Here is a 57,671-nt window from a genome sequence, read left to right as displayed (position 1 = left end):
GGAGAATAAAAACGATCTTCTGTAGAAACTACCGGCTCTACAGATGTTTTTGCTGCCACCACTGTTTGTGCAACTTCTGCTACTTTTGGTGCTACTGCTTCAACCACTGGTTCTGGTGCTGCAGCAGGAGCTTTTACTTCTACTGTTCCGCCACCTTCAGTTTCAATAACTGCAATGGTTTGACCTACCTGTACAACATCATCAACTTCAAATAGTTTTTCAACTAAAACTCCGTCTACTTCACTTGGAACTTCACTATCTACTTTATCTGTAGCAATCTCTAAAACAGCTTCGTCTGCTTCAATAGTGTCTCCAACATCTTTAAGCCATGAGGTTATAGTTGCTTCTGCAACACTCTCTCCCATTTTTGGTAACTTAAGTTCAAACTTTGCCATATCTTTAATTTGTGGGTCTTTATTTTGTAATCGACTGCAAAATTAATAAAAAAACATGTGATTTACTGACTTTTATTCAATTATTACAACCTAAAAATGTAGCACTTCACCTCTATTTGTAGCACTATCACTTCCGAGTATAAATTTACTGTTTTTTGGTAGAAATCTAAAAACAATATTCTCTTGCGTCGATTTTTGTTTCATGTCATTAATTACATCACTAGCTTTCAATACATTAAAATCATACACAAGCATACTGTCTTTTTCAATTTTGTCTTGTATTGAATCTGTAATCTCGGTTGGTTGGGGTAATTGTTTTTCTAAAGATTGACTAATAACCTTAGTATAAATAAAACTTCTTTCAGATTTTGTTTCTACTATTTCTGGAGCTTTACTCATTACATAAGCCAGTTTAATGCCTAACCAAACGATAGTATTAAATACCGCATTCTGTTTAAAATGCTTTTTGTAAAAAATTTGCATTGCACCATAAAAGCGTTTAGCATATTTACGATCTCTTAAGGTACTCTCTCCTTTAAAATGGACGACTGTTGTATCACCAAAATAAAAATTATCATAACCTGCTTTTATGACTTTATAAGATAAGTCTATATCTTCTCCGTACATAAAGTAAGCTTCATCAAAACCATGAACATATTCGTAAACATCTTTTTTAAGCCACATGAATGCACCTACTAAAATATCAACTTTGCCTGTGTTTTCAACCTCTACGTCATTTGCATAATAACTATTAGTATTACCTAACACTTTTTGTAAAGACACTTTTGGAGTGGGCACATTACGCTTACTTTCTGGAAGAAACTTACCCTTTCCATCAATTAATTGACAGCCTACGATACCAAGATTATCTTTGGAATCTGCAAATTGAATAAGTTTTGTAAATGTATCTTCTGCAACTACGGTGTCTGGATTAAGAATACATAAATACTCACCTTTTGCATGAGTTACACCAATGTTATTTCCTTTTGAAAACCCTGAATTCTCTTTGTTTTCAATTAAATTCACAGTTGGAAAAAGCCGCTTAATCATATCACAACTATTATCAGGCGAATTATTATCTACAACTATAATCTCTGCATCGATATCTGCAATTGCAGCTACGACACTCTTTAGACATAATTCTAAAAAGTAGCGGACATTGTAGTTTAATATGATAACAGATAACTTCACTATTTTGCTATGATTTTAAAGAAGCTTCAAAAGGTACACGGTCTATAATGCTTCGACCTAATGTAATTTCGTCTGTATATTCTAATTCGTTACCTGCTGCAACACCTCTTGCAATGGTTGATGTTGCGACATTATAACCTTGTATTTGCTTAAAGATATAAAAGTTAGTCGTATCTCCTTCCATCGTTGGACTCATAGCAAAAACCAATTCTTTTACTTTACCTGATTTTACTTTTTCTACCAAGGTCGAAATATTTAAATCTTGAGGTCCAATACCATCCATTGGAGATATTTTCCCTCCTAAAACATGATATAAGCCTTTAAAAGAACTCGTGTTTTCTACAGCCATAACATCTCTAACATCTTCTACTACACAAATAAATTCACTATTTCTATTTGGGTTTTCACAGATTTCACACAAAACCTTGTCACTAATATTATGGCAAGATTTACAGAAATTGATTTCCCTGCGCACCTTAGACAAAGCATCTGCCAACTGAAAGGTTTGATTTTCTGGCTGTCGTAATAAATGTAAAACTAAACGCAGTGCTGTACGCTTACCAATTCCTGGTAATTGCGACATTTCATTAACAGCGTTTTCTAAGAGTTTTGATGAAAATTCCATGAGTGCGAAGGTACTGATTTTTAGACATAAAAAAATCCAATTATAATGCATATATAATTGGACTTTTTAGTTTGTTATTGGTTTTATTTTATAATTAACTTTTTGATGAGTTCTCCATTTGAACTGTTCAGTTTTACAAAATAAACTCCAGTTTCGTAGGCTAAGGTATCTATTTTATATGCATTAGATAAGTTAACATTTTTAGCATAAAACATCAGTTTACCCATCGCATTATAAATTCTAACTACAACTGCTTCGTTTGTATTCCATTTTAAATTGACTTCGTTAGTGGTTGGATTTGGATATAACGACAAATTATTTAGTTCAAAATCATTAACACTTAACGATTCATCATAAAGACTCGATCTCCATAAACCTCTACCATAGGTTGCAGCATATAATTTATTGTCTGCCGCATTAATTTCAAGTTCATTAATTCTAACATTTGGCAAACCATTGTTAAAAGGAGTCCAAGTATTTCCTAAATCATTATCGGTATAATAAATTCCATAATTCATACCAACATACAAGCCATCTTTACCATTGTCTTGCCAAGCTAAAGCTTGTGAAGAAAAACTTGGTAAATCCCAACGAATAGATGAAAAAGAGGCTCCATTATCTGTACTAACATATACTTTTTGATTGTTGGTTGTAGCTATCGCAATTTTATTTGGATCTGTAGGATGAACAGCGATATCATTTATACGTCCACCACCAATACTAAGCGATGATTGCGTCCAATTAACTCCTCCGTTAACAGTATACCAAAATGCACCATTAATAGCTAAATACATTTTATTGTTATCTGTTGGTGCTACTTTAAAGTGGTCTATATCTGCCGAAAAATTTTGGGATATAGAAGTCCATACATTACCTCCATCTATTGATTTATAAACTTCATCAAAAGCACAGTAAATCACATCTTGTGTAATAGGATCTTGCTCAAAAGGCACTACCCAATTCCAATCACTATCACCACCTTTATCATCTGGTTGTGTAAGATATGAGATACTTAAGCCAGCATCAAAGCTCTTAATAAAACCACCAAACTGTGATGTTCCGTAAATTAACTGTGAATTGTTTTTATCTACAAACCCTTCCATACCATCTGCACCAAACCAATCTGTCCAATTTCCGTCTGCCCCCAATAATGACGAACCGTTATCCTGAGAACCACCTGTTACAATTACCGGATTAGTTTGACTCACTCCAATCTTATAAAACTGTCTTATCCCCATTCCTGCTGTTAGGTCTGTATAATAATTACTGTTAACTACTGTTGGATTTTCTGCTCTATAAATACCACCATCTGTTCCTACTAAAAGCTTTGTGTTTTCGCCTGTACCCACAAACTCCATAATATCAACATCGGCATGACAATATCCAACATCCTCTAAGTTAGCATCATAAGGAGTCCATTGCGACGTCACATTAAAAGTAACACCTCCGTTTGTTGATCTCCAAGTATTTATACCAGCAATATGTACATCGTTAATATTATTGGGATTTACAGCAATGTCCATATCTCTTGGCGCTTGTCCTAAATCGTCATCGGCTAAAGATGAATAGCCAAAATAATTTTTATTCGTATGGTTTAATTTTGAAAACGTTATACCTCCGTTTGTTGATTTATACAAACCGTTATACAAACCACTCTGAGCCTCAACAACATATATTACAATAGGATTATCTGGAGAAACTCCTATCATTTTAGGGCCATTTGAAAACTGATTGGACCCCACTCCTGCTACTTCAGAAAAAGTTAATCCATTATCTGTAGATTTATAGAAGGCATTTCCAGAGGCGTAAATAACGCTTGGATCTCCAGGTTTAAATTCAAAATCGTAACCATTTGTTGCACTAAAATGAATAATACTCCAAGACAAACCTCCATCTGTTGATTTATACAAGCCTCCGCCTTCAGCACTACAATACATTTTTGAGGTATCTGTTGGATGGATTAAAATCTTATTTACATTTCCACCTCCAGGTAAACTACTTAATAACGACCATGTCGCTCCATTGTCTAAAGATTTGAATATGGCTCCACTGTAAGATCCCCAAAAGTAAGTTGAACTATTTAGCGGATCAATAGCAAGTGCATACACATCCATATTGGCTAAATTATCTGTAAGAACTGTCCAAGTTACACCTCCATCTAAAGTTTTCCATACTCCACCAGTCTGACTTCCAGAAATGATATGGTCTAGGTTTCCGTTTTCTACCGCAATAGACGTTATTCTACCTACACCAGGATTATAACCTGAAGTGGCATTCCAATAGGTTGGTCCCATTTCTTCCCAAGTCCCCACTACAGTTCTTGCTGCTAAGCCTTCATTATTCATTCTTGCATTGAAGTCTTGTAATTCATTATAATAAAACTCAGGCGATTTTAATTTTCCTGTTTCATCCATAGCACGCTCAGCAAAGTACTGCCAACGTCTAAAAGGTTTATAACCTCGGCCACGCTCTCTTCCTACAGTATCAAAGTGACGCTCTGCCACTTCTACTATAGCCTCTACTGTATTTGTTCCTTCGGCAACAAGCTGTTTGTAATCTTGAGCAAAAAGCCCCAATCCAAACATAATAAACACAAATAAGCAGATAATATTTTTCATAAATAATTTATTTTTAAAGCCGTTTTTTTTTCAAATGTACTACTTTTCGAAAATATTACTAAAATATTACACTTCATGTCACCAACATCAATATTATTATTAATTGCAGGTTACTTCGGATTGCTAATTTTAATCTCTTATTTCACCGGAAAAGAAGATTCTAACGCTGCCTTTTTTAAAGCCAAAAAATCTGCTCCATGGTATTTGGTAGCCTTCGGAATGATTGGTGCGTCTTTATCTGGTGTTACTTTTATTTCGGTACCGGGTGCTATAGAAGCAAAACAGTTTGGATATTTACAAGTGGTCTTAGGGTATTTTTTTGGATACCTTATTATTGCTTATGTTTTATTACCTCTTTATTATAAATTAAATCTCACCTCTATATACACCTATTTAAAAGATCGTTTTGGAATGGTTAGTTACAAAACAGGATCTGTAGCATTTCTTATTTCTAGAACTGTTGGTGCCTCTTTTAGACTATTCTTAGTTGCTAAAGTTTTACAGCTTTTAGTCTTTGATCTTTTTGACATTCCATTTGCTATTACAGTAATGATTACCATAGCATTGATTTGGCTTTACACCTTTAAAGGTGGCATAAAAACCATCATTTTCACAGATACACTTCAAACGTTATTTATGTTGATTTCTGTTGTTGTAACAATAGTATTCTTAGCTTCGGCTTTAGATTTAAATAGTATTGGAGAGCTTATTACTTATACTAAAGAAAGTAACCTTAGTAAAGTTTTCTTTTTTGACGATGGCAATGATTCACAGTATTTCTGGAAAAGCTTTTTGTCTGGTATTTTTATTACGATTACCATGACAGGTTTAGACCAAGATATGATGCAAAAAAACCTTACCTGTCGTAATTTAAAAGATGCTCAAAAAAATATGGTAACGTTTAGTATTGTGCTCATTTTTGTAAACATCTTATTTTTGGTATTGGGATTAATGCTTACAAATTATGCCGCTATAAATGGCATTACTGCTTCAAAGGACGATTTATTTCCTACAATCGCAATGCTTCCTGAAATTGGCATAGTAACCTCAGCTTTCTTTTTACTAGGCTTAATTGCTGCCGCCTACTCTAGTGCAGATTCGGCCTTAACATCCTTAACAACCTCTTTTTGTTTTGATATTTTAGATATTGAAAACAAACCTGAAACTGAAAGAAAAAATTTAAGAAAACGCGTTCACATAGGATTTAGTGTTGTTCTTATTTTGGTAATCTTACTATTTGATCTCATTTTTAAAGACGTCTCTGTAATTTGGGAACTGTTTAAAGCTGCAGGTTATACTTACGGACCGTTGTTAGGTTTATTTGCTTTTGGCTTAATAAGCAAATCACAAATTAAAGATAAGTTTGTTTGGATTATAGCAATTGCAGCTCCACTTCTTTCTTATATGTTAAACATGTATTCTAAAGAATTATTCAACGGTTATGAAATTGGATTTGAAATATTAATCATCAATGGCCTCCTTATGTTTTTAGGCCTATTACTTATTAAAAAGAAAGCTTAGTACTGATTAGTACTCAACAGCACCAATGTACAAGCCACTTCATAAGCAATATTATTTTGCTTAAGTAAATTATAAAATTCAGAATTTTCTGTTCCAGGATTAAAAATCACACGCTTAGGATTTAACCCTATAATATAATCATAATAAGTAGTTTGACGCGTTGGATTAAGATACAATGTTACTGTATCTATGCCTTTATATGGCATTAATTCGGTATCAATAGAAACATCATCAACCATTCCAGACCTTAAACCAAAAGCTTTTACCTCATGATTATAATGCCTCAATTTTTTTATCGCCATATGAGAATAGCGCTCAGGTTTTAAAGACGCTCCAATAACTAGTGTTTTTTTATTCATAATGTTAAAAAGTGTTAATAAAAATTAATTAAAGTAACATAATATAAAAATAGTCGTCTAGTGAGTAACAAACTATCAAATCAATCAAAAAAAATCAATCAAAATGAAGCATTTATTCCTAATGCTTATCATGGTGTCATCGACCATTTTAAGTGCACAACCCAACTCCAATTCTGACATTAAAAACGGCACTGTCTCAGGACGTGTTATTGATGCCCAACTAAATCAACCTCTACCTTATGTTAATATTGTCATTAAAGATATAGCAAATAAAGTAATTACAGGAGGCATAACTAATGACGATGGAACCTTTGAAATTGAAAATATTCCAGAAGGCAATATCATTGTTTCTATTCAGTTTGTAGGTTTTAAAACTATTGACAAAAACATCACTTTAGGTAAAGGCAACTACAAAGTAAACATTGGCGATATTAAGCTAGAAGAAGAATCTACAGGTTTAGATGAAGTTACTATTGTTGCAGATGTCTCTACTATACAACAAAAAGTAGATCGTAAAGTTATTACCATTGGTAAAGATTTACAAACTGCGGGAGCAACGGCAAGTGAAATCATGAATAATTTACCATCCGTTAGTGTAGATCAACAATCTGGTTCAATAAGTTTACGTGGCAATCAGAACGTACGTGTTATGGTAGATGGCAAACTGTCCAATATTCCGGCAGAACAATTATTAAAACAAATTCCTTCCACCTCAATTAAGAGCATTGAATTAATCACCAACCCGTCAGCAAAATATAATCCAGAAGGCATGAGTGGTATTATAAATATCATACTTCATAAAAACACCCAATTAGGGTTTAATGGTAATATTAATGTTGGTTTGGCTTATGATATAGAACCTAAATTTAATGGCTCTATTGATGCTAATTACCGTAACGGAAAATTTAACTTGTTTGGCTCTTACAGCAATAGTGTTTCAAAAAATAACAACTATGGGCATATTAATAGAGTTGAACAAGAAATTCAACAAAATTTTAATATTTTAAACAATAACAAATCAAATCTATTTAAAGTAGGTATAGACTACTATTTAAATGACAAAAACACCATCTCTGTATTTACAAATCAAAATATATTTGAGGGTTGGTCTAAGGTCAATTCTGGAATAGCATATCTTACGAACAGTTCTCTTAATGAATCGCAATTTACAGGAGGCGAAAATGAAAACGATTCACAACAATACAACTTTAATTACAAGCACGATTTTAATGATGAAGGTCATAATATTGAGCTTGAAGTAGATCATAATATATATGAAGGCTTAGGCGATACCAACAATGTCTTTTTCAGTTCACAACGTCCAAATTTTATTGAAAATACAGATACAGATAGAAACCGTACCACTATAAATTTAGATTATGTTAATCCCTTATCAGAATCTGTAAAATTAGAATTAGGTCTACAAGCCCGTTTATTTGACAACAGCATTTTTTACCAATCAGACGCTAGAGAAACCAACCAGGTTGGCGATTACATCCCAACAACCACTCGTTTTGATTACACTAGAGATATTTACTCTGCATACGCAACCTTTGGTAAAAAACTAGAGAAATGGAGCTACCAAGTTGGATTAAGAGCCGAAACGGTAAATGTAGATTCTGAAGCGTTTAAAAAAGATTTATCATCAAACGAAGAATTAAATATTCCTTTTGAAAATGATTATTTTGAATTGTATCCTTCGGCATTTGTGACCTACTCACCTTCAGAAAAAAACTCGTACCAATTTAGTTATAGCAGAAGAATTGATCGTCCTGGCATTGGGCAAGTTAATCCTTTGCCTGAATGGAACACGCCTTTAATTTCCCAATTTGGAAATCAAGAGTTACGTCCTCAATTCACCAATTCTATTGAAACAAATTATACCAGACAACTTGAAAAAGGAAGCATTACAGCTGGTGTATTTTACAGAATTATAGAAGACGAAATACAACAAGCTATTTTAATAGACCGAACAGACCTTAACCGCTTAATTATGACCAATTTGAATTTTGACAATACCTCTGCTTATGGTATAGAATTATCTTCAAATTACCGTCCAACCAAATGGTGGAGTATTAATGCTAGTTTTGATTTGTTCTCGCAAACCCAAAAAAGTGTAGCAGAATCGTTTGATACTAATCAAGACATTATTTTAAACACTGTTGAAGTAGATAACATTTCTTATAATGTTAGAGCATTCAACAACTTTAAAGTTAGTAAAAGTTTAAGCTTTTCGGCTTTTGGTATGTACAGAGGAAAAAACAAAAGCATACAATTTGAAATGAAAGACATGCTTATGGTTAACTTAGGTATGCGATACAGCTTTATGGAAAACAGAGCGAGCTTTAGCCTGAGTTATAATGACATTTTTGACACTATGTTTGCTCAGTTTGATAGCCAAAGACCATTTGTACAACACGGTCAGTTTAATTGGGAGAGTCAACAAATATCAGGACGTTTATCATACCGTTTTGGTGGTGGAAAATACAGAGCCAAATCTCGTAAACAACGTGATAATGACGTTAAAGAAGGTGGCGGTATGTTTTAAAACATATATTTAATAGTTAGCATAATTAGTTGATGGTTAGTGAACATGTTTAACTATTAAATCAAGAAAACCCGAAACTTGCGTTTCGGGTTTTTGTTAAATACGCGTTAAATGTATGATTCGATGAAATAAATTTCAAACTATTACGTCTATATTAGTATAAGTTTTTAGTAATAGTAATTATAAACTATCGTTTATAATAGTGTTAGTTAAAGTTGGTTAATAGCGGAAAAGCCCAAACAAATTGTTGTTTGGGCTTTTTTTTTTATCGAAAACTCAATAAAATTTGAGACACTTAAATAACGTTTGAAAAATTGCTTTCAGTTCTATATCTTTATAGATGATTCACAGGATTTCCTATTACAAGCCAAACAAATAAGTCGTTGTGAATTGCTTTCAGTTCTATATCTTTATAGATGATTCACAGGATTTGCCGACATAGTTTCAAGCAAGTACTCGTTGTGAATTGCTTTCAGTTCTATATCTTTATAGATGATTCACAGGTTACTTGATTAATTCTAGTTATACGAATAAGTTGTGAATTGCTTTCAGTTCTATATCTTTATAGATGATTCACAGGGCATCCATAGTATAAAGTTTTAATTTAATGGTTGTGAATTGCTTTCAGTTCTATATCTTTATAGATGATTCACAGGAATGTTCGGCGCAACTGTATTTTGTTTATGGTTGTGAATTGCTTTCAGTTCTATATCTTTATAGATGATTCACAGGACAACTAACACCGTTAACCGCAGTAGCGTAGTTGTGAATTGCTTTCAGTTCTATATCTTTATAGATGATTCACAGGTTGGTAGCAAAGGTATGGCGTGCGCTGTGGGTTGTGAATTGCTTTCAGTTCTATATCTTTATAGATGATTCACAGGTAAGTGAAACATTTCCTTTTGTAAAAACTGTTGTGAATTGCTTTCAGTTCTATATCTTTATAGATGATTCACAGGATTTTTTTCTATTTTCCTAGATGGTTCTTGGTTGTGAATTGCTTTCAGTTCTATATCTTTATAGATGATTCACAGGAAATAGTACTGGAGAAATTACCAGTTTCAGTTGTGAATTGCTTTCAGTTCTATATCTTTATAGATGATTCACAGGAGCGGTGTGATAGATGCTACTAGTCAGTGGGTTGTGAATTGCTTTCAGTTCTATATCTTTATAGATGATTCACAGGTCAATTAATTCTAATGCATTACGCTTTTGGGTTGTGAATTGCTTTCAGTTCTATATCTTTATAGATGATTCACAGGCTCAACTCATTAACTACACTCTCATCTTCAGTTGTGAATTGCTTTCAGTTCTATATCTTTATAGATGATTCACAGGTCAGAAGTCATTGTTAAGCAACCAGACATCGTTGTGAATTGCTTTCAGTTCTATATCTTTATAGATGATTCACAGGAATTCAGGTAATTACATTAATGTAAGAGTAGTTGTGAATTGCTTTCAGTTCTATATCTTTATAGATGATTCACAGGCTAACTGAAACCTTTAACCGCAGTAGTGTAGTTGTGAATTGCTTTCAGTTCTATATCTTTATAGATGATTCACAGGCTTTAGTAGTTACAACAAACAAACTATCTGGTTGTGAATTGCTTTCAGTTCTATATCTTTATAGATGATTCACAGGTAAAGACAAATTTATAAAACTTAGTGATAGGTTGTGAATTGCTTTCAGTTCTATATCTTTATAGATGATTCACAGGAATTTTTCCAATCATATAGCACAAATATTAGTTGTGAATTGCTTTCAGTTCTATATCTTTATAGATGATTCACAGGAAGACATCTTAAATAGTGAACTACCTAATCGTTGTGAATTGCTTTCAGTTCTATATCTTTATAGATGATTCACAGGCAGAACAAAAAACACATGAAATACTAAACAGTTGTGAATTGCTTTCAGTTCTATATCTTTATAGATGATTCACAGGAAATTAATACAGAACCTTCTCTTTCTTCTGGTTGTGAATTGCTTTCAGTTCTATATCTTTATAGATGATTCACAGGCACCGCTTGAACACGTTAAAGGCGAACCGCGTTGTGAATTGCTTTCAGTTCTATATCTTTATAGATGATTCACAGGCCCTCTTAATTGAGGGCTTTAAATAAAATAGTTGTGAATTGCTTTCAGTTCTATATCTTTATAGATGATTCACAGGATATTGAATATAAAATTCAAAAAGAATATAGTTGTGAATTGCTTTCAGTTCTATATCTTTATAGATGATTCACAGGAAAACTAAAATTGAAGATACTCGCGAAAGTGTTGTGAATTGCTTTCAGTTCTATATCTTTATAGATGATTCACAGGTAATCCAGCTTTTTCGGTTTCACCACCTATGTTGTGAATTGCTTTCAGTTCTATATCTTTATAGATGATTCACAGGTATAATGTTTTTTCACCTACTTTGATTCGTGTTGTGAATTGCTTTCAGTTCTATATCTTTATAGATGATTCACAGGCTCATCTATCAAATCATTTTTAAGATCATGTTGTGAATTGCTTTCAGTTCTATATCTTTATAGATGATTCACAGGAAAATGAGCCTTTTACATTTCATTACGATAGTTGTGAATTGCTTTCAGTTCTATATCTTTATAGATGATTCACAGGTGAGTCACTAAAATACTGACCTCTAATACCGTTGTGAATTGCTTTCAGTTCTATATCTTTATAGATGATTCACAGGGTCCGTGTCCCCAAATGTTTTCTAATTGAGGTTGTGAATTGCTTTCAGTTCTATATCTTTATAGATGATTCACAGGTTTAACACATACAACATGAGTTTTATAGAGGTTGTGAATTGCTTTCAGTTCTATATCTTTATAGATGATTCACAGGCGGCGAGCAAGACGACAATAAGCACGAGAGGTTGTGAATTGCTTTCAGTTCTATATCTTTATAGATGATTCACAGGGCCTTCCGTAATGTCTTGTGCTTATTTTCAGTTGTGAATTGCTTTCAGTTCTATATCTTTATAGATGATTCACAGGGCAAAACTGCAACGAACTAAGATTAAAAGTGTTGTGAATTGCTTTCAGTTCTATATCTTTATAGATGATTCACAGGTAGTGTTAAAGTCTTAACGAATTGGTTAACGTTGTGAATTGCTTTCAGTTCTATATCTTTATAGATGATTCACAGGAGCACATGTTGGTGCTGCCAATGTGCATGCGTTGTGAATTGCTTTCAGTTCTATATCTTTATAGATGATTCACAGGAATTGAATGTTGATACCTAAGTCGTGTAAAGTTGTGAATTGCTTTCAGTTCTATATCTTTATAGATGATTCACAGGCGTTTGCATCTTTGCATTCTTTAAAATCTAGTTGTGAATTGCTTTCAGTTCTATATCTTTATAGATGATTCACAGGGTAACTTCAATGCTATTAAAATGTACTTTGTTGTGAATTGCTTTCAGTTCTATATCTTTATAGATGATTCACAGGGATAAGTTAATGGAAGAGTATATACTATCTGTTGTGAATTGCTTTCAGTTCTATATCTTTATAGATGATTCACAGGTAAAATCAAACAAACCAGTTAAAGGATTGTGTTGTGAATTGCTTTCAGTTCTATATCTTTATAGATGATTCACAGGAGATAAAAAATAAATTAATTATTGGTGGTGGTTGTGAATTGCTTTCAGTTCTATATCTTTATAGATGATTCACAGGTAATTCAGGATGTGCACCTTTTAAATACTTGTTGTGAATTGCTTTCAGTTCTATATCTTTATAGATGATTCACAGGAAAAAACTAACTTATGAATGTTAGAAGTTCGTTGTGAATTGCTTTCAGTTCTATATCTTTATAGATGATTCACAGGAGAGGTCAAATAGTTTGCAAAAAATGCAGGTTGTGAATTGCTTTCAGTTCTATATCTTTATAGATGATTCACAGGATACTTGCTATAACACGCTGGTATCCTGTTTTTTACACACACCATTAAAATCACACAAAATACTGGTCTTAAAGAAGAAAACAGAACCTAGAGCCTCATTTTTATAATCCTAAAAAAGCTCTAATTGCTGACTTGGAGACTCTGGTTCCACTGCCTTCTTACCGTGAAACAATTCCATCATTCCAAACTGCTTATCCGTAATCTGCATAATACAAACCTTGCCTTTTTTAGGTAAAGCGTTTTTAGTGCGCTTAATATGAACTGCTGCATTCTCTCTACTAGGACAAAAACGCATATAAATACTAAACTGAAACATAGCAAAGCCATCAGTAATTAATCGTTTTCTAAAGCCTGAAGCGACTTTCCGCTCCGTAGTCGTTTCGGTAGGCAAATCAAAAAACACCAAGACCCACATACTTCTATATTGATTTAACCGCGTAAGAGATAATGACATAAATAATATCCATTTTAGCCTACTCGTTTTTTAATAGCTTGCAAACTCCGGATACAGTAGTTTTCTACGGCCTCCTTCAAAGCATTCATACAAACTTGCAGTCGTACGGCTCATCGCATTCATCAAAGGACTCCGTTTACCATCTATTACCACATCCATAGCGGGGATAAGCAACAAATCCTTTTTAATACTTGTATTCAAGGCTTCAATATTACAGCCACTTTCTACAATATCATACACCACAGCATCAACATAGGGCCTATAAGGTTCCATCACATCATCTGCCAAACAATAAGCATTGTACTTATTGCGATGAAAGATTCCCACAGAGGGCAATAACCCACTACTCACCAAAGCTCGTGCTGTTATAGCACGCAAAATAGCATACCCATAATTAAGCAAATTATTAGGTGCCATAGCTTTCCGATTTCTACTAAATCCCGCTATAGCAAATAAATTTTGAAAGTAAAACGCCGCTGCCAAAGCTTCCTGATTTCCCAAATCACCACTACTTACCGAACGCGCATAACGCTTTAATCGAAGCGCATTTTTACCCCTAGCTAAAAAATGATTCGCTTGATTATCTATTTTAGCCACCACCGTTTGCTGCCACAACTGTTTCTTTAAGGGCACACTAGCATTTAATTGATACCGCATCCGCTCCGTTTGCTCACTATGTCCTGCCAAAGGCTGTAAAAAACCAGTGGGCAAATGCTGCTTATCACAGGTAATAACAGCCGTTTTATGTTGTACCAATTGCATCAGTAAACCATTGGTGATCGTAATCTGTGGGTGCTCTAAAACCACATAACCCAAATCTTCAATAGGAACAGTTACATCCTGTTTTTCTGAATCAGGAAAAGAAACCACCAACTGCTCGTTTCGAGTACTTAAATAAGCGGGATTACTAAAAAACAGAGTGCGCTTAATCATAAATAAAACTTAATATTCTCCTACTTGAACAATTTGGCCTAGATGGTTAGTTCTCACTTTGATTATTCCATTTAATTTATCTGGTGTTTGTATAAAATGATATTTTTTTTCCGATAACATCTTAAGCTTTTTTAAATCATCTCCCGTTGTAGCCTGAGTTTCTAAATGATGAGTGAACATATAATTTTTTGTTGCAATTTTCTGAACTCTAAACAAATGCTTACTGATTAAACTCATCTTCTTATCATCTGTAAAATCAATAGTATTGACATCAAAATCCGCATTAGGAAATACAAACATCTCATTCTGTTTCATTGTAAATTTAAAAGTCCATCCTTTTTCTGAATTATAAGTTTCATCTATAATTGGCAAGCCCTCATTCACTCTTGCAACAGCCTCATAAAACGAAACTACTTTCTCTTGAAGTTTGCCATCTTTATCTTCATAAATAGCAACATGATGGTTATTCCCTGTACTTACAAAATCAACAGGTATCGGCTGTCCATTAGCATCTAAAATTTCATTACCCAAATGGTCTTTTGCCGTATGAAGAGCTTCGGCATTACTGACTCCTTTTATAGTAACACGCTTTATAGAAATACCTTTTGCTTTATTTAGCCAAATGGGGTTATTTTCTAAATTAGAAAATGCTTCTTTAGCATTGTTTCCAAATGCATTTAATCGTTCTTTAAGAATACACTTTATTTGGTCATCAATTACTTTATCAATTTTTAGGTCTGGTGCTATTTCTTTTCTAATGGTATAAACCGTTTCAAAACATATAACGTCTTTTAAAGGAGAACCTTTATAAACCAAAGGATCGTTTTTCAATACTTTAGTATCAAAAGCCTGCGCTGCATTATTTCCATATTTACCCAGATGAGTAAGAACAACTTTTCTTTCACCCTTATTAACTATAAGATGCGCCTGCTCTAAAGTAAATCGTTTATTCAATTTTGTGGCTTTGGCTTGTGCTTGCTTTATTTTACCATAAACGGTTTCTTTATGCAACTGCCCCCTTGGTGTCAGTTGCACCTTTGAATTATACTTATCGTTCCGTTTGGTCTTATTAATGTTTTTAGTAACAACCTTATTTTTGTTTTTAAACGATACTAAAATAGATTCAATATGATCTTTAGCCACCACCCTAAAGTGAGGCATTGGAGGAACAAACTTCCGTTTACCATTACCATTCTTGTCTTTATATACTTTGGTTATTGTGTTCTTTAAGGCATAAAGACGACTCTTTTCCAAATCTCCTTCTCCTGATCTTAAACTATAATAGCTGTTTAAATTATTCAAATACTGAATATGATTGTGCGTAGTAAAAGCAACCGTTAGCGCATCCATAGCGTGGTGTCTATGGTCATTTCGTTTAGTCCAATCCTTAATAACTTCAACAATTTTACCATTTTTTCGCTCTTCCTTATCCGTTAAACCTAAAGCACGGTATTTAGGTAAATTGAGTTCTTTCATAACGTTTATTAAATCCCAGTCTTCACGCAACTTATCGGTAATACTTCCCGAAGTAGAAACAACGGTTCTAAAAACCTCATAAAGTAGTTGTTTAGCTTTTTTAGCGATATACTGACTATTACGTAAGTCGCGTTCTATAAAACCATCAGGTAATTTACTTTTAGGCATTAGTAATTTGTTGCGCTTAGCTTTAGAGATATGATTACCACTAAACAACCCTTCTACTCGTAGCTCAAAAGCCTCTAAATCTTGTTGATAATCTTGAGATATAAAATCGTAAGCGGTACGATCCGCCTTTTTTAAATTATCCTTTTTAAATGCTAAAGTTTTGTTAGAGTAAGAATCATCAAACAACATGGCTTTAGGAATGATATGCTCAATATCTATTTTTTTACTAAACAAATCTTCATGCTTAATCTGAGTATTTGTAAAGACATCTCTATACCCCATACTCTCCAACTCTTTCCATAAACGATACCTTACAACATCATTCTTTGTTGGGTTTGGTATACCAAAAGTTTTAGTAATAGTCTTTCTTATATCGTCATTCCTTCTTGTAGCATCTGCAATGCTTTTAGTCATATTGGCGCGCTCTTTTGCAGATTTTTTAAGTTCTCTTGCCAATTCAATACGCACTTCATCTGGTTTTCCATAAGTTTTAATGACCTGATTAACCACATTTACCATTTGGTTCAATATCTTTTCTACAACAGGATTGCGTAAACTGTTCTTTTTTAATAATTCTAAAGAAGGTTTTAAGAGTCTATTCGCCTGCTCTTCTGCCGTTAAGCTGTTAGAATGATTATAGCCTGCCAAATCACATGCTTTTGAAAACTCATCTCCTGCCTTTAAATAAGGTAAAATCTTTCTAATTGCTTTTGAGGATAAATTACCATAATCTGGCTGTAATGTTATATTGGCCAATAAACCTGTGTATTGCGGCTTAAAACCATATTTAAGATGCAATTTTTTCTTTAGTGCAACACTAGAATTACCATAAAGGAGTTTATCGTCTTCTGTTATTTTATCGTCGTCTTCTGCCGAATAAAGCAAATGCCACAATTGATAACTAGATTGTTTATCAAATTGGTCCTTATCGGCATCAAAATCAAGAATCGTAGCATCAATGCCAATTTCAGGAAAAACAGTTTTAAGTTCTGTTTTTATCTCCTTAGCTGATTTTTTTGCCCAATCAAAACCATAACCTTCATTTTCAGCTATAGCCTGATAAATATTATATAACTTTTCATTGGTCCTGTTTCCTTCTATCTTTTCGAAATTACATTTCCATTCAGATAGTTTTTTAACATCTAAAAGATACTTATTCAAAATTTTTAATAGGTCGTTGGGCTTTAAATCTCCGCGTAGGTTTAACTCTTCAAAAACCGCTGTTTTTATGTCCTCATCTAAGTTTTTAAATACTATAACCTTGTTTGTTTCCGTGTTTTGAAACACTAAGTTGTTTAAATTTTGCCATATTTTAAACTCTTGAAAAAGTGGTGAAGATTTTGGAATAACTCTTCTACCTACAGTTCTTGTTTTTGCTTTTCCGGTCTCTTTTTCAACATACTTTTGTTCCCAACTTTCAAACTGACAAAAACTAATCAATCCTTTTTGAGACTTTAATTTGCGTTGATAAAAAATAACAACATCGCGTATCTCTTCTTTTAATGCATCTGTCAAATTAGGATAAAACTGGCTTTGTGTTTCCCATATTTGCTCAAATTCGTCTAAATAATCCTGTCTGTAAAATACTTGGTTCTTTAGAGACGTATGAGGATTGTTTAAAATCTGTTTGTATAAATATTCTCCTACCGTTTCCTTATTAAAATAAAGGGCTTTACTCCTATCACTTATTGCCCCCAAATATCCACTAGACGTATTTAAATTGTTATTGATATCTTGAAGCACTATCGCCAAATGCTCCAAATCAAGTTTCTGTGTCAAGGCTTCTGTTCGCCATTGATAGCGTTCCATACGTTTTTCAGCAGCCGTTCCTTTTTGCTTGATACCTTCAATCGCAAAAGGGTTTTGACAAATAGCCCTCGTTTGGTTTTTGTTTTTTCCTTCTAAACTTTTAAACAAATCATCTGTTAAAATATTAGGATAAAAAGCTTTTTGGGCATTCCAAACGGCCTTAAATTCATTGGTTAAATCAGAACGATAAAAATCTGGAAGGTACTTTTTGTTGGCTTTTAACAATCCTAAAACATACTGTCCTGGCGTTAAATTAGTTTCATACAATGTTTTGGCAATCGCCATGCCATCAATAGATTGACCGTCTTCTTCACTAACAGACTTCCTACTACTCTTGTAACCACGCTTTTTATTAATAGCCAAAAGGACTTTCGCCAAATCACTCAAGCTTATTTGTTCTTTAGAGGCTTTTGCTCTTAACCCTAATGTTTCGTATGTTGTATGCTTACCTATTTCTGTTAAGGCAGAATTTTCATCTATAAATCCGTGATCTTGTAGTATTGAAATAAGGTGTTCTCGTCTTAATTTATAACGTTGCAAATTTCTACGAGCTCCGCGTTTCAAAGTTCTATCTGCATTTGTAGACAGCGGCCTTCCTTTTTCAAAATTGGTTTTTTCATCAACAGTTAAAGGGTTTACACGTACTCCAAGCTTAATAATTTCCGAAACTTCGTTTTCGTTTTCGGCTTCTTTTACCAACGCCCACCCAATACTATTAGTTCCTAAATCTAATCCTAATACGGTTTTCATTTCTAAATAATTTTATCACTAAACTTATAAAATTATTTTAATTATTCATTACGGAAAACCTCATTGCATATCAAAAATTATTTTTTTAAATTTACAGTCTGAAAGCAATTCACAATAAGGATTATTCCGTTGTGAAAACATTTAAGTTCACCTCTCGACTTTAACTGGGAGGTTTTTTTATGCCCTAACTAGACCTCCATAAACAACTCAACACCAAACCCTTTGCGCATGCCATACAAAGCCCCATCAATCTCCTGATAAAACTGTACTTGCCCTACCCCAAAAACCTCTCCTGTACCATAAGCTAACGCAGGCAACGCAATCCTATAATCCAATGCATCTGCAGACCTCCGCACTAATAACGGATCAGCAAATACTTGCTCAAAAGCCAAACTATCAAAATCAAAACGCACCAATCCTACAGACAAAACAATAACGTCGCAACCCTTCATAAAAACGCCAGAATCAATACCTTCTATAAAAAACATTCCTTCATTCCAATCTAATCCATATTGACAAGCTAACAACCTTGGCCGTTCAGGAGTTACCGTAAAATCATTAAACAATCGTACTCCTTCCAGCGTTTCTAGACCCAAAGCAACCTGCCTTTTACCTGGACCCGAAATCCTATCTAAATTTTTAATCCCCAAAAACAATGACATTAGCCTACTATGAAGAGTACCATCTTTATGTCCTTTCAAAAAAGGAGCTAAAGCCTGCTTAAAAACCTTATTAATTTTAGAACATCCTGCAAATTCAGTATTACTCTCCCGTACCCTTTCCATTGTAGGACTATGCTTAATGGCTGATCTTGTAAATCCTCCACCTGCCGCCCTTGCTATCGGAACACCCTTTCTATAGTAAAAATTAATACCCTTTAACGTGCCCTCTAAAGGCACTAAACCTTTTTGCTTCGCCATAACATATTAGTTTTCAATAATATAAATATATAAAATACGTAATATAAAAACCAAATATCACCCCTATTTACACCGACTTTATGCCAACTATATGCCGACTATATGCCGACTTTATACTGACTTTAATCCATAACACGCCTATATATAACACCTATCAAACTTCTTTCTAACCTACATATCTCATATCCCAACCCCATAATACCCTTTTGTAAATAACGCCTTAACCTCAACAATGACAATCCTATACTAGGAGAAATATAAAAAGGCAGCCTTGTTAAAGACTGCCTTTATTATATCAAGAATTAAATAAAATTTAATAGGATTAAACAGATAGCATACCTAAAAGTATATCAATTAAACTTAGTTGTATAGATTTTTCCATCTTTCATCACAAATACCACTTGTGTTATAGTAGTCATAAAATCAGTAGTTATATCACCTTTTACCGCAATTATATCTGCTTTAGCATCTGGTTTTAGTACTCCAAGCTCGTTTTCCTTGTGTAAGTTTAACGCAGATATATAAGTTGCCGACTGTAAAATATCCAAAGGTTTCATGCCAGCTTCAAAATAAGCACGAAACATATCTCTTGAAGATTCACCACGTGTACCACCAATATCTGTATAGTTATCAGAACCAGCTACAATGGTTACTTTTTTTTGGATGGCTCTATTGAGTCTGTTTTTCATCTTATTGATGTAATTACCTACCCAAGGTAAATCGCCGTCTTTATAACCAGACAGTTTACCATAAATCTTCATATAAGCTTTACTATTTTCTGTGGGTACTAAAAACACCTTTTTTTTAGCCATTAAGGTTAAAGTTGAATCTGCTAAATTAAATCCATGCTCAATACCATCTACTCCTGCTTGTATAGCATTCCATGCCGACTGATTCGTAATGGAATGTGCTACCACAGTAAGATCATACGCTTTTGCCGTTTCTACAATAGCTTTCATTTCAGCAATAGAGAGGTGTGTATTGTTCGGAATATTATCTGCACAAATCTTAATCACATCTACCTTTTGATTCACGTGTTCTCTAACCGCAATTTTAGCGTCTTCTACTCCATTTATAATTCTGTATTCTAAATCTATCAGATTTTGGTGTTTTGGAGATACGCCATAAACTTGACCTCCTGTAGCGGCCATAATTGGCCCAGAAGCAAAAATACGAGGTCCTTGAATAGTACCTTCATTAATGGCATCACGTAAAGCTACATCTAAAAACAGTCCTGAATTACCAAGATCTTTTACACTTGTTATTCCAACATCTAAATACGATTTTGCGCGTTTTGAACCTCTAAGTGTTCTTATGGCATCGCTTTCCATAGTGAGCGAATGAATGCTATGTTCGGAAAAATCTTCGGTGGCATCTTGAGAAAAAAGCACATGAGTATGCGCATCAATTAGTCCAGGAAGAACAGTATACTCTGAAAGGTCAATAACTTGAGCATTGCTTGGAATCATTTTTAATGTACCAATAGAGGCAATGCGGTTATTCTTAACATGAATAACTTTATCTTTTAAAAGCACATTTTGTTCACTATCATAAAAAAGACCTGCTTTAATATATGTATCCTTTTGCTGTCCGGTCGCATTTTTTGATAAGCACAAAATAAGTAGTAAAAAAATGGATAGTTTGTGCATGCCGCATATGTTTTAGGTGTTAAAAATAATCATACCGTCAGTCTTTTAAGCATATAAAAAATCAACCTCGTTGTTATATGATATACGTTCAAATCATTCGTAAAATTTAATTACAAATAATGTCCCCTTTTTTCAAAGGGATTTGTATTACCACTTCATAATCACACTTCCCCAAGTAAATCCACTACCAAAAGCAGCTAAAACAACGGTATCTCCTTCTTTTATTTTACCTTCTTCCCAAGCTTCAGTTAAAGCTATAGGAATAGAAGCGGCTGTTGTATTTCCGTATTTCTGAATGTTATTAAACACTTGATCGTCGTTTAGCTTAAACTTACGTTGAATAAATTGTGAAATACGCAAATTCGCTTGATGCGGAATTAACATATCAATATCATCAACCTGTAAGTTGTTTTTCATTAAACCTTCCATGATTACTTCACTAAAACGCACTACAGCATTTTTAAACACAAACTGACCGTTCATGTGTGGAAAATAACTTTCATCATTAGGATCGTTATCTGCTAAAATATCGTTTACCCAACGTTTCCCCATTCCTGGAGCTATTAATACTAATTCTTCAGCATGTTCACCTTGCGAATGTAAATGCGTAGATAAAACCCCTTTAGAGTTATCTTCTTCTCTAGTTAGGACAGCTGCTCCTGCTCCGTCTCCAAAAATAACAGTAACACCTCTCCCTCGTGTGGTTTTATCCATGCCATGAGAATGTAACTCACTTCCTATAACTAGAATGTTTTTATACATTCCTGTTTTAATAAAATTATCGGCTACAGACATGGCATATATAAAACCAGAACATTGGTTACGCACATCTAATGCACCAACCGTTTTTATATCTAAAGCATGCTGTACTTGTACACCTGGACCAGGAAAATACATATCAGGACTCAAGGTTGCGAAAATAATAAAGTCGATGTCATCTTTATCAATACCTGCACGTTCAATAGCAATTTTTGCGGCTTTCACTCCCATAGTTGCTGTAGTATCACCACTACCTTTTTCTACCCAACGACGCTCTTTTATTCCTGTGCGTTCTTGTATCCACTCATCATTTGTGTCCATCAATTTAGACAAATCATCATTGGTTACAACATTGTCTGGTACGTATTTACCTAAGCCTATTATTTTTGAATTGTACATCGAAAAATTATTTTCGTTTCCGAGCCATCGGAAAACTTATTATTTAGTTTAGCAATTTAAGATATAAGATACAATTTATTTTTATTAGCATTTACATTCGTTATGCACGCATAGTACTTGTGTCACTTTGTCACATTTTACGTCTTGGTATTTTATTTGACTATAACTAAACATTCAAATTAATTATACAAAAAACTATATATCATGACAAAAGGAAGTATTAATGTATCGGTAGAGAATATCTTTCCGTTAATTAAAAAGTTCTTATACAGCGATCACGAAATCTTTTTACGTGAACTTATTAGTAATGGTACAGATGCCACACTAAAATTAAAGCACCTTACAAGTATAGGTGAATCTAAATCTGACTATGGAAATCCTATCATTGAAGTTAAAATTGATAAAGAAGGTAAAAAACTTCACATTATTGACCAAGGTTTAGGAATGACAGCCGAAGAGGTTGAAAAATATATTAACCAAGTGGCATTTTCTGGTGCTGAAGAATTTTTAGATAAATACAAAGACTCTGCAAAAGATTCAGGTATTATTGGTCACTTTGGTCTTGGTTTTTATTCTGCATTTATGGTTGCAGAAAAAGTTGAAATTATTACAAAATCGCATACAGGTGCTGAAGCTGCACATTGGACCTGTGATGGCTCTCCAGAATTTACATTAGAACCTTCTGATAAAGCCGATAGAGGAACTGAAATCATCCTTCATATTGCAGAAGATTCTACTGAATTTTTAGAAGAATCAAGAATTAGTGAGCTACTTAATAAGTACAACAAGTTTATGCCTGTTCCAATTAAATTTGGAACTAAGGAAATAAACGACCCAGATTTTACTCCAAAAACAACGAAAGATAAAGATGGCAAAGAAACAACTGAGCCACACAAACAGATTACTGTAGATAACATTATTAACAATCCAAATCCTGCTTGGACTAAACAACCAACAGAATTAGAAAGTGATGATTATAAAAATTTCTACAGAGAATTGTATCCAATGCAATTTGAAGAGCCTTTATTCAATATTCATCTTAATGTAGACTATCCATTCAACTTAACAGGGATTTTATATTTCCCTAAGATGACGAATGATATGAACATGCAAAAGGATAAAATTCAACTGTACCAAAACCAAGTATACGTAACGGATAACGTTGAAGGCATTGTACCTGAATTCTTAACCATGTTACGTGGTGTTATTGATTCTCCAGATATTCCATTAAACGTATCGCGTTCGTATTTACAAGCTGATGGTGCGGTGAAGAAAATTTCATCTTACATTACACGTAAAGTAGCTGATAAGTTAAAATCATTATTTAACGCGAATCGTGAAGATTTTGAAGCAAAATGGGATGATATTAAAATCGTTATTGAATACGGAATGCTTTCTGAAGAGAAGTTCTTCGAAAAAGCAGATGCTTTTGCTTTATACCCTACGGTTGATGGAAAATTCTATACCTATGAGGAGCTTTTCAATAAAATAAAAGCCAATCAAACCGATAAAGATGGTAAGCTAGTTATTCTTTATGCTTCTAATAAAGACCAGCAACATAGCTATATTGAAGCTGCAAAAGCTAAAGGTTATGAAGTATTATTATTAGACTCTCCTATTGTATCGCATTTAATTCAGAAGTTAGAAACGACTAAAGAGAATATTTCTTTTGCAAGAGTTGACGGTGATCATATTGATAACTTAATTAAGAAAGAAGAAAATACCATTTCTAAATTAACAGAAGAGCAACAAACCGAATTAGATACTATCTTAAAAGACGTAATTCCTTCTGAAAAATTTGCCGTACAATTAGAAGCTATGGACAGTGATGCATCACCTTTTATTATTACACAACCAGAATTTATGCGTCGTATGAAAGAAATGCAACAGACTGGTGGTGGCGGAATGCACATGTTTGGTAATATGCCAGAAATGTACAACCTCATCGTAAATACAAACTCTGCATTGGTTGGTGAAATTTTAGAAACAAAAACCAAAAAGAAACAAGAACGTTTAATAAACCAAAGTTTAGATTTAGCACGTTTATCTCAAGGTCTTTTAAAAGGTGAAGAGTTAACTAACTTTATCAAACGTAGTTATGAGATGATTAAATAATCATACATCTGCTAAAACAGAAATCTCATTAATATTCAAAACCACTTTGTTAATTCAAAGTGGTTTTTTTTTCTCATAGAAAAAAGCAGATAAACAGATATTCGATTATAGTAACGAATTTATAATTTCTACTCAACTATTTTACGTACCTTAAAAAACATTAATTAATTCACTACAAGTGCAATCCGATAATCCTATTATAAAAGTAGCCTTTAAAGATCTTAACTTCACAAAGGCTGAAATGAAGATTATCGAGCCTCTTTTTCATAAAATCAATGTAAAAAAAGGTACTATTCTCCTCAATGCTGGCGATCTTGTTGATGTTCAATATTATATTCTTGAGGGCTGTTTAAGGACATTCCACACAGATTCTCATGGCAAGGAACACACCATTCAATTTGGTATTAAGGATTGGTGGGTAAGTGACTTTACAGCATTGCTAGATTCTGATAAGGCCATTTTAACTATTGAAGCGATTCAGGATTCTACAGTGTATAAAATTTCTAAACAGGACATGAACGATCTATATACTAAAATCCCAAAAATAGATAGTTACTTTAGAATAAAACTAGAGCGCTCTTTTGCCGCCTTTCAAAAACGAATTTTATCTTATTTATCTCAAAGTGCAGCAGAACGCTACTTGAATTTTATTAATACGTATCCTAATATTGAAAAAAACGTAAAAAACTATCATATAGCTTCTTACCTAGGTATGACTACAGAAAGCCTAAGCAGAATTAGAAAAGAATTATAATTTTTTTGCATTTCTTATCATAAATCAATTTTTTAAATTAATTAAAATTCTATTTTTGCAGTACTAACAAGGTAAATATCCCCTTATTTCCCTAAGATTAATAGCTATGAAGCGCAAGTTTAATAAACTTGCGCTTTTTTATTTATATTAGCTCATGGAAGAAATTAAAATACTGTTTTTTGTTATTGGCACTTTTTTTGGAATTCACCAAAGTAACATTATCGCAGAAAAAGCAACAATAACAATAAATCCTGAAGCTAAAACCATTACTGTTTTACAAGAGAATTTAATTTCAATTATTCAGAATGAAAGCGACAGTTTAAAAGTGAAGAGTGAATTAAAAAACATCACTCAACCCAACTATCCTTGGAGTTCAGAATTCGCAAATTATTCAAAAAAAGAGAAATACTTCTTTATTTCTGAAGACACCCAAACACTTAACTTAAAACTGACTCTAACTTACACAACTGCTAATGATTTAAAAGCTTTTGGAATTAATAAAAATAATGATGGTAAGTTCTCTATGACCAACTTTCCTAAGGCTCATACCAAGTCTACAGATGGTGTATTAGGCGAACGTTATTGGAATTTTGAAGCCAACAAACCTTTCACTTTTACTGAAGAACCTTTAACTCAAATGCCTGAGAAATACCAAAAGTTCCAAATGAATTTGTTGCCATTTTGGAAAACTTTAAAGCAATAAATAGAGTTAAAGCTAGAGAATATTACAATAAAAAAGACCATCGAAAGATGGTCTTTTTTATTGTACATGTGCTAATAATTTACAATGTAAATACCAGAAACCATTCCGCTTATATTCGTATTATTTATACTATTTCATAAAGTAAGTTGCTACTGCTCCACTTTATCTGTTACAGGAACTATCTGAACATCCATTCTACTTATAATTAATTCATCAATTGCAATATCTAAAAATGCTAATACGTATTTACAAAAAATAGGCCTTTACAAAGACCTTTTACCTCAGAGTAATTGTAACTAAAATTAAATTGAAACGTCATATATACATATCAAGATAAAAAGCTAATAGATTATAAATCAATACATTCTATAATTTTATTATCTTTAACACAATACCAACCAAAAAAAACAAACTAAAACATGGAGTTACAAATTAAGAATTTGAGCAAGACGTATTCAAATGGCGTACAAGCTTTAAAAGATGTTACACTAACTATTCCACAAGGTATGTTTGGACTATTAGGTCCAAATGGTGCAGGAAAATCATCATTAATGAGAACTCTAGCCACTCTACAGCAAGCAGACTCTGGTTCTGTTATGCTAGACGATATTGACGTTTTAAACGACAAGTCTAAAGTCCGAAAAATTCTAGGTTATTTACCACAAGAGTTTGGAGTATATCCCAAAGTAAGTTCTTACAACATGCTAAATCATATTGCGTCTTTAAAAGGTGTTTCTAATAAAGGAGAACGAAAAGACTTAGTAGAATCTTTACTCAATAAAACAAATTTATGGCACGTCAGAAATAAAAGTTTAGGTACCTATTCTGGTGGAATGAAACAGCGTTTTGGAATAGCTCAAGCATTAATTGGTGATCCAAGACTTATTATTGTTGATGAACCTACAGCTGGTTTAGATCCTGCTGAACGGGTGCGCTTTCATAATTTGTTAAGTGAAATTGGTGAAAATACCATCGTTATTTTATCTACACATATTGTTGAAGATATTTCTAATTTATGCAATAATATGGCCATTATCTGTTTAGGCGAAGTGGTAGCCAAAGGTAATCCTAGTGTTTTAACTGAAGCTGTAAAAGGTAGAGTTTGGAAAAAAGCCATTGAAAAAGTAGCGCTAGAAGACTATCAGAATAATATGCATGTTATTTCTACGCATCTTAAAGCCGGACAAACAATAATTCATGTTTTAAGTGACAATCAACCAGACGCTTCTTTTGATGCTAGTACTGCCAATTTAGAAGATGTTTATTTTGCTGAAATTACATCTCGTATGGAAACTGTTTCTGCATAATTGCTAATTAACCAAATAAAATCAATCAATTATGTTTAAAGAAATTTTTCTATTCGAAATAAAATACAGATTTAAGCGTCCTGCAACTTGGGCATATTTTGGAATTCTTTTACTATTTGGCCTTATTGTTTCTATCGGAGGAAACGGACCTGCCTCAGAAAAAGTGTTTGTAAACTCGCCTGTGGCTATAGCAACCATGCTTTCTACTATAAGTATTTTTGGTATTATGCTCTCTAGTGCTATTATGGGTGTTCCTGTTTATAGAGATATAGAACATAAAACTGAAAATTACTATTTTTCATTTCCTGTTACTGAAAAAGGCTATTTATTAGGACGCTTTTTAGGGTCTATGTCTGTCTTATTTTTAGTAAGTTTAGGGTTGCATTTAGGTTTAATTATAGGATTTGCTATAGGTCCTTTTGCTGGCTATGTAGAACCCGATCGTTTTACGGATTTTAATTTTTGGCATTATTTACAACCTACATTAACCTTATACTGGACCAATTTTTTCTTTGCAGGTTGTATCTTTTTTGCGTTAGTAAGTCTTACCAAAAAAGTGATGTTAGCTTATGCTGGTGGTGCCATTCTTTTTATCACTTATTTAATTACACTAACCTTAACTCAAGACCTTGAAAATACCGATTTAGTAAGTCTATTAGATCCTTTTGGCATAGGTACATACAGTAATGTTATCAGGTATTGGACTCCCGAAGAACAAAATTCTTTAACCGTCCCTTTTAGCGGAATGCTAGTATGGAACCGCTTAATATGGGTTGGGATTGGATTACTTGCACTTCTCTATACGTTATTTAAATTCGATTTTATAAAATTCTTAAACAAGAACTATACTTCTAAAAAGAAAGACGACAATTTAGATATGCCAAAGGCATCAGCTGCGTTAACTAAAATTCCAAGCGTATCACAAGTCTTTTCAAATAGCTTAAACCTAAAATTATTATTTGGTTTGGCTTATATGGAATTTAAAAATATTATTAGAGATAACTTCTTTAAAGCGATACTTATAGCTGCTGTATTATTCCTGTTTTTCGATGCTTGGTTTGGCTTTCCTATATACGGAACTCCGTCATTACCTCTCACCTACTACATGCTAGAGGTCAAAGATTTTACCTATATCATACTTATATTTATTCTTATTGTATTTATGACTGGTGAAGTATTGCATCGCGAACGTAATGTTAATTACGATCAAATCTTTGGATCCTTACCATTACCAAATAGAATTGTATATGGTTCTAAATTTTTGGCACTTGTTATGGTAAGTTTCGTCTTAGTAAATATGATTTTGGTTAGTGGTGTTTTAAATCAAATTATTAAAGGTTATTTTAATTTTGAATTTGATAAATACTTCACTGATTTATACCTTATTGAATTCCCAAAGTATATCATCTTTATCATGTTAGCCTTTTTTGTACATTCTTTAGTTACAAAAAAGTTTATGGGACACGTGATTGCCATCGCTATTTGGGTGTTACTTTTTGGATTAAACAGTTTAGCCGATGTAAATAACAACTTATACTTGTACAGTTACGCTCCAAGTTATACCATTTCAGATATGAACGGATTCGGTCATTTCGGCGAAGCACTATTATGGTTTAGAACCTATTGGTTAGCTTGTGGAGGAGTACTAACAGTAATTGGCTATTTATTTTGGAAACGTGGTACAGATTCTGGTCGAAAAGCGAGGTGGCAACTCGCTAAAGAACGTTTAAATATTAGAACTATTGGAACGCTTATCATTTTATTAGCTGTATTTATTGGCTCTGGTGCATTTATAAATTATAACACCAAAACAATCAATAATTATAGATCTGTAGAAGCTAGTACCATAGGTTCTGCAGATTACGAAAAGCAACTTGGTAAATATGATAAAATAGCACAACCTAAGGTCATAGATGTTAAGGTTTTTGCCGATTTAGTACCCGAAGAGCGTTCAGCCACCATTAAAACCAATTATATTATGGTGAATAAAACAAATGAAGTTATAGATTCATTACATCTTAATTGGGGAGCGGAAGGCTTGTTAAAAAAGGAAATGAAAACGTTTACTCTAGATGGCAAATCACCAAAATTAGGTAAACGCTATGATGATTATGGTTACGAAATTTATGCCTTTGATAAACCAATGCAACCCAATGACACTATTACCTTAGAATTAGAAGTTGCTGCATCCTATAAAGGATTCCCTAATGAAGGAACAGGTTCCGATATCGTTTATAATGGAACTTTTTTAAACAACAATTTCTTTCCTTCGTTTGGTTATAACTCACAAAGTGAATTAACAAGTGATCAAGATCGAAAAAAGTATAATCTACCAATAAAAGATTATCAACAACCAGTACAAACAGATCCTTGGGGAACCAGTAATTTCCTATTTAATGACGATGCAGATTATGTCACTTTCGAAGGAACAGTGAGTACGGCACCTAATCAAATTGCAATAATGCCAGGTCAATTACAAAAAGAATGGGAAGAAAATGGACGTAAATATTACCACTATAAAATGAGTGGAGAACTCGATTTTTTCTATAATATTTCTTCAGCCGAATATGAGGTACATCGTGAAGTTTGGACAGGTAAATCTGGAGAAAAAGTGAATATTGAAATTTTCCATCATCCAACACATACCTATAATCTTGATCGTTTTGTAAAAGGAGTAAAACATTCTATGGATTATTTTTCTGAAAATTATGGACCATACCAATACCGCCAAATGCGCATCTTAGAGTTTCCAAGATACTCAACATTTGCACAGTCATTTCCTAATACAGTGCCTTTTGCAGAGAGTTTTGGTTGGGTGGGTGATTTTAGTGACCCTAACGATTTAGACTATGTGTATACTGTGACTGCTCATGAAGTTGCTCACCAGTGGTGGGGACATCAGATTAGTCCATCTGCAACTCGTGGTGCAAATCAGATTTCAGAATCTATGGCTGAGTATTCATCACTAATGGTAATGAAAAAAGAATATGGAGTCGATGCAATGCAAAAATTCTTAAAAGAAGAATTAGACCTCTACTTAAGGAGTAGAGCTAACGAAAGTAAATTTGAAAAAACACTTTTAGACAATGATAATCAGACTTATGTTTGGTATAGAAAAGGAGGCTTAATTTTATATGGCCTTCAAGATTTAATTGGTGAGGACAATTTAAATAGAGGTTTTAAAGCTTATACCGAAGCTGCTAAATTTAGACAAAACGCTCCATTTACAACAACTACAGAATGGTACAATTATATGAAATCTGTAACACCAGATTCTTTAAAATATTATTTAGAAGATAGTTTTGAAAACATAACCTTATACTCTAATAAAGTTACCGAAGCCACTTATAAAAAACTAGCTGACAATAAATATGAAGTAACATTTAGTGTAGAAAGTAGTAAGAATTATTTTGACGGCACAGGAAAGTTACTAAAAGAAGGAACCAAAGCCAATTTGTTAGAAATTGCCATTTTTGATAATGATATAGAGAATGCTCAAGGTATGACAATTAAATCCCCATTAATTATAGAACGTCTTTGGGTAAAGCCAGGAAAATCCTCTTTCACTTATATTACAAGTAAATTACCAATTAGAGCAGGTATAGATCCTTATAATAAAATGATAGACCGTATTCCTGACGATAATTTAATATCTATAGAAGAGGTTTCAGAGTAAAACAATAAGTTTTTAAAGCCACCTTAGATAAGCTAAGGTGGTTTTTTTATTTTTATAAAATGAAAATTATCTCAACCAATATTGCACAACCAACCAAATTCATTTGGAATGGAGAAGAAATCACCACTGGTATTTATAAGAAACCAACTGATGTTCCTATCTATTTAGGCAAAAAAGACGTTAGAGGTGATGAAGTTTCAGATCGAAAGGTTCATGGTGGAGAGTTTAAAGCCTGCTATCTATTTTCTGCAAACCAATATCCCTATTGGCAAGGTTTATATCCAAATTTAGATTGGACTTATGGTATGCTAGGAGAGAATTTAACCGTTGAAAATTTAGATGAAAAACAACTTTTTATTGGTGATGTTTATAAACTAGGAAACGCATTAGTACAAATTACACAACCCAGAGAACCGTGCTTTAAGTTTGCGCATAAATTTGGAACTGAAGCCGTTTTACAACAATTTATAGATCAAGGCTATTCCGGAACATATATTAGAGTTTTAGAAGAAGGTCATGTAAAAACTGGCGATCATTTTAAATTAATTACATCTGCAAAAGATAGTGTTTCAATTTTTGATTTTTTCGAATTATTATACGCCGAAAATAAAAATCCAAATCATATTAATTTACTACTTAATAATGATGCTTTACCTCAACGTACAAGAAAACGTCTAAAGTTTTATTTACATTAAACCATTCACAATAAGATTTATTTAATAATTGAATCAGGTTATAGTTATTATTCAACCACACACCTAATTTCTACCTACAAAAATGTACCTTATTGATAATTTATGTAACTTTCACGAAAACGTTATAGTTAATATTATTTTCATAATTTAAATTATCACAAATTAGATTTTCAACTCTAGCATTAAAACATTTAACCAAAACAATACCAACACATTAACACACTCATGAAGATCAAAAAAATATTAGTTGCTAACCGAAGTGAGATCGCTATTCGTATTTTAAGAGCATGTGCAGAACTTAACATTTCTACAGTTGCTATTTACACCTATGAAGATCGCTATTCGCAACATAGAAATAAAGCAGATGAATCATATCAAATAGGTGAAGACAACGATCCCCTAAAGCCTTATTTAGATATTGATGAAATTGTGACTTTAGCAAAAGAAAAAAATGTAGATGCTATTCATCCTGGTTATGGTTTTTTATCTGAAAATTCAGAATTTGCGAGACGATGTGCTGAAAACGACATTATTTTTATTGGTCCAGACCCTGAAGTTATGGATGCTTTGGGCGATAAAATTACCGCTAAGAAAATCGCTGTAAAATGTAATGTTCCCATTATAGAAAGTAATAAAAAAGACCTTAGTTCTTTACAAATTGCACTTTCAGAAGCTAATACCATCGGTTATCCATTAATGCTAAAAGCTGCTTCTGGAGGTGGTGGACGTGGAATGCGCGTGGTTAGAAATGATAAAGACCTAGAACAACATTTTGATTCCGCTAAAAACGAAGCCTTAAACGCTTTTGGTGACGATACCATGTTTTTAGAAAAGTATGTAGAGAACCCTAAACATATTGAAGTACAAATTGTAGCCGACAGACATGGTAATATTAGACATTTATTTGAACGTGACTGTTCTGTGCAACGTCGCCATCAAAAAGTTGTTGAAGTTGCTCCATCTTATAATATATCTCAAAAGGTAAAAGATGCCTTATACAAATATGCTGTTGCCATTACCTCTGAAGTCAACTATAATAACATTGGTACGGTTGAATTTTTAGTAGATCAACAAGACAATATTTATTTTATTGAAGTCAACCCAAGAATTCAGGTAGAACATACGGTTACCGAAATGGTTACTGGAATTGATTTGGTAAAAACCCAAATATTCATTGCTGGTGGTTATAAATTATCGGATCAGCAAATAAAAATATACGATCAAGAATCCTTACAAACCTATGGTTTTGCTTTGCAATGTCGATTAACAACCGAAGATCCTGAAAACAATTTCACACCAGATTACGGTAATATTACCACTTACCGAAGTGCTTCGGGAATGGGAATTCGCTTAGATGCTGGTAGTATTTATCAAGGGTATAATGTGAGTCCGTTTTTCGATTCTATGCTTGTAAAAGTGTCTGCACATGGTAGAACACTCGATGGAGCGGTTCGGAAAATGACACGTGCCTTAAAAGAATTTCGAATTAGAGGTGTAAAAACCAATATTCATTTTCTTCAAAATGTCATTCAGCATGAAACGTTTAAGGAAGGAAAAGTCACTGTCAATTTTATTCAAAATACGCCTTCATTATTCGAAATAAAACTACCTCAAGACCGAACCACTAAAGCAGTGAACTTCTTAGCTGAAGTAATTGTTAACGGTAATTCTGATGTTAAAAATATTGATAAAACCAAAGTGTTTAGAACAGCTAAAGTTCCTAAGTATAATCGCTCTGAAGCATTTCCAAAAGGCACTAAAGATCTATTAACAACATTAGGTCCTGAAGCCTTTTGCCAATGGTTAAAAGACGACAATAAAATACATTATACAGATACCACCATGCGCGATGCGCATCAATCACTTTTAGCAACACGTATGCGAAGTTATGATATGCTTAAAGTGGCCGAAAGCTTTGCTAAAAACCATCCCAACACTTTTAGTATGGAAGTTTGGGGAGGAGCAACTTTTGATGTCTGTTACCGCTTTTTACACGAAAGTCCTTGGACACGCTTAAGAGAATTACGTAAAGCCGTTCCAAACATTTTGTTTCAAATGTTATTACGTGGCTCTAATGCTGTGGGTTACAAAGCCTATCCTGATAATTTAATTGAGAAATTTGTTGAAAAATCTTGGGAAAATGGAGTTGATATTTTTAGAATTTTCGACTCACTCAATTGGGTAAAAGCTATGGAACCTAGCATAAATTATGTTCGTGATAAAACAGGTGGAATTGCGCAAGCTGCCATTAGTTATACAGGAGACATTTTAGACCCAAAGCAAACCAAATACAATCTCAACTATTATACGCAACTCGCAAAAGATTTAGAAAATGCAGGCGCGCATATGATCGCCATAAAAGATATGGCTGGTTTATTAAAACCTTATGCTGCAACGGAATTAGTTGGTGCTTTGAAAGACACTGTAAATATCCCGATTCATCTTCATACGCACGATACCTCATCCTTACAAACCGCAACATACTTAAAAGCCATTGAAGCTGGAGTTGATGTGGTTGATGTAGCACTTGGCGGCTTATCTGGACTCACTTCTCAACCCAATTTTAATGCCGTTGTTGAAATGATGAAAGGGCAAAAACGCGCTCATGATTTTGATATGAATACGCTCAATCAGTTTTCAAACTATTGGGAAGATACACGTGAAATGTACTATCCTTTTGAATCCGGATTAAAAGCAGGAACAGCTGAGGTGTATCAACATGAAATTCCTGGTGGTCAATATTCAAATTTAAGACCACAAGCCATAGCCTTAGGTCTTGGAGACCGCTTTGATGAGGTAAAGAAAATGTACGCACAAGTCAATACGATGTTTGGCAACCTCATAAAAGTCACACCAAGCTCTAAAGTGGTTGGTGATATGGCTATTTTTATGGTGACTAATAATCTCACGCCAGAAGATGTCATGCAACGTGGCGAAACGATTTCGTTTCCAGAATCGGTAATCAATTTCTTTAAAGGAGATTTAGGTCAACCCGTCGGAGGCTTTCCTAAAGCGCTTCAGAAAATTATATTAAAAAATAAAGCCTCTTACACAGACCGACCAAATGCCCATTTAAAACCCGTAGATTTTACTAAAGAATTTGCTGCTTTTAAAAAGAAGTTCCAACAAGGCTTTACAAGACCTATTGAAATAGAAGATTTCTTATCGTTTATGTTATATCCAAAAGTATTTGAGAAAGCCCATGAAAACTATAAACTTTACGGAAATATAGCACTAATACCAACTAAAGATTTCTTTTTTGGTATGAAGCTTCAAGAAGAAACCAACATTACGCTTGAACCAGGAAAAACAATAATTGTAAAATTACTTTCAGTAAGTATTCCAAATGACGATGGAGTAAGAACCGTATTTTTTAAGGTCAATGGTGAAAACCGATTTGTTGAAATTTTTGATACCTCTTTAAATATAAAAAAGGTTGAAAATGTAAAAATAGACAAAGAAGACAACAACCAAGTTGGCGCTCCTTTACAAGGTTCTTTATATAAAGTTTTAGTAAAAAAAGGTACAACCGTTAAAGAAAACGATCCGTTGTTTATAATTGAAGCCATGAAAATGGAAACAACCGTTACAGCACATAAATCTGGCAAAATAAAATCGGTAACTTTAGCTGAAGGCAGTATGGTAAAACAAGATGATTTGGTCGTTACTATGGAATAGTAATTAAACGATGATGCTTAAATTAAAAATTGGCAAGACTTTTGATTTTCATCTATCATAACCAATATTTATATTTATGACGATACTAAAAACAATGTCAGTAGTAATTTTAACAGTAATGTTATCCTCCTGCTCCACAACAAAAAAAACGACGGCAACCTATTGGGTAAATAGTGCCAAAGTTGATTGTGATGCTGGTGCTGGAAAAACAACTTGCTTACAAGTTTCAAAAGCCGATAATTATGAAAATGCAGAATGGTCTAATTTTTACGCAACAATAAATGGGTTTAATTTTGAACCTGGTTATTTGCAAAAAATTGAAGTTGCAGAAACACAGTTAGATTCTAAAAGCGTTCCTGCTGATGCGTCTTCAATTCAATATGATCTTATAAAAGTGTTAGAAAAAAAACAAGATCCTAAATTAGCCATTCATGATATTTGGGCAGCAACCCATGTTAATGGTAAAGCGATAGAAAGTACAAGCAATGTACCAACTCTTGAACTAAACACCACTGAAATGCGTGCATCTGGAACTAATGGTTGTAATAATTACACCGGACAAATAAAAAACATAACTTCAGATACTATCGAATTTGGAGCTATAGCATCCACTCGAAAAATGTGTATGGATATGGCTATTCCAGACAGTTTTGACCAAGCATTTAACAGCATTTCAACATATAAAAAAGAAGGATTAACGTTATACTTTTACAATGAAGCTGGTGACGAAATGTTACGTTTCAAAAAAGTAGATTAATTTAATTACTAATATATTTAAAATGAATTGGGTTATTTAGGCTTAGGTCTCAATAACCCAATTTCTTTTCCATTACCTTTGCCTCCATAAATTATTAAGCATTGGAAAAGAAAAAACAACATCCTCAAGTAAAATCAGAACTTCATCCAAGAAGTCAGCATAGATCACGCTACAATTTTGACGCACTTATCAAAAGTTCTCCAGAATTAGCCAAGTATGTGGCTCCAAACACATATGGTGATGATTCTGTAGATTTTTTCAATCCTGCAGCTGTAAAAGCACTTAATAAAGCTTTATTAATTCACCATTACGGATTAGAATATTGGGATATTCCTGAGCATTATTTATGCCCACCAATTCCTGGCAGAGCCGATTATATTCATAATATCGCCGATTTATTAAAAGGAGATAGCACAATTATTCCAAAAGGAAATCATATAAAAGGCTTAGATATTGGAGTTGGTGCCAATTGCATCTATCCTATTATTGGTCAGCATGAATATGGCTGGTCCTTTATAGGAAGTGATACTGATGAAACCGCTATTATATCTGCTAAAACTATAGAGCAAAAAAATTACAAATTAAGATCTACTCTAGAAATTAGACGTCAAGACAAAGCAAACAACTTTTTTTATGACATCTTAAAACCAGAAGAAAAAGTAGATTTTACGATTTGTAATCCACCGTTTCATGCCTCTGCCGAAGATGCTCAAAAAGCAAGTTTAAAAAAACAGAGGAACCTAAAAGGTAAACGCCCTAACAAAGCGCTTTTAAATTTTGGTGGACAACACAACGAGTTATGGACCAAAGGTGGTGAAGCACGCTTTGTAAAAGACATGATTTATGAAAGCAAGCATTTTGGCAAACAATGTTATTGGTTTACAAGTTTAATTTCGAAAGAAGTGACACTAAAACCAACCTATAAAGTTTTAGACAAAGTGAATGCCACTGCTGTAAAAACTATTGAAATGGGACAAGGTCATAAAATCAGTAGATTTATCGCTTGGACCTTTTTAACGGAACAAGAACAAAACGATTGGATACAAGAACGTTGGTAAAACATTTATTCTACCTTTGCCATAAATACAAAACACATGTCATTTAAAGACTTACATCTCATAAAACCTTTACTAAAAGCTGTTGATGCTTCTGGTTATGTTGAACCAACTTTAGTACAACAACGTACTATTCCATTGGTTTTAGACCGCAAAGATGTTATTGTTTCTGCACAAACAGGAACAGGAAAAACAGCTGCTTTCGCATTACCTATTTTACAACAATTGTTTGATAAACAAGATGCACCAAAAAAAGGCAAAAAAATTAGAGCCTTAATCGTAAGTCCTACACGAGAATTAGCAGTACAAATTCAGCAGAATTTTAAGACTTACGCTGAGTTTACCAATCTAACATCCTTAGTTGTTTTTGGTGGTGCATCTATTGAACCTCAAATTGATGTATTAAAAAAAGGGGTCGATATTTTAGTCGCCACTCCTGGTCGCCTACTCGATTTGCATAAGCAAGATTATATTAATCTCGATTATATTGAAACCTTTGTTTTAGATGAAGCCGATTTAATGCTAGACATGGGTTTTATAGATGATATAAAGAAAATTGAGCGCTTGTGTCCTAAAGACAAACAAACCTTATTATTCTCGGCTACAATTCCTTTTAAAATTGAAGAATTAGCAAATACCATTCTTAAAACTCCAGAACGTATTGATGTAACTCCAACTAAATCGGTTGCAAAAGACGTGAGTCAACTGTTGTATTACGTCCCTAAACGCAATAAGATTGAATTGTGTTTGCATTTAATGCGAAACACTATTGAAGGGAACGTACTCATTTTTAGACGTACCAAATATGGTGTAGATAAATTGGAACAAACCTTATTAAAAAATGGTTATGCCGTAAATAGTATTCATGGAGATAAAGCACAAAGTGAACGCCAAACAGCACTAAATAAGTTTAAAAATGGTTATGTAAAAGTATTGATTGCTACTGATGTTGCTGCTCGTGGTATTGATATTAACGAATTGGATAACGTTCTTAATTTTGATATGCCCAATGTACCTGAAACTTATGTACATAGAATTGGTAGAACAGGACGAGCTGGTCATATAGGGAAAGCCTATTCTATGTGTTCTGCTGATGAGAAAAGTTATGTAAAAACCATTCAGAATGCTATAAATGTTCAGATTCCTGTGGAAACTGAGCATCCTTACCCTTTAGATCCTAAAGCCAAACCTATTGTACATAAAAAGAAAGGTAGTAAGTATAAAAAAGGACGTAAAAGTGAAGCTTCTAAAAAGAAGAAGAAACGTTGGTATTAATTTAGGTGTTAGGTGTTAGGTGTTAGCAAAAAAAACAAAAAGCACTTAAAGAACTTAAGTGCTTTTTTTGTTTATATAATAATGGAATTATTCAAATTTCATTTCGAAAAGCAGATAGTGTTTTATTCCAAATTTAGATCCCCATTCTTCAACCTTATCTCCAGAGGTACCAACATCGCACCACGATAATGAACCATCTTCTCTTTCGTAAGGTAAAATATAAGCTAACAGATAGAATGACTTATCGTAGCCTATTTCTAAGTTACTTTCGTCTACTAGATTTCTTAAACTGTAATTATCAGAGTCGATAGCATCATATTTTTTAGTGATACTAAATCTAGGAAATTTAAAAGTCATTTTCAATTGGTTATCATTGGTTCGTTTTGATATCACTTTCATTTTAAAAACAGTATCACTTAATGTTTCAAACTGCTTATAGCCAATCGTTTTACTATTTATAATGGTGGTATCAGACACTATTTTACCATCCCAAATTTCCTTGACTGAGAGCTTATAACTTTTCCCTTTAAGTTGTTCGCCTGAAAATTTCAACTTCATATAATCAATGCCTTCAAAACTTAAAAGATCACTTATCTCTTCAATATCTGACGCATATTCAGTTTCCATTTTTAAACCTGAAGTGGTATTAAAATTCACTTCACTTTGTTGTGCTTGTACTATTCCAAAACAACTTAATGCTATGGCAATTATCTTAATTGTTTTCATGATTTAGTTATTTATTTTTTTGATAGCATCGTTATGAGAATAAATAATACCATGTACAATATCGAAGAATATTTGTCCAGATAATTTTTCATCAGGATGTGGTTCTTTAACCATCATTGTATATTTCTCTTCTTTACTTGTTGGCTGCATATTAATTTCGAATTTATTATTGCTTACAAGGTTTTTAGTGTTATTACCAATGACCTTTAAACTATGGTTTGCTTTGGGATACCAAAAATGTATTTTAGAATATTCAGAATATAGATTAAAACGTTTAAAATCTTTGGCCCAATTATAAAAATAATACTCACTATTAAAGTCCGTTATGGTCACATTTTTTCGAATTTCTCCTATTTCAACTTTTGAAAACTCAGACGTAATTTTAGTGTTTTGAATACTACCTATTTTACTGTTTTTTAAATTAATAAAATCAAAATCACCACCTTCAATAGCTATTGCTTCCAATGTTGCGTTCTCAATTTTAACTTTATTATACGGATTTGAGATTTCTTTCGTTTTTAAAGTGCCACCAATCAGTGTTCCTGTCAATTCATTTCTTAGATGATGTCTTATATATAATCCTGATTCTTTTGCATTAACTATTAATTTTAAATACGGTGGAATTTTAATTGTAAAACGACTTCTCATCATTTTTATACCTCCTTTTTTAAAATTAGTCACCTTACCATTTTTGTCAACTTTTTTAAAGCGATCGTTAATATATTTTAAAGAATTACCCTGTATACTGCGGTTATTCTGTTCTATTTCTAAACGTAAAACTTCTAATGATTTACGACTGACAGAATCCTTTTTAGACTCAAAAAACGATTGATTTATAGTAATAGCATCTGTTGTTTTAAATTCATAAGTTTCTAGTGAAATTTTATTTTCACTACTAGCATTGAGTGTAATATGATTATCAAATTTACCAACCTCTACTTTTATCTCGTCTAAAAAGGAATTAATTTCTTTCTTTGAATATCCATCAAATTCCATGATATAATCTACATGAACTTTTCCATCTGTGGACTCCTCCAACGCCACTGTAATGTTATCTAAATTAAAAATGGTTGTGGTGTTTATATCGGCTGTAAAAGACTCACTAAGAATCTTGTGTTGTTGTGCATTTAGCATTACTGATGTGATGAGCATCAGCAATAAGATTTTAAATTGATTTTTCATGATGTTCGTTGTTTTGATTTAATATATTGATGTGCTTTTGAATGTCTTTTAAAATTTGAAGTCGCGTTTGAAGGTTTTCAACTAATGCTTCAATGACTAAAATGTTATTAGAATCGTCTTTAAACTGAAGAGAAATATCTTGATAATCTGCATCTAAGTCTTTCAATTTTTTTCTAAACCGTTCTACCAAAATGGCATCATCTGCAATAGCTACAAAACTCTGCCATTCGGTTTCAATATCTTTAAGATAGGCTGCCTCAACCGCTTCTACTTGTGCTACTATTGGTGACACCTGATTTTGTTCTGGTTTTGTTTCCATTTCTAGAGCATTAAACCCTATAGTTAATGCCATAATTAAAATACCTGCAGCACCTAACCAAGTATAAGGATTTTGCTTTGGTTTGGATTGCTTTTTAAGCTTATCTGCAAATTCACTTCTATGATTTTTAGGAAGCGGTTTTAAATCGTCTTCCTCTGTAAATAAGGTTCTAATATCTTGCTTCATTGTACTTTTGTTTTAATAGGTCTTGTAACTTTAATTTCCCACGTCTTAGATGTGTACGTGAGGTTTTTACAGGAATTTCTAAGATGTCTGAAATCTCTTCATGATCGTAGCCCTCTAATAAATAAAGCTTCACTACTACTCTATGTTTTTCAGTAATCTGCTCAATGGCACATAAAATCTCTTGCTTTGTAATTGAAATATCAAATTGCCAATCGTCTTCATTTGAGATTTGCAATTCTGAGACCTCGACAGCTTCAAATTCTAATTTATTTTTCTTTAAAACATCTAAACACTGGTTAATGATAATACGTTTTAACCAAGCTCCAAAAGTGGCTTCGGGTTTATAGCTATCAATATGTCTAAACGCTTTTAAAAAACCTTCTTGCATCGCATCCTTTGCATCTTCTTCATTCAAATAACGACAAGCAACGGTATACATAGCTTGACTATATTTATCATAGACTTGCATTTGAGCAACTTCATTTCCTTTTTTGCAAAGCTTAATAAGTTTCGTTTCTAATTTCTGCATTGGGTTGGTTAGCGGTTTTTAAAAACTCATACTGACTTTTTCTATTTCCTAAAAGCAAAAAAATCAAGTTGAGTTCTATTATAAAAACGATGAAATTTGGATAGAGTTTCAAAATAGGATAAAAAAGATTGATTTTAATTGAATATGCCTAATTTTAACCTGAATTTCAATCCACCCAATACCAATGAGTGAAGATTATAATAAACCAACATTTAAAAAACTATTAGATAAACTACAAGAAGAAAGCTGGCAATTAGAATTGCTAATTTCTGGTTTCGCTATTTTTGGCTTATTCTCCGCTTACCCAAACTTAGAAATTGCCTACCAACACGCTCAAAACGAAAACAATATTTTTTTCTCGATAGTTATGATTGTAGCGCTTTCGGCTTGTTCTATATTAATTTTTAACTTACTACTACATGTACTTTTACGAGGTTTATGGATTGGAGCCTTAGGATTACGTTATGTTTCTGGAGACATTGAATACGACACCTTAAATTACAGCAAACGATTTAACAACTATCTAAAACGTAAAGTTGGCTCTTTTGATAGGTATATTGGGCGTTTAGAGAACTACTGTAGTGTTATTTTTGCTATTTCGTTTTTACTTATTTTCTATATGTTGGCCATTGCGCTAACTTTTGGGGCTATTGCTTTTGTGATTACTGTTTTTCTGAATAATCATACTTTTAGTGACATCTCAACATATTTTGGCATTATTCTTTTGGTGTTTCTTACTGTTGGAATGCTACTTACCTTTATAGATTTTATAACTCTTGGTTTTTTAAAAAAGAAAAAATGGATTAGCAAGCTGTACTTCCCAATCTATTGGTGTTTTAGTATTATTACACTTTCGTTTTTATACCGACCATTAGTCTATAATTTCCTAGATCATAAATTCGGAAAACGTTTAAGTTTATTTTTAGTTCCCATCTATATTTCATTGATATGGATGACCTCTTTATACTACAATCAGTCTAACTATTTTAACTTTATTGAACCTTCAGGGCAGCACATTTCTAATTCATTAAATTATGAAGATATGCTTGTTGATGATTCCGATTTTATTCAAAATATCGCTATTAATAGTAAAGTGATAAGCGATTCATACATTAAAGTATTTATTGTTTTTGATAAATCTATAGAAGATGAAATTTACAAGTTTAACCCTAAATTAAAACTTGACGAAGACACCAGAGGGATTACCTCTGAAATGAGTTCCATTAATTCTGGTGCTATTAGTGATGCCTTAAAAAGTGAATATATGACAACATTTAATTCACTCTATTCTGTTGAAATTGATACTATATTATATAAAACAGATTTTGTTCTTGGTAAAACCGTAAAAAAACAAAACGGCTTTGAAACCTATATTGGTGTAAAGAATTTAGATGACGGTAAACACATCTTACATGTAAAACGCAAGGAACTAAAAGCATCAGATACCCTATCTAAAACAGCAGCTTCTATACCATTTTGGTATTATCCCAATTAGTAAACAACATAAAAACGTCTCATTTTGAGACGTTTTTTTATGCGTATAAATAGTGTATCTTTAGAAACTATAAGCTTAACCATGCATAAAATACTATTTTCACTTTTCTTAATTGGGCAATTATCCTTTGCTCAAATTACTATTAAAGACAGCATTTCTACGTATCCTATTAGTTACGCCACCATTTCTTTTGGCAATGGCAACGGTATTTTTGCCGATGATGAGGGGCAGTTTTTTTTTACTAAAAAATTATATCCAGATATCGATTCGCTTTTTATTTCTGCATTAGGTTTTAAAGACCTTAATGTTGCTACAAACAATTTACCTAATCAACTTCTGATGCAACCGGAAGCTTCAGAATTAGATGAAGTTTTTATAGGTGTTACAATTGATAGAAAATTTAAAGAAGAAAAACTAAAACCATCTCTAGATGACGATTATTATAATTGTTGGCTACCTACTATAGAATCTGAGATTGCAGTATATTTTCCTAAGACAAGTTCAAAAGATCAAAAGATCACTAATGTACAATTCCCTATTGCTTTAGAATCTAAAGATTGGGAAAAACGCAACCGTAAAAACAGTGATAAAAAGAAATTTTCGACGCTTTTTAAAGTAAAATTTTATCAAAATGATAACGGAGTTCCTGGTAAAGCACTAACCTACGAAACCATCGTTTTTAGAGCAACTGAAAAAGATGGAGATGCATACGATTTAAATGTTGAAGACTACGATATCTACATTCCTAAAGATGGATTTTTTGTGTCGCTTCAAGTTTTAGGTTACACCAACAAAGCCGGTAAATTATTACCAAATAAAAAGTACAAAGAGATAAAATCTAAAACGGGCAGTATTGTTAAAATACCAACTAATTTTAGACCTTTGTTACCATTTACAGACGAGATTGAAAGTAAAAACACGTATATAAAACGCGTATTTATTAACGGAAATAATTGGGTGAAATTTGAAAAAGGGAATGGCTTACAATCTAGTTTACTAAAAAGAGATTTATTTAATTATGGTATCGGATTAACCTACAAAACCTATAAAGATGAATGAAGCATTAAGGTTTAATATTATGAATTTACATTTCTGCAAAACCAATGTGCTTTTAAAATAAAAAACACCATGAATATTATACCTAATTTGTAAAATCACTCAACTTCAAAATCAAAAAAAGTTTTTGAAAAAGGTTCCCAACGTAGTGTAAAATGCCACCACTCTTTTGCGTAGTTTCTAAAATTATGTTTTAGCATTACAGTTTGTAGTAACTGTCTGTTTTTCTTTTGCTCATCTGTTAAGGCCTCATGAGCAACCCAAGAGGCTTCTCCAAAAAAATCATAAGGACTTCCCATATCTAAAGGTTCGCCAGTTTCGCCATTAGTAATGGTTAAATCAATAGTACTCCCTCTACTATGACCAGATCGCGAAGCTATATAGCCTGCTTTAAACAAGTTTTTTTTATTTACCTCAGGATAAAATTGCTGTTTCTTAATAGTGTCATTTAAGTCTTTTGCCCATCTAATAAAATGGTTTACAGCACGCTGTGGTCTATAGCCATCATAAACTTTTAAACACAAGTTTTGTTTTTGCAACTCTTCTTGAACCAATTTTAACTTCTCTGCTGTGTTTTTGGTTATTATTAAACGATTCGCTTTATAACCATCTATAGTATCGCCAACAAAATTATTTTCTGAAAAATAGCGCAATTCAACATCCAAATCAGGTATTACAGATTTTGCATAAACAAAGCCATCAGGTAAGGTTTGTTTTTCTTGAAAACCTAAAGTTATTAGAAACAGGCTAGTTATATATAATAGCGTTTTATAATTCATATCAGAATACTAATTTACTGAAAAATAAAATTACGACTTGTTTTATAAAAAGACACATGAATACAGATTAAAATAAGAGAAATAGCTTAAGTTATTCACTATTATAAAAACAAAAAACCGAGATCCCTCAATCTCGGTTTTCGTTTATTTGCTTTACTATGCTGGTAGATTTAGGGTCTCTAATTACACACAACACAAGGCAAATATTAATTAATTAATCCATTGAACTAAAAACAAATTTTTAGTACGAGTCAAATATATAATTCATTTTGAACTACGACGCTAAAAAACATATTTAATCGATGAAATACACTTAATTTTAACATTTTTCGACAAAATAACGTATTTCACCGCTGAAAAACACAATTTTTATAATTCAATAATTGTATTTACAAATCATAAATTGCTATAAAATTCGTTAAAAAAACAAAAATCAATTCTATATCAATTAACTTTATCCTTAAAATAATTTTAAAATGAAACAATTTGTAATTCTCATTCTATGTTTAGTTAATACTTTAGGTTTTAGCCAAGACAAAACCTATAATGAAGAAGAACTAACAATAACAAAATGGATTGATGGAACATTACTCCTTCCACACGATATTGATAAACCCGATTTAGCAATCATAATTGCAGGTTCTGGTCCTACTAACCGAAATGGAAATCAAAATTTCCTTAAAAACAATTCCTTAAAAAAATTAGCAACAGGACTCACTGAAAATGGAATTGCAACATTTAGGTATGATAAGCGTATTGTAAAACAAATTTTAAGAAATAATGTAGATAAAGACATTAAGTTCGATGATTTTGTAAACGATGCTTCAGATATTATCAATTATTTTAAGGACAAAGAAAGTTATGGTAAAATCTATATCATTGGCCATAGCCAAGGTAGTTTAGTTGGTATGCTAGCGGCTAAAGATAAAGCTAACGGATTTATTTCACTGGCAGGTGCTGGTAATAATATAGGAGATGTACTTGTAGAACAAGTTACTAAAATGGCGCCAAAACTAGGTGAAGAAGCCCAGCGTGTGGTTAGCTTATTAAAAAACGGAGAGAATACCACAGATTATCCTCCTGCATTAGGATCGCTATTTGGTCCAGAGATACAAGATTTTATGATGAATTGGATGTCGTACAATCCTACTGAAATTATAAAAGAGTTAACAATGCCTATTCTTATTATTAATGGTACTAAAGATCTTCAAGTTTCAGTAAAAGAAGCTGAATTATTAAAAGAAGCTAATGAAGAATCTAAATTGGTAATTATTGAAAACATGAATCATGTACTCTTTGAAATTGAAGGAGATGATTTAGAGAACTCAAAATCTTATAACGAATCCTTTAGACCTATTTCTCCTGAACTCATTAAAAGTGTTACAGATTTTATAAAATCTTAATTCAAAAAATAACTGTTTAATATTTAGAAAGCATTTTGGAAACGAGATGCTTTTTTTCGTTTCTATCCCCTTATAAAATGAAAAGCATCCCAACCACGAGATGCTTTTTCTAACTAACCAACCAAATGTAATGATACTACTTTGTAGTAGTGTTACCAGGTGGTAACTATAGTAATAGTCATTACACTTAGTATATTACAAAGCTCGTGCCAAACTCTATATTTTAATTCTTTTTATAAAGTTGTAACAAAAATATCTATTTGTATACTTATAAAATAAGTTATATCTTTATGATATCATTTTAATATCATATTGATTAATTATAATTATTAACCAATTAAAATTATAGATTATGAAAGAAGAAAAAATTATCGTCCCTGCAAATGGCTACTTAATGTTATTTTTATTTTTAATATTATTCTTAGGTAGTATTGCTCTTATTCCTATTACAGAAACGGGCTGGTCTGTATTTGGCATTATAGCTGCATTAATATTAGCCTTTGGATTTTTAATGGTGCAACCTAATGGCTCTCGTGTATTGCTTTTATTTGGAAAGTATGTAGGAACAATAAAGCAGAATGGTTTTTATTGGGTAAACCCATTTTTTACTAAAAAGAAAATTTCATTAAGAGCAAGCAACTTTGATAGCGAGCGGCTTAAAGTAAATGACAAATTAGGGAATCCTATAATGATTAGTACCATTTTGGTTTGGAGAGTACAAAACACTTACAAAGCAGCGTTTGATGTCGATAATTACGAAAACTTTGTACGCGTACAGACCGATGCTGCTGTACGTAAATTAGCAAGTATGTATCCTTATGATAACTTTGCAGATGAAGGTGTTGACGAAGATATTACCTTACGTTCTAGTGTTAATGAAGTCAGTAACGCTTTAGAAAAAGAAATAGACGAGCGTTTATCTATCGCAGGTATCGAAGTTTTAGAAGCACGTATTGGTTATTTAGCGTATGCACAAGAAATTGCTAATGCTATGCTTAAGCGTCAACAAGCTACAGCAATTGTTGCAGCACGACATAAAATTGTAGAAGGAGCTGTAAGCATGGTAGAAATGGCCATTGATGAATTAAATAAAAAGCAAGTTGTAGATTTAGATGAAGAACGAAAAGCTGCTATGGTAAGTAACCTCATGGTGGTATTATGTGGTGACAAGGATGCTTCACCTGTTTTAAACACAGGAACTTTAAGCCATTAAAATATGAAAGAATATAAAGTAGTACAACCTAAACTCGGGTTTAGAAATCGTATCCAAAATTTTGAAGATCTGCTGAATCAGTACGCACGAGAAGGTTGGGTTGTTAAGGATATTGGAGCTAATTGGTCGTCTGTAGTTTTTGAACGTGATAAAAACAGATAATGAAAATTTTTAAAGAAGAACAACGTTTTAATCAGTTGTGGTTAATTATACTTATGTTAGTAAGTACAATAGTTCCTATTGGTATTTATGTGAAAGAATACACAGAAAATCCTGAAAATTTTTCTAGTTTAGAACTAATAGGTGTTATTTTTCTTATTCTCTTAGCTTCTGGGTTTATCTTTTTCTTTAAACTTACAACGCGTATAGATGAAACTGGGATTCATTATAAATTTTTTCCCTTTCATTGGAATTTAAAAAATATTAAGTGGAACGAAATTGATAAAGCTTACGTAAGAACTTACGATCCACTGGGTGAATATGGAGGTTGGGGACTAAAAGGAGGCATACTTTGGAATAAATCTAAAGGAAGAGCTATAAACGTTTCTGGTGATATTGGGATTCAGCTCGTATTAAAAAGCGGTAAAAAATTATTAATTGGTACACAAAAAGAAAACGAAGCCAAGAGTGTATTAGCTACCTATAAAACAAAATTTAATTAATGAAACTATAATGTCTAAAAAGAAAGCCTTTGCACTACGAATAAATGAAGATATGCTGAAAGCCATTGAAAAATGGGCTTCGGACGAATTCCGCAGTACTAACGGTCAAATAGAATGGATGTTAATGCAATATCTCAAGGAACACAACAGGCAACCCAAACCAAAAGATAAACCCATAGAAAAAAAGTGATCCGAAACGGTCACTTTTTTCGTTTTTAATTTTTGTATTTTGCGTCTTATAAACCAACTAAACTATGGATAACACTCCTCTTTTTACTGACGACACTATTGTATTTGGCCTTTTAATGCTGGCCCTTGGATTTGTATTTATTACAGAATCTATAAAAACAGGATTTTGGGCAAAGTTCTATAAAATAGTACCAGGATTATTTATGGCTTATATGGTTCCGGCTGTTTTAACCACAACAGGTTTAATCTCGCCAGAATGGACAACCGTTTCAGAAACTGGTGTCGTTACAGAGCACAGTTCTAATCTTTACTATGTTTCTAGTCGTTACTTATTACCTGCGGCCTTAGTTCTAATGACTTTGAGTATCGATTTAAAAGCTGTTTTTAATTTAGGTTGGAAAGCCTTGGTAATGTTTTTTACAGGAACCTTAGGTATTGTTATTGGAGGGCCAATTGCGATTTTATTAATTGCTACCGTTTCACCTGACACAGTTGGAGGTATTGGTCCGGATGCTGTATGGAGAGGGCTTTCTACTTTAGCAGGAAGTTGGATTGGTGGAGGAGCCAACCAAACTGCCATGCTAGAAATTTATGGCTATAACCAAGCCAAATACGGAGGTATGGTGTTTGTAGATATCGTCGTTGCTAATATTTGGATGGCAATTATATTAATTGGTATCGGAAAAAGAAATCGCATTAATAAATGGTTAAAAGCAGACACATCTTCTATTGAAGAGTTGAAAGAAAAAATGTCAAACTTTTCTGAAAAAGTCAAACGAAACCCATCAGTTACAGATATAATGATAATCTGTGCCATTGCATTTGGAACAGTAAGCGTTGCACATCTAAGTGCTAATTTTTTAGCTCCTTTTTTCGAAGGTATTGTGGCAGGAATAGAATCTCCTACTACACGAAACATATTTACATTTCTAGGTTCTAAATTCTTCTGGATGATTAGTGTAGCTACTATAATTGCTATTTTATTGTCAAATACAAAAGCCAAAAATTATGAAGGAGCAGGTGCTAGTAAATTTGGAAGTGTTTTTATTTACATCCTAGTTGCTAGTATTGGAATGAAAATGGATTTAACCATGATTTTTGATAACCTTGGGCTTATCGCTATTGGAGTCGTTTGGATGACCATCCATGCTATACTCTTAGTATTAGTGGCAAAACTCATTAAAGCACCATATTTCTTTCTAGCTGTTGGAAGTCAAGCTAACGTTGGTGGAGCTGCCTCTGCTCCTATTGTCGCTTCTGCTTTTCATCCATCCTTAGCTACAGTAGGTGTTCTTCTTGCTGTCTTTGGTTATGCTGTTGGAACAATTGCAGCTATAGGTTGTACAATTTTAATGGAATTAGCAGCTGTTAGCTAGCAATTTTAAAACAATTATAAGATATTTGCGCACCTAATTATTTAGTAAACCATGACAAAATTGAACAAAGCTCTAAGTCTCATAATTTTAGTAGTATTAGCTGTTTCTTGCGGCAAAAATAATGACGCAAATTTTACCTTAAAAGGACATATTAAAGGATTAAAAAAAGGGGTCGTTTACCTTCAAAAAGATGGAGATTCTACTATTATAGATTTAGATTCAATGGTTATTACTGGTCAACCAGAATTTAACTTACACACCAATTTGGAAGAACCTATACTACTCTATTTAAAACTATTTAAAAATGATGGTGAGGAACATTATATTCCGTTTTTTGCTGATAAAGGCATAACAGAAATTAATACAACTTTAAAGAATTTCAATTTTAATTCTGAAATTAAAGGATCTAAACAGCACGAATTATTAGAACAGTATCTTGGAATTATATCGCAATTCAACAATAAAAATCTAGATATTATTGAAGCTCGTTTTAATGCCCAAAAGAATAATGACAGTACTGCTGTAGACTCTTTAGGCAGAATTACAGATCAGCTTTTAAAGCGTAAATATGCCTATACCATTCAGTTTGCAATGAATAATAAGGATAGTGAAATTGCACCTTATTTAGCATTATACGAAGCACGAAATGCGAATCCTGTTTATATAGATTCTATTTACAACAATCTAACTACAGAGATTAAGAATTCGTTCTACGGAAAAAAACTAGGGAAAGCTATTACAGATAGAGAAGCGACTAAATAGACTAAGTATACAATGCAACTCACACATTAGAGTCCTAAAAAATCCAATCATTTATGTGATTGGATTTTTTTTTTTTGCATCAAAGAAGGAATTGACATCTGCTACGTATTATAAAACCTCAAATTTTATATGTATTAAACAAAAAAAACTTCAATTACTATAATGGTAATTGAAGTTTTAAAAAAGAGCCGATGGAGGGACTCGAACCCACGACCTGCTGATTACAAATCAGCTGCTCTAGCCAGCTGAGCTACATCGGCAAAACAGTTTGCAAATTTAAAATAGATTTTCAAATTTGCAAGTCTATTTATTTTAATTTATTGATTTTTTCAATAAGATCTCTTCCTTTAGACTCAAGATCGTTGCTAATGGCTTTGAAATGCGCTTTCTTATTTTCTGCACTTCTATCATTAACACGAGCAATTAACTCATCAAACGTTGCAATAGCTTCATCAATAATAGCTTCACTTTCTTTAGTTGGCTTTTCAGCGTTCGCTAATTCCCACACGTAAACCGCTTCAATAATATCACCTAAAACGTAGTTAATATCTTTTTTTAATTCTCTTTTATTTGACATGATAATTATGTTTTTTAATAACCGCAAAAATACTAAATCCTTTTAGTTATTTAATCGATTTTTATTTGAAGTTTTAAACGTACACTTCTAGAAGCTTTCCAGAGTTAGATTTTAGTTTAAAATTTTTAATATGAGCAGGAATTAATAGTGTTTCACCTTTAGAGATACTATTGAGAGAATTATCTGTTAAAATTTCAACATCTCCATCTACACACATATAAATTATAAAAGAATCGTAGGTGTTTTGTTTTTTAATTTCTGAATCTATTGTTATAAAATTAGTTGTGAAAAATGGGCAATTTATTATAATGTTTGAAGCATTTTTTTGCTTCTTATAATCGATTCTAAAATCATTTTTCATTTCAAAATCAAATGCATCAATAGCATTATCTTTATGTAGTTTACGCGCATTCCCTTCAGAATCTACACGTTCCCAATCATAAACTCTGTAAGTAACATCACTGGTTTGCTGTATTTCAGCAAGCAAAACACCTGCTCCAATGGCATGAACTCTTCCTGCTTCAATAAGGTAAGTATCTCCTTCTTTTACCTTATCAAAATTTAAAATATCAGTTAATGTTTTTGCTTCTAAATGTTTTAAGTACGTCTCTTTATCTATTTTATCCTTAAAGCCTACGATAAGATTAGCGTCCTTATCTGCTTGCATTACGTACCACATTTCTGTTTTCCCAAAAGAATTATGTCGTTTTTTTGCTAACTCATCATTGGGATGTAACTGAATACTCAAATTTTCTTTGGCATCAATAAATTTTATAAGCAGTGGAAATTCTTCACCAAAACGTTTCCAATTTTTTTCACCTAAAAGTTCTGATTTATAAATACCTAAAAGTTCTTGAAGCGATTTTCCTTTTAATTCACCATTAGATACTATAGAAACATCGCCAGGAACAGCACTTACTTCCCAACTTTCACCTAATTTTTTAGATTTTGAATCTTTATTGAGATATTGATTCAGCTTTTCACCACCCCAAATTTTATCTTTTAAAATAGGCTGAAACTTTAATGGATATAACTGATACTTCATAAAATTAATCTCCAGAATAAGTTACAAAATTACGAGGTGTTTCATAAAGCGTAATTTCAAGATGAAACTTTGAATCTAACATCGGTTTAATCTTATTATAAATTACAACCGCAATATTTTCTGCTGTAGGGTTTAAATCTTTAAATTCAGGGACTTCAACATTTAAGTTTTTATGATCAAAAGCGTCTTCTACTTCAGATTTAATAATATCTTTTAGCTTTTTAACATCTATAACATAGCCTGTTTCTGGATCTATTTCACCTGTTACACTTGCTATTAATTCATAATTATGACCATGAAAGTTAGGATTGTTACATAAACCAAAAACGGCGTCATTTTTCTCAAAACTCCAATCTTTCCGATAAAGTCGGTGTGCTGCATTAAAATGTGCTTTTCTATGTACAGTAACTTTCATATTACTTATTAACGTTTATAAATTCATAAAACTTCTCAAAAATTATTTTAAACCAAGCTGTATACAATTGCGGATTTGTATGCATATCAGATTTTATGGCATCTAATGACATCCATTTCCAATTGGCTACTTCATCTTCGTTAATATTTGGTTTTTCATTATAATAACCAATCATAATATGGTCATATTCATGTTCTGTTAACCCGTTCTCAAATGGTGCTTTATAGATAAATGAGGTTGTTTCTTCTAAATTGGTAACAAATCCCATCTCTTCCTGCAAACGTCGCTTACCCGCTTTTAAATTTGTTTCTCCATCGCGTTGATGGCTACAACATGTATTGGTCCATAAATTTGGAGAATGGTACTTATGTGCTGCACGTTGCTGAAGCATTAATTCCTTTTTATCATTAAAAATAAATACCGAAAATGCGCGATGTAAAAGCGCTTTTTCATGGGCTTCCATTTTTGGCATTAAACCAATCTTATTGTCCTTTTCATCTACTAGGATGACTTGTTCTTCTGTCATAATGCGAAATTAACACCTAAAACTTAAATAAAAGTAAAGGATTTCATAAAAAATAGCCGCTTAAAGATTTAAGCGGCTATTTACGATTATATCATATTATTAGGCCTAATTTTTATCTTCATCGCAAGTTTTTCCATTAATACTTGTGATGATAAACTCACTACGTCTATTAAGTTGGTGTTCTTCTTCAGAACAATGTGAATTGTTAGATGGTTCGCATCCACAATCGTTTACCAATCGCTCTTCACCATAACCTTTAGCCGTTAGACGTTCTGCGGCAATTCCCTTTTTAATTAGATACTGACGTGTAGACTGTGCTCTACGATCTGAAAGTTTTTCATTATAAGCTGCTGGTCCTCTACAATCTGTATGACTACGAATATCTATATGCATTGTTGGATATTTAGTGAGTACAGCTAATACTTTTTGAATTTCAATTTCAGCATCATATCTAATATTAGATTTATCAAAGTCAAAATAAATAATAGGAATATCTAATACTTTAGCCAAATCATCGCAAGGTTCTATTTGTTGCTCATCTTTCTCTATAAGCAGCTCCATCTTTAATTCTTGATTCTTATTTGGCGTAATAAAACGTTTTTCGTCAGAAGTATATTTTTCTTTTTCAACTCTAATTAAATATTCTTTTTTAGGATCTACCTCAAATTTAAAATAAGCATCCTCTCCTACTGTTTGACGAGCTATTTCAACACCATCCTCATTATATAAAATAACGGTTGAATTAGGTATTAATTCTTCTGTATTCATGTCTTGAACAACACCTTCTACTAATAGTTTTATCTCTGGAACTTCAAAAGTATAAATATCATCACTTCCTTTACCACCTTCTCTATTTGAACTGAAGTACACACGTTTTGTAACTAGGTTTTCATAATATCCAAAATCATCCCATTCACTGTTAACTGGTTTACCTACATTTTCTATAGGAAAATTTCTGTTAGATCCTGTTTTGATTTTTTCGTCTATACCTTCAGATTTAAATACATCTAAACCTCCTAAACCTGGAAATCCTGTAGATGAAAAGTATAAATCGCCATTAGTATTCATAAATGGAAATGATTCTTGACCTTCAGTATTTATAGAACTTCCTAAATTTTCTGGTTCACCTAATGTACCATCATCATTAACATCTACTACAAAAATATCTGATTGGCCAAAAGTTCCTGGCATATCTGAAGCAAAGTATAACTTAGTTCCTGTTACGTTAAGCGTAGGATGAGCCACACTGTAATCTACGCTATTAAAATGAACTTTATGAATATTATCCCAATGACCATCTTCATTTAAAGTTGCTCTGTATAATTGCAATCTATTAATGCCTGTGTCATCTTCTTTATACTTTAATCTGTGGTAATTATTTCTAGTAAAGAACATATATTTCCCATTAGGTGAAAATACAGCACTAGATTCGTGAAACTTAGTATTTACTTCTCCTTCTATACTTTTAACTTCTCCAAATGTATCATCTTCAGTTTTTTCAACATAATACAAGTCTAAGTAAGGTTCTTCATTCCATCTGTATTTACGACCACCTCCTCTTGCCGAAGCAAACACAATACCAGTTTCATATTCTGTGGTTCCAAAATCTGATAACTCAGTATTAATTTCTAGATTAAGTAATTCTATATCATCTCTACTTAATTCTTCTATATCTGATTTATAATCTACTTTAGATAAAAATGCTTTTCCTCTTAAATCATTAGGTTTAAGCTCATTAAATTTTTCCATCCATTTATCTGAAGCCTCATAATCTTTTATTCCTTTTAAAGCTAGAGCATATCTAAAATAGTATTCTGGATCAATAACCTCATTCATATTCATTAACTCACCATACCATTTGGCAGCTTCTTTCATTTTATTTTGAAAGTAAAATGAATTTGCCAATTTTTGAAAGAGATCGGCAGATTTATACCCTTTATTAGCGACTTCCAATAAAACTTCACTTGTTTTTACATAAGCAAAATCTCTATAGTCATCTTTTACACTTTGTATCTTTCCGTTCTGTGCAAAAACAGCTGAAGAAAATGCAAGCACAAATGTTAATAATATATATTTAGATATTGTTTTCATGCGTTTTTATTTATTTTTTTAACGGACACATATTAATAATTTCTTTTGATAATCACCCATTTTAACAAGCTCATTTTATCCTTTTATTTTAAAAGAAACGTGGTGATAGTATTCTACCCAATCTTTTAACTTCAAATCTTAATGTAAATTCATGCGTACCACTATTATAATTATTTAGTCCAGTTGTTGTCATATCATAACTATACCCAACAAACATACCTGGGGTTATTTGAAAACCGGCTAATGCACTTACTGAGTCGTCCCATCTCCAAGCTAAACCTAGAGTGACTTTCTTTTGGAACCAAAAATTTGCTGATACGTCTGCAATCATTGGTGCACCTGACACTCCTTTAAGTAAAAATGCTGGTTTTAACTCTGTTGTTTCACTAATATTGAAAACGTAACCACCGATTAAATAAAAATGCATGCGTTCAGTGGCAACCGACTCTTCATAATCGTCATAATGTTTTGTTTCAATAAAATTAGGAACAGCTAAACCTAAGTACCATTTTCTAGTGTGCATATACAAACCCGCTCCAACCATTGGTGATATTAAGTTTATGTTATCCTGAAAATTCGCATCTAATTGATTTTGAAATCGACCTTTGCTCCAATCAGTATCTAGCATATGAAATCCTCCTTTTGCTCCAAATGACAATTTTAAATCGTTGGCATTTAAAGGTATTGTATAAGAGAAATTCGCATCTACAAATGTTTCACTTGCTGGTCCTAAAGCATCATTTACAACATTTAGTCCTAAACCAATACGCTCATTTCGTAATGGAGTATGAATACCTAAAGATTGTGTTTGTGGTGCACCATCAATACCCACCCACTGAGACCTGTGTAAACCAACAACACTTAATGTCTCTCTTTGACCAGCATAAGCAGGATTAACACTTAACGTATTATACATATAATGTGTATACTGAGGATCTTGCTGTGCATAACTAACAGCACTGATTAGTAAAAATACTAAAACTATTAATCCTTTTATTAGTGATGATTTATGTATCATTTTAATTATTTTATAATTCAGTATTAATTAGTTATTTCTGTTAATGTATAACCATCCAACTTTTGGATCAGAACCATTACCTAAATCTAGTACATAATAATAAGTACCTACAGGTAAGTCATCTGATTGATTCATAACAGCTCTACCATTAGATGTACCTTTCCAGTTATTTAGGTATCCTTTGGTACTATAAACAATATTTCCCCATCTGTTATAAACTTCTAATTTATTATTTGGATACTGTTCTATACAATCAATTACAAATGTTTCATTAACACCATCACCATCTGGTGAAAACTCGTTATAAATAGTTAAACATATTGGGAATACTTCTGCAGCACCTTCATTATTACTAGTGTCAACATCGATTCCTCCAACTGAACTTTGAATATAAGCTGTATTCAAATAATCACCAAACCCAAGTACTTCTACTGTAATCTCAAGGATTTCAACTTGATCTGGATCTAATTGAGTAATTGTCCATTCTCCATTAAGTTCAGAATATGTACCACCAGTCGTTAATGCTGAAATAAATGAGTATCCACTTGGTATATGCTCATCAATTATGATATCTGTTGCAGTTACATTACCAATATTTGCCACTTCAATAGTAAATGTAACCTGAGCGCCAATTACTGGATTAAGTTCATCTACTAATTTAGTTACTTCTAAATCGTAAATTGACGTGACATAAACTATTGTTGGATCATCTGGATTACCATTACCATTATCATCAATATTATCATCATCATTTGGATCATCACTGATATCAGTAATATCATCTAAAGGATCATTTAAATCTCCACCTGGACCTTCACCTCTTACAGAAGCTGAATTTGTAACACTACCTAGATCAATATCCTCTTGTGTAATAAGGTATGTTGCTGTATAAGTTGTGTCGTCAATCTCACCTGGAATAAGCTGAGCTATTGGACCTCCTAATAAATTTAAGCCAGGTAAATTATCTTCTATGATAATATTAGTTAATGTTAAATTCCCTGTGTTTTCAACAATAAATACATAGGTAATAATATCATCTATACCACCAGCTATGCCATCTCCATTAGTGTCTTCTAAAGGTAATGTCGTTTTAATCAAACTGATTTTAGGATCTGACGTGATAGTAATCACTGTTGCATCATCATCCGTATTACCATCTGAGTCATCACCATCATCACTCGTATCATCTACCGTGATATCAGATGGACTATCACCTTCTACAAACACACTGTTGCTAAAGCCTCCAGCATCTACTGCAGATTGCTCTATAATATAAGTCGCTGTATAAGTTGCGGTCTCACCTACTAACAATGTCCCTTCTGAACTGTTTTGGTCTGAACTATCAAACGTTGGCCCTGAACTTAAAGTTAAGACAGATCCATTAGCATCTACAAACGTATCGGTGATAACAAGGTTATCTAAGGTAACATCTCCTGTATTAGTTACTGTAATTGTATACGTCATCTCATCTCCTAAACTTGCTCCTGCTGGTGCGACATCATTAGTGATTGCGACTGTTTTTACGGCTTCTATACTTGGGTTCTCATCAATTGTTGTTTCTGTTGCATCATCATCCGTATTACCATCTGAGTCATCACCATCATCACTCGTATC

General features: G+C 32.7%; 44 protein-coding genes, 1 tRNA gene and 1 CRISPR repeat array (1 of these 46 running past the window's edge). Of the genes, 21 read left to right on the top strand and 24 right to left on the bottom strand.

Going from position 1 to position 57,671, the window contains the following annotated elements:
* The 4 genes from VDP25_RS11795 to VDP25_RS11780 form a co-directional block, all read right to left on the bottom strand.
* On the bottom strand, positions 1-395 hold the start of the coding sequence (locus tag VDP25_RS11795; protein ID WP_334469981.1) for a dihydrolipoamide acetyltransferase family protein. It extends 1,000 nt beyond the left edge of the window; the window shows 395 of its 1,395 coding nt (coding positions 1-395); its start codon is at positions 393-395; the stop codon falls past the left edge of the window.
* A 90-nt stretch (positions 396-485) separates the two neighbouring features.
* Positions 486-1,586 (bottom strand): glycosyltransferase family 2 protein, encoded by a 1,101-nt coding sequence (locus tag VDP25_RS11790; protein ID WP_334469979.1) that lies wholly within the window; start codon positions 1,584-1,586, stop codon positions 486-488.
* 7 nt (positions 1,587-1,593) lie between these two features.
* Positions 1,594-2,211, bottom strand: a complete 618-nt coding sequence (recR, locus tag VDP25_RS11785) for a recombination mediator RecR (protein WP_215924147.1) — start codon at positions 2,209-2,211, stop codon at positions 1,594-1,596.
* Positions 2,212-2,294: 83 nt separating this feature from the next.
* Positions 2,295-4,829 carry a T9SS type A sorting domain-containing protein gene (locus VDP25_RS11780; protein ID WP_334469976.1) on the bottom strand — a complete coding sequence of 845 codons (2,535 nt, stop codon included), beginning with the start codon at positions 4,827-4,829 and terminating at the stop codon, positions 2,295-2,297.
* Between the two features lie 75 nt (positions 4,830-4,904).
* Here VDP25_RS11780 and VDP25_RS11775 point away from each other — a divergent pair, with 75 nt between their 5' ends.
* On the top strand, positions 4,905-6,350 hold the full coding sequence (locus VDP25_RS11775) for a sodium:solute symporter (RefSeq protein WP_334469974.1): 1,446 nt from the start codon (positions 4,905-4,907) through the stop codon (positions 6,348-6,350).
* Here VDP25_RS11775 and VDP25_RS11770 read toward each other — a convergent pair.
* A complete protein-coding gene (locus VDP25_RS11770; protein ID WP_334469972.1) occupies positions 6,347-6,709 on the bottom strand; it encodes a CoA-binding protein in 363 nt (120 codons plus the stop codon). The two genes, VDP25_RS11775 and VDP25_RS11770, sit on opposite strands and share 4 nt — an antisense overlap.
* Positions 6,710-6,812: 103 nt before the next feature.
* On the opposite strand from VDP25_RS11770, the gene VDP25_RS11765 reads away from it, so the two are divergent.
* Positions 6,813-9,257 (top strand): outer membrane beta-barrel family protein, encoded by a 2,445-nt coding sequence (locus tag VDP25_RS11765; protein ID WP_334469970.1) that lies wholly within the window; start codon positions 6,813-6,815, stop codon positions 9,255-9,257.
* A 306-nt stretch (positions 9,258-9,563) separates the two neighbouring features.
* Positions 9,564-13,176: direct repeats of the CRISPR family, unit length 46 nt; unit sequence GTTGTGAATTGCTTTCAGTTCTATATCTTTATAGATGATTCACAGG.
* 109 nt (positions 13,177-13,285) lie between these two features.
* Here VDP25_RS11765 and cas2 read toward each other — a convergent pair.
* From cas2 to VDP25_RS11735, 6 genes are all read right to left on the bottom strand, one after another.
* Positions 13,286-13,630 carry a CRISPR-associated endonuclease Cas2 gene (cas2, locus tag VDP25_RS11760; protein ID WP_334469968.1) on the bottom strand — a complete coding sequence of 115 codons (345 nt, stop codon included), beginning with the start codon at positions 13,628-13,630 and terminating at the stop codon, positions 13,286-13,288.
* Positions 13,631-13,660: 30 nt separating this feature from the next.
* Positions 13,661-14,563 (bottom strand): type II CRISPR-associated endonuclease Cas1, encoded by a 903-nt coding sequence (gene cas1 / locus VDP25_RS11755; protein ID WP_334469966.1) that lies wholly within the window; start codon positions 14,561-14,563, stop codon positions 13,661-13,663.
* 9 nt (positions 14,564-14,572) lie between these two features.
* Positions 14,573-18,766 carry a type II CRISPR RNA-guided endonuclease Cas9 gene (gene cas9 / locus VDP25_RS11750; RefSeq protein ID WP_334469964.1) on the bottom strand — a complete coding sequence of 1,398 codons (4,194 nt, stop codon included), beginning with the start codon at positions 18,764-18,766 and terminating at the stop codon, positions 14,573-14,575.
* Positions 18,767-18,954: 188 nt separating this feature from the next.
* Entirely contained in the window at positions 18,955-19,551 is a 597-nt protein-coding gene (locus tag VDP25_RS11745) for a hypothetical protein (protein ID WP_334469962.1), read from the bottom strand.
* Positions 19,552-20,036: 485 nt separating this feature from the next.
* On the bottom strand, positions 20,037-21,335 hold the full coding sequence (locus VDP25_RS11740; protein ID WP_334469960.1) for a metal-dependent hydrolase family protein: 1,299 nt from the start codon (positions 21,333-21,335) through the stop codon (positions 20,037-20,039).
* A 147-nt stretch (positions 21,336-21,482) separates the two neighbouring features.
* On the bottom strand, positions 21,483-22,493 hold the full coding sequence (locus VDP25_RS11735) for a 3-oxoacyl-ACP synthase III family protein (RefSeq protein ID WP_334469958.1): 1,011 nt from the start codon (positions 22,491-22,493) through the stop codon (positions 21,483-21,485).
* Between the two features lie 204 nt (positions 22,494-22,697).
* Between VDP25_RS11735 and htpG the strand changes: the two genes are divergently transcribed.
* The 10 genes from htpG to VDP25_RS11685 all read left to right on the top strand — a co-directional run bounded on the left by htpG (position 22,698) and on the right by VDP25_RS11685 (position 38,508).
* A complete protein-coding gene (gene htpG, locus VDP25_RS11730; protein WP_334469956.1) occupies positions 22,698-24,608 on the top strand; it encodes a molecular chaperone HtpG in 1,911 nt (636 codons plus the stop codon).
* Between the two features lie 241 nt (positions 24,609-24,849).
* Positions 24,850-25,362 carry a Crp/Fnr family transcriptional regulator gene (locus tag VDP25_RS11725; RefSeq protein WP_334469954.1) on the top strand — a complete coding sequence of 171 codons (513 nt, stop codon included), beginning with the start codon at positions 24,850-24,852 and terminating at the stop codon, positions 25,360-25,362.
* 154 nt (positions 25,363-25,516) lie between these two features.
* Positions 25,517-26,065: a hypothetical protein gene (locus VDP25_RS11720; protein WP_334469952.1), complete on the top strand. Its 549-nt coding sequence runs from the start codon at positions 25,517-25,519 to the stop codon at positions 26,063-26,065.
* Positions 26,066-26,484: 419 nt separating this feature from the next.
* Positions 26,485-27,372 carry an ABC transporter ATP-binding protein gene (locus VDP25_RS11715; RefSeq protein WP_334469950.1) on the top strand — a complete coding sequence of 296 codons (888 nt, stop codon included), beginning with the start codon at positions 26,485-26,487 and terminating at the stop codon, positions 27,370-27,372.
* Between the two features lie 31 nt (positions 27,373-27,403).
* On the top strand, positions 27,404-31,048 hold the full coding sequence (locus VDP25_RS11710; RefSeq protein ID WP_334469948.1) for an ABC transporter permease/M1 family aminopeptidase: 3,645 nt from the start codon (positions 27,404-27,406) through the stop codon (positions 31,046-31,048).
* Between the two features lie 59 nt (positions 31,049-31,107).
* Complete coding sequence (locus tag VDP25_RS11705; RefSeq protein WP_334469946.1) at positions 31,108-31,743, top strand: MOSC domain-containing protein; 636 nt, start codon at positions 31,108-31,110, stop codon at positions 31,741-31,743.
* A gap of 225 nt (positions 31,744-31,968) precedes the next feature.
* The gene (locus VDP25_RS11700; protein ID WP_334469944.1) at positions 31,969-35,421 is read left to right on the top strand and encodes a pyruvate carboxylase; all 3,453 of its coding nucleotides are present in this window, start codon (positions 31,969-31,971) and stop codon (positions 35,419-35,421) included.
* Between the two features lie 94 nt (positions 35,422-35,515).
* Entirely contained in the window at positions 35,516-36,178 is a 663-nt protein-coding gene (locus VDP25_RS11695; protein ID WP_334469942.1) for a DUF4377 domain-containing protein, read from the top strand.
* A 101-nt stretch (positions 36,179-36,279) separates the two neighbouring features.
* Entirely contained in the window at positions 36,280-37,236 is a 957-nt protein-coding gene (gene rlmF, locus VDP25_RS11690; protein ID WP_334469940.1) for a 23S rRNA (adenine(1618)-N(6))-methyltransferase RlmF, read from the top strand.
* A 36-nt stretch (positions 37,237-37,272) separates the two neighbouring features.
* Positions 37,273-38,508, top strand: a complete 1,236-nt coding sequence (locus VDP25_RS11685; protein WP_334469938.1) for a DEAD/DEAH box helicase — start codon at positions 37,273-37,275, stop codon at positions 38,506-38,508.
* A gap of 87 nt (positions 38,509-38,595) precedes the next feature.
* On the opposite strand, the gene VDP25_RS11680 is transcribed toward VDP25_RS11685, so the two are convergent.
* From VDP25_RS11680 to VDP25_RS11665, 4 genes are read right to left on the bottom strand one after another with little or no spacing between them, the layout of a single operon-like run.
* A complete protein-coding gene (locus tag VDP25_RS11680; protein WP_334469936.1) occupies positions 38,596-39,234 on the bottom strand; it encodes a hypothetical protein in 639 nt (212 codons plus the stop codon).
* A gap of 3 nt (positions 39,235-39,237) precedes the next feature.
* Positions 39,238-40,416: a hypothetical protein gene (locus VDP25_RS11675; RefSeq protein ID WP_334469934.1), complete on the bottom strand. Its 1,179-nt coding sequence runs from the start codon at positions 40,414-40,416 to the stop codon at positions 39,238-39,240.
* Positions 40,400-40,921 carry a hypothetical protein gene (locus VDP25_RS11670; protein ID WP_334469933.1) on the bottom strand — a complete coding sequence of 174 codons (522 nt, stop codon included), beginning with the start codon at positions 40,919-40,921 and terminating at the stop codon, positions 40,400-40,402. Before VDP25_RS11670 ends, VDP25_RS11675 begins: the two co-directional genes overlap by 17 nt.
* The gene (locus tag VDP25_RS11665) at positions 40,905-41,450 is read right to left on the bottom strand and encodes an RNA polymerase sigma factor (RefSeq protein WP_334469932.1); all 546 of its coding nucleotides are present in this window, start codon (positions 41,448-41,450) and stop codon (positions 40,905-40,907) included. Before VDP25_RS11665 ends, VDP25_RS11670 begins: the two co-directional genes overlap by 17 nt.
* A gap of 184 nt (positions 41,451-41,634) precedes the next feature.
* On the opposite strand from VDP25_RS11665, the gene VDP25_RS11660 reads away from it, so the two are divergent.
* Together VDP25_RS11660 and VDP25_RS11655 are read left to right on the top strand one after the other, a co-directional pair.
* Positions 41,635-42,945, top strand: coding sequence for a hypothetical protein (locus VDP25_RS11660; RefSeq protein WP_334469931.1), 1,311 nt, complete (start codon positions 41,635-41,637; stop codon positions 42,943-42,945).
* A gap of 39 nt (positions 42,946-42,984) precedes the next feature.
* Positions 42,985-44,004 carry a hypothetical protein gene (locus VDP25_RS11655; protein ID WP_334469930.1) on the top strand — a complete coding sequence of 340 codons (1,020 nt, stop codon included), beginning with the start codon at positions 42,985-42,987 and terminating at the stop codon, positions 44,002-44,004.
* A gap of 95 nt (positions 44,005-44,099) precedes the next feature.
* On the opposite strand, the gene VDP25_RS11650 is transcribed toward VDP25_RS11655, so the two are convergent.
* Positions 44,100-44,780, bottom strand: a complete 681-nt coding sequence (locus VDP25_RS11650) for a M15 family metallopeptidase (protein ID WP_334469928.1) — start codon at positions 44,778-44,780, stop codon at positions 44,100-44,102.
* A gap of 476 nt (positions 44,781-45,256) precedes the next feature.
* Here VDP25_RS11650 and VDP25_RS11645 point away from each other — a divergent pair, with 476 nt between their 5' ends.
* From VDP25_RS11645 to VDP25_RS11615, 7 genes are all read left to right on the top strand, one after another.
* Positions 45,257-46,183 (top strand): alpha/beta hydrolase family protein, encoded by a 927-nt coding sequence (locus VDP25_RS11645; protein WP_334469926.1) that lies wholly within the window; start codon positions 45,257-45,259, stop codon positions 46,181-46,183.
* Between the two features lie 352 nt (positions 46,184-46,535).
* Positions 46,536-47,396: an SPFH domain-containing protein gene (locus tag VDP25_RS11640; protein WP_334469924.1), complete on the top strand. Its 861-nt coding sequence runs from the start codon at positions 46,536-46,538 to the stop codon at positions 47,394-47,396.
* A 3-nt stretch (positions 47,397-47,399) separates the two neighbouring features.
* Positions 47,400-47,558, top strand: a complete 159-nt coding sequence (locus VDP25_RS11635) for a DUF4177 domain-containing protein (protein WP_334469922.1) — start codon at positions 47,400-47,402, stop codon at positions 47,556-47,558.
* On the top strand, positions 47,558-48,058 hold the full coding sequence (locus VDP25_RS11630; protein ID WP_334469920.1) for a hypothetical protein: 501 nt from the start codon (positions 47,558-47,560) through the stop codon (positions 48,056-48,058). Before VDP25_RS11635 ends, VDP25_RS11630 begins: the two co-directional genes overlap by 1 nt.
* A 10-nt stretch (positions 48,059-48,068) precedes the next feature.
* Complete coding sequence (locus tag VDP25_RS11625; protein WP_215924102.1) at positions 48,069-48,248, top strand: Arc family DNA binding domain-containing protein; 180 nt, start codon at positions 48,069-48,071, stop codon at positions 48,246-48,248.
* Between the two features lie 64 nt (positions 48,249-48,312).
* Positions 48,313-49,623 (top strand): DUF819 family protein, encoded by a 1,311-nt coding sequence (locus VDP25_RS11620; RefSeq protein ID WP_334469917.1) that lies wholly within the window; start codon positions 48,313-48,315, stop codon positions 49,621-49,623.
* Positions 49,624-49,674: 51 nt separating this feature from the next.
* Positions 49,675-50,385, top strand: coding sequence for a DUF4369 domain-containing protein (locus VDP25_RS11615; protein WP_334469915.1), 711 nt, complete (start codon positions 49,675-49,677; stop codon positions 50,383-50,385).
* A 186-nt stretch (positions 50,386-50,571) separates the two neighbouring features.
* Here the strand turns inward: VDP25_RS11615 and VDP25_RS11610 are convergent.
* From VDP25_RS11610 to VDP25_RS11575, 8 genes are all read right to left on the bottom strand, one after another.
* Positions 50,572-50,645 (bottom strand) — tRNA-Thr (locus tag VDP25_RS11610).
* Positions 50,646-50,692: 47 nt separating this feature from the next.
* Positions 50,693-50,962, bottom strand: a complete 270-nt coding sequence (locus VDP25_RS11605; RefSeq protein WP_334469913.1) for a hypothetical protein — start codon at positions 50,960-50,962, stop codon at positions 50,693-50,695.
* A gap of 73 nt (positions 50,963-51,035) precedes the next feature.
* On the bottom strand, positions 51,036-52,007 hold the full coding sequence (locus tag VDP25_RS11600; protein WP_334469911.1) for a type I phosphomannose isomerase catalytic subunit: 972 nt from the start codon (positions 52,005-52,007) through the stop codon (positions 51,036-51,038).
* A gap of 4 nt (positions 52,008-52,011) precedes the next feature.
* Positions 52,012-52,422: a 6-pyruvoyl trahydropterin synthase family protein gene (locus VDP25_RS11595; RefSeq protein ID WP_215924093.1), complete on the bottom strand. Its 411-nt coding sequence runs from the start codon at positions 52,420-52,422 to the stop codon at positions 52,012-52,014.
* A 1-nt stretch (position 52,423) separates the two neighbouring features.
* The gene (gene idi / locus VDP25_RS11590; protein ID WP_334469907.1) at positions 52,424-52,948 is read right to left on the bottom strand and encodes an isopentenyl-diphosphate Delta-isomerase; all 525 of its coding nucleotides are present in this window, start codon (positions 52,946-52,948) and stop codon (positions 52,424-52,426) included.
* 105 nt (positions 52,949-53,053) lie between these two features.
* Positions 53,054-55,039: an OmpA family protein gene (locus VDP25_RS11585; protein ID WP_334469905.1), complete on the bottom strand. Its 1,986-nt coding sequence runs from the start codon at positions 55,037-55,039 to the stop codon at positions 53,054-53,056.
* 88 nt (positions 55,040-55,127) lie between these two features.
* Complete coding sequence (locus VDP25_RS11580) at positions 55,128-56,057, bottom strand: PorP/SprF family type IX secretion system membrane protein (protein WP_334469903.1); 930 nt, start codon at positions 56,055-56,057, stop codon at positions 55,128-55,130.
* Positions 56,058-56,084: 27 nt separating this feature from the next.
* Positions 56,085-57,671 (bottom strand): DUF7507 domain-containing protein (locus VDP25_RS11575; RefSeq protein WP_334469900.1); only part of this gene is annotated, 1,587 nt, incomplete at its 5' end.

Origin of the sequence: Winogradskyella sp. ECml5-4, from assembly GCF_036903175.1 — a bacterium.
GTDB lineage: Bacteria > Bacteroidota > Bacteroidia > Flavobacteriales > Flavobacteriaceae > Winogradskyella > Winogradskyella damuponensis.
Note: the sequence above shows the minus strand (reverse complement) of the source record. Positions and strands in the feature narration are given on the sequence as shown.

Bases quoted from the DNA above. Each gene is read 5' to 3' on its own strand.
- recR (WP_215924147.1), bottom strand. From the start codon at position 2,211: ATGGAATTTTCATCAAAACTCTTAGAAAACGCTGTTAATGAAATGTCG.
- VDP25_RS11780 (WP_334469976.1), bottom strand. From the start codon at position 4,829: ATGAAAAATATTATCTGCTTATTTGTGTTTATTATGTTTGGATTGGGG.
- VDP25_RS11775 (WP_334469974.1), top strand. From the start codon at position 4,905: ATGTCACCAACATCAATATTATTATTAATTGCAGGTTACTTCGGATTG.
- VDP25_RS11770 (WP_334469972.1), bottom strand. From the start codon at position 6,709: ATGAATAAAAAAACACTAGTTATTGGAGCGTCTTTAAAACCTGAGCGC.
- VDP25_RS11765 (WP_334469970.1), top strand. From the start codon at position 6,813: ATGAAGCATTTATTCCTAATGCTTATCATGGTGTCATCGACCATTTTA.
- cas2 (WP_334469968.1), bottom strand. From the start codon at position 13,630: ATGTCATTATCTCTTACGCGGTTAAATCAATATAGAAGTATGTGGGTC.
- cas1 (WP_334469966.1), bottom strand. From the start codon at position 14,563: ATGATTAAGCGCACTCTGTTTTTTAGTAATCCCGCTTATTTAAGTACT.
- cas9 (WP_334469964.1), bottom strand. From the start codon at position 18,766: ATGAAAACCGTATTAGGATTAGATTTAGGAACTAATAGTATTGGGTGG.
- VDP25_RS11745 (WP_334469962.1), bottom strand. From the start codon at position 19,551: ATGGAAAGGGTACGGGAGAGTAATACTGAATTTGCAGGATGTTCTAAA.
- VDP25_RS11740 (WP_334469960.1), bottom strand. From the start codon at position 21,335: ATGCACAAACTATCCATTTTTTTACTACTTATTTTGTGCTTATCAAAA.
- VDP25_RS11735 (WP_334469958.1), bottom strand. From the start codon at position 22,493: ATGTACAATTCAAAAATAATAGGCTTAGGTAAATACGTACCAGACAAT.
- htpG (WP_334469956.1), top strand. From the start codon at position 22,698: ATGACAAAAGGAAGTATTAATGTATCGGTAGAGAATATCTTTCCGTTA.
- VDP25_RS11725 (WP_334469954.1), top strand. From the start codon at position 24,850: ATGAAGATTATCGAGCCTCTTTTTCATAAAATCAATGTAAAAAAAGGT.
- VDP25_RS11720 (WP_334469952.1), top strand. From the start codon at position 25,517: ATGGAAGAAATTAAAATACTGTTTTTTGTTATTGGCACTTTTTTTGGA.
- VDP25_RS11715 (WP_334469950.1), top strand. From the start codon at position 26,485: ATGGAGTTACAAATTAAGAATTTGAGCAAGACGTATTCAAATGGCGTA.
- VDP25_RS11710 (WP_334469948.1), top strand. From the start codon at position 27,404: ATGTTTAAAGAAATTTTTCTATTCGAAATAAAATACAGATTTAAGCGT.
- VDP25_RS11705 (WP_334469946.1), top strand. From the start codon at position 31,108: ATGAAAATTATCTCAACCAATATTGCACAACCAACCAAATTCATTTGG.
- VDP25_RS11700 (WP_334469944.1), top strand. From the start codon at position 31,969: ATGAAGATCAAAAAAATATTAGTTGCTAACCGAAGTGAGATCGCTATT.
- VDP25_RS11695 (WP_334469942.1), top strand. From the start codon at position 35,516: ATGTCAGTAGTAATTTTAACAGTAATGTTATCCTCCTGCTCCACAACA.
- VDP25_RS11685 (WP_334469938.1), top strand. From the start codon at position 37,273: ATGTCATTTAAAGACTTACATCTCATAAAACCTTTACTAAAAGCTGTT.
- VDP25_RS11680 (WP_334469936.1), bottom strand. From the start codon at position 39,234: ATGAAAACAATTAAGATAATTGCCATAGCATTAAGTTGTTTTGGAATA.
- VDP25_RS11675 (WP_334469934.1), bottom strand. From the start codon at position 40,416: ATGAAAAATCAATTTAAAATCTTATTGCTGATGCTCATCACATCAGTA.
- VDP25_RS11670 (WP_334469933.1), bottom strand. From the start codon at position 40,921: ATGAAGCAAGATATTAGAACCTTATTTACAGAGGAAGACGATTTAAAA.
- VDP25_RS11665 (WP_334469932.1), bottom strand. From the start codon at position 41,450: ATGCAGAAATTAGAAACGAAACTTATTAAGCTTTGCAAAAAAGGAAAT.
- VDP25_RS11660 (WP_334469931.1), top strand. From the start codon at position 41,635: ATGAGTGAAGATTATAATAAACCAACATTTAAAAAACTATTAGATAAA.
- VDP25_RS11655 (WP_334469930.1), top strand. From the start codon at position 42,985: ATGCGTATAAATAGTGTATCTTTAGAAACTATAAGCTTAACCATGCAT.
- VDP25_RS11650 (WP_334469928.1), bottom strand. From the start codon at position 44,780: ATGAATTATAAAACGCTATTATATATAACTAGCCTGTTTCTAATAACT.
- VDP25_RS11645 (WP_334469926.1), top strand. From the start codon at position 45,257: ATGAAACAATTTGTAATTCTCATTCTATGTTTAGTTAATACTTTAGGT.
- VDP25_RS11640 (WP_334469924.1), top strand. From the start codon at position 46,536: ATGAAAGAAGAAAAAATTATCGTCCCTGCAAATGGCTACTTAATGTTA.
- VDP25_RS11635 (WP_334469922.1), top strand. From the start codon at position 47,400: ATGAAAGAATATAAAGTAGTACAACCTAAACTCGGGTTTAGAAATCGT.
- VDP25_RS11630 (WP_334469920.1), top strand. From the start codon at position 47,558: ATGAAAATTTTTAAAGAAGAACAACGTTTTAATCAGTTGTGGTTAATT.
- VDP25_RS11625 (WP_215924102.1), top strand. From the start codon at position 48,069: ATGTCTAAAAAGAAAGCCTTTGCACTACGAATAAATGAAGATATGCTG.
- VDP25_RS11620 (WP_334469917.1), top strand. From the start codon at position 48,313: ATGGATAACACTCCTCTTTTTACTGACGACACTATTGTATTTGGCCTT.
- VDP25_RS11615 (WP_334469915.1), top strand. From the start codon at position 49,675: ATGACAAAATTGAACAAAGCTCTAAGTCTCATAATTTTAGTAGTATTA.
- VDP25_RS11605 (WP_334469913.1), bottom strand. From the start codon at position 50,962: ATGTCAAATAAAAGAGAATTAAAAAAAGATATTAACTACGTTTTAGGT.
- VDP25_RS11600 (WP_334469911.1), bottom strand. From the start codon at position 52,007: ATGAAGTATCAGTTATATCCATTAAAGTTTCAGCCTATTTTAAAAGAT.
- VDP25_RS11595 (WP_215924093.1), bottom strand. From the start codon at position 52,422: ATGAAAGTTACTGTACATAGAAAAGCACATTTTAATGCAGCACACCGA.
- idi (WP_334469907.1), bottom strand. From the start codon at position 52,948: ATGACAGAAGAACAAGTCATCCTAGTAGATGAAAAGGACAATAAGATT.
- VDP25_RS11585 (WP_334469905.1), bottom strand. From the start codon at position 55,039: ATGAAAACAATATCTAAATATATATTATTAACATTTGTGCTTGCATTT.
- VDP25_RS11580 (WP_334469903.1), bottom strand. From the start codon at position 56,057: ATGATACATAAATCATCACTAATAAAAGGATTAATAGTTTTAGTATTT.